Here is a 57283-nt window from a genome sequence, read left to right on the forward strand (position 1 = left end):
CATAACCTGCATAGAACTGATTTTTATGCTCGGGTGGACGAGATGAGCAAAAACTTTGCCTTACGCTCGGGCGCATATGCGATTGCAGGTCAGCCACTCATGGCGTTAGCCAATAACAGCGGTTGCTATATCGCTGGCTATTTCGAAGAAACCAGGCAGATTCATATCAAAAATGGCGATAAAGTGATTAATTATATTATGAGCAACAATCGTCCTCTTTCTGGACACTTCGACGGACTTTCTGCCGGTATTAATGACAGCGAACGAGCCACCGAGGCCGGTAATCTACCTGCCAACGTCAACCCGACGTGCAGCGTATTCCGGCACGAATAGCAATCGATAAGGTGTCGAGAGGTATAGAGCTAATTACCGGGGCACGGCAACGATAAGCCTTAGCAATAATAAATAAGATGAGATGCAAATACGATTTAAATAAAAGAATAATAGCCTGTTCACACTGACTGCTGGCGATATAAGAACGTAATGCGCTCATCGAATTAAAAAGTATCCTGGGACATAGGGCCCTGGAAAGATAATCCTGTCATGTTGCCACCTTTTGTTTGTAAAAACAAATTTATGATATATCAAGGTTATTTTGCAATCAGCATCAGGTTTTTTTAAAACAGCCGTAGGTGGCAGAAATACGAATTACCGTTATGAGGGGGAATAAACTAAGGGACAACCGTTTAACCAGGAAACCATTTTGTAAAACCCGGTTCTACTGCTTATGCTCTTCTCGCAATTTAGTAAGATGTGATGTCAGCAGTGCGCTTTCATCTGCTGACAGTCGACGCAATATGTCTGCGGCATGGGTGGCGACAATCTCATAAGCTTTGCTGTAGGCGTCTTCAACGGCATCCAGTCGCCGAACCATACAGGCACGCTTATCATTGGGGCCGGGAGTTTTTGTACCCATCCCTTATTCACAAGTTTCTCTACTGTCCTGCCAATGGTGTTTCATAGACAATTATCCAGATTAAATTTGCTTTATGATTGATTCAGGCTAATTAATATACGTACATCCGCTGAATATGAAGCTGCCTTCCTGGGCAGCTTATTCAATTAAGGTTCAAAAATCAAAACCCGTATTTTTTCCAGTTTCCCCAATTGAGGGTCAGATTTTTTTCTGCCACAGGGAGAACAATGCTGCAACGACTGCAATAATGGCAAGATATAAGAATCCATCCTGAATGCTCATCATCTTTGATTGACTAAGCACCATCTTCTGAATGAGCCCCAGAGATGCCTCTTTGAGCTCTTCATTCGAAAATAAAACCAGATGTTCCGAAAGTTTATTCATGGCTTCCTGAAAGGCAGGATTATCAGGTGTTATGTGGTCCGCCAGGCGACTGTAATGTAACGCTTCCCGATCCTGTTCAATCATAATGACTGAGGCGGTTGAAAAAGAGTAGGTAAGCTGCTTAACGATATTTTTGAATCTGTAACTATGATTATAATCTTCTTCGTTGAAAAGTTTGAATGCGCTCCCGCCTACGGGAAGAGCAATTGTCAGAAGTAATCCCCCTCGCAGAAATAGAGGTATAAGCAGCCACCCTTCACTGACATCCGGCGGCATTTTAATCATCCACAGGCAAATTACGGCAGCAGTGAGGCAGCCTGGAATTATCATGTATTTCTTATTCGTCACCCTTGCCGCAAAGCGAAAATAGACGAAAAGTAATGACAGCGCGAGTAAAGATGTTCCTCCAACCAATAAGCCAGCATTCTGTACAGGATAGTTCAGCCCACTTTCAAGCATTCTGGAAATGAGATATCCCATTGAGTTGTTGATGTAATAATAAAACATATACATCACCAGACCCGTTCGGAAGAGATCGGTGCTGAATGTATGCAGGTTAAGTAATGGCCGCGGATGCTGCCACTGATGAAAGGCGAACCAGCCAATCGCTACGATGCCAAGCCCGGTAAGCAGAGGGATAAGGGGTGTTGAGCTGAAGTGTTCAAACTGTACCTGTTGCATCGCTGTCTGTAGCGAGACTACCGCCCCTGTAAAGATAATATAGGGCCAGAAATGAGCTTCACCGTATTGTTCTGGTGGTACTTTTCCTCTTTGCGGAACAGAGTAAAATACCAGCAAAGCTATAAGCACGCCGGCTATAGACATAACGGTGAAAGGAGCCTTCCATCCCAACGCGCCAATAAGATAGCCACCTACGAGGGGTGCAGAAGCGCTGGAAAGTAAGATACAAAACAGAAACAGACGCAACGCCAGTCCTCTGGTTTTACCCTCCAGCGTCGTCTGTAGCATGATACGACAGATACTCAGCATAGGCCCCATGCAATAACCCTGAATAGCGCGCAATATCGCCAGTTCACTGGAAGACTCAGCAAAACAGATTGCAAGTGAGGCAACACTGAATCCCAGCAGGCACAGGATCAGGTATCCTTTGTAGCCAGTTCGCTGTACCAGCCATGATTGCTGGAGTATTCCTAATACCGACGTTACAGCATATAAACTCGTTGACCATACCAGTTCATCTGCAGACGCATTGACTCCCCCGGCGATGTAAGAGGCAAAAAACGAAAAGAACGCGCTATCAAAGAATTCCAGTCCTACACATAGAGCGATAGCTAACGAATAAAGTATCAGTTGGGATAGCGCAGGTTCGTTATGACAGGAAGTAGACACACCAGTTGTTATCATTTTAAAACTTTAGTTATTTTGTGCTTAAAACGAGCAGAGAGACGTTCTTTTGCAAGGGATTCGGAAGGTTCACCAGCGATGCGCCGGTTCAGATAATCAAGATCGCCAAGCAGCTCCTTTTTCACTTTTTCAGCCTCCCGAATTTCCCGACGCCCTGATTCAATACGTTCAGAGACAACAACCAGCTTCATTTCGATGGCTTTAGCTATCTGACATAACGTTTCCTGACTGTATCCGGGAGCTCCGGATTCATTCTGTTCAATGGGACGAGCGAGGATCTCCTGGATAGTGCCAAGAGAAAAACCCAATGAACGTAAACGGATAATACGCTGAAGTCGTTCAAGATCGCCTTCACTGTAAAGTCTGTACCGGCCTTTACTACGCTCCGGAATTACCATACCGAGCTCTTCGTAATACTTTAGTGTCCTGTGAGTGACACCAAGCCGTGTTGCAGCATCGTTGATGGTTATTGTTGAATTATCGTTAATGGTAAAGCCCTCCAAACATGTACGCATGGAATATATACGTACACGTACACCTCTGCAAGCGATAGTCCTTTGTCCGTATCCCGAAAAAGACACATTCACTGGAGCGATAGATGTAAAGCTTAATCCCCGGAATGGGAGCGCCCTGAAAACTCCCGCGCTTTAAAGATAGCGTTGCATTGACCCATTGAACTCACAGCGAGAAGCGAACATCGAGCCCAAAAATCGTCAGGTACAATTTTCTCATTACCCGAACACGCACAAAACTGACCGCTGAATTTGGATACTGCGGTCAGTTTTTATGTCTAACCGCTTCAATGATCACGTTAAAGGCAGCCGAAGACTTCAGCCGACTGGTGTAATACAGATAATATTCCGGGAAGGTGATAGTGAAGTCATCCAGCACGGTGAGCAGACGGCCGGAAGCGATATCATTCTGCACCAGTGCCTGCGGTAAATAAGCAAACCCATAGCCATCAAGACAGGCCTGGTGAACCTGATTAATACCGTTAACGATAATCTGCCCTTTTACCCGCAACTTTTGCTCCTGTCCGTCAATTAAAAACGTCCACGACAAATTCTGGCCATGTGTGGGTAACTGCAGATTGATACACGGCAGGGCAAGTAATTCTGTTGGGGTTTCAGGAAAATCCTGCGTGGGGAGATAACGAGGTGATACCACAACTACCATACGGTGTTCCGCGCTAATCGGAATGGCAACCATATCCTGCGCGATCAGTCCGCCTCGTCGCACGCCGGCATCAAAGCGCTCTCTGGCAATATCAACCAGGCCATAATCGGTGATGAGTTCAAGATGAATATCGGGAAAATTCCTCAGCACCGGCGCTAACTTCGGCCACAGAACCTGCTGAATGGCATATTCGTCGGCAGAAATACGAACCCTGCCCGCAGGTTTATCCCGCAGGTCAGACAGCTGCTCCAGACCATCCGAGATTTCTTCGAGTGCCGGGCCAATAAGCTGCGCCAGACGCTCCCCCGCTTCCGTTAGCGTCAGGCTTCGGGTGGTGCGATTCAGCAATTTTAGCTGCAGGCGTGCTTCGAGGTTACTGATGGTCTGGCTCACTGCAGACTGGGACGTTCCTGATTTTACGGCTGCCCGTGTAAAACTCCCTTCCTGAATCACCGTCAGGAATGTGCTGAGATCGTTGAGGTTCTCTTTCATTATATTAATAAGCTACGCTAATAACTGTCATCGGATTATCTATACTAACCAAAAGAGTTGTCCCCTCCTATCATGACTTCACCGAAACACTGGTCTCGATTCCGGGAGAAGAAAATGATGAAATCCATTCGCTTTACCAATGCAGAAATCGATATGGCGGGGAATCTGTTCCTCCCAGAGAATTTCAATGAAGCAGAACGCTACCCCGCCATTGTAGTCGTCCACCCAAGCGGCGGCGTTAAAGAACAAACTTCAGGCCTGTACGCTCAAAAACTGGCAGGTCATGGTTTTATTACCCTGGCCTATGATGCTTCGTATCAGGGGGAAAGCAGCGGTGCCCCCCGCCAGCTCGAAAACCCTTACAACCGGGTAGAGGACATCAGTGCGGCTATTGACTATCTGGTCGCACAGAACTGCATTGATGAGCAGCGAATTGGTGTTCTGGGCATCTGTGCGGGAGGCGGCTACGCCATTCACGCGACCATGATGGATCGCCGGATTAAAGCGCTCGGTACCGTAAGCGCCGTTAACTATGGTGATATGTATCGTCTTGGCTGGGAAGGCGAGCTGCAACCTTCATCGTCCCTTGAACCGCTTGAGATGGCTGCGGATCAACGCACTGCCGAGGCCAGAGGTGCTGCCACTGGCTATCTGCCAACGACACCAAACTCCCGGGAAGAGGCGCCAAACAGGGATTTTGCCGAGGCTTACGAGTATTACCGTACGCCCCGGGCGATCCACCGTAATGCCCCCAGTAAATTCACTACCCGCAGCCTGGCGCAGCTTATTACCTACGATGCATTCAGTCATGCTGACGTTTTTCTGACGCAGCCATTGCTGGTCATTGCGGGTAGCGAGGCGGGAACTCGCTGGATGACGGAAGCGATTTATCAGCGCGCCGCCAGTCAGAAAAAGACAATTCATATTGTTAATGGCGCCACCCATATCGCCATGTATGACAAGCCTGACTATGTGGCGGAAGCGACAGACAAGTTTGCTCCTTTCTTTTCTGAAAACCTGTAATTCCGTCCATTGCCTGCGGGGTTTCCCCTGTCCGGGCAGCAACTGACCAGAGAACAGCAGCATGAAATATACTCTTATCACCGGAGCCAGCTCAGGGATCGGTAAAGCTCTTAGCTATCAATTCGCATCCCGTGGCCGTAACCTCATTATCACCGCCCGCCGTCAGGACGAGTTGCACAGACTCAAAAAGGATATTGAAAGCAAATATGCGGTGCAGGTTATCGCAAAACCCTGCGATCTGGCGCAGGAAGGCCAGGCGGAAAACCTGTATCGCCAGCTTGATGATTTCGATCTCTCTGTCCTGATCAACAATGCCGGTTTTGGCGATTTCTCCATGCCCTGGGATATGGATTTAGCCAAAGCAACCCGGATGCTGGATTTGAATATTAAGGCCCTGACCACGCTCTCCCTGCTGTATTCCAAGGACTATGCCGATCGCGAGGCTACGCTAATTAACGTAGCTTCTGTCGGCGGTTATACGATGTTTGATATTGCCGTCACTTATTGCGCCACCAAGTTCTTTGTCGCTGCGTTTACTGAGGGGCTTGCACAGAATCTGCAGGATCAGGGCAAAAATATGCGGGCCAAAGTGATAGCTCCGGGACCTACGCAGAGTGAATTTGTCGTCCGCTCTTCCGACAACGGTGGGATCAATGGCGATGGTCTGTTCGCAGAGGATTCATTTATTACCGCGGAAACCCTGGCAGCTTACACATGGCAACTGTATGACAGCGACAGTACGGTGGGCATCGTCAATGCTGACCGCCGCTTAATGCTTAAGCCACCTGTCTATCCTTATATCAGAGTCCCGCACTGATGCGCAGGGCATCCCAATAAGCTTGAGGAGTCACACTATGTCTCATGAGCAATCCGTTACCTTCAGGAATAATACCTGGCAGATTGCAGCCACAATCCGCTTTCCTGACGGATTTGATGCAAACCAAAAATACCCGGCCATTGTCTGTGCTCATCCTATCAGCAGCTGTAAAGAACAGACATCAGGCGCAGTCTACGGTCAGAAACTGACCGAAGCAGGTTTCATTACACTGGCATTCGATGCCTCCACGCAAGGTGAAAGTGGCGGCGAGCCACGCTTTAGCGAAGATCCCTCAATCCGCGTGGAAGATTTCCGCTGCGCAATCGACTACCTTGTGACCTTATCCTATGTGGATGAAGATCGCATTGGGGTGTTAGGGGTCTGCGGCGGAGGCGGATATGCCGTCAGCGCCGCAACGACAGACCACCGCTTCAGGGCGGTTGCAACCGTGGTTGCTGCCAACTACGGGCGCGTCATGCGTGAGGGGGATTCGGGGCCTGATGCCGCACTCAGAACGATTGAAGCGCTTGGAAAACAGCGTACTGCTGAGGCCCGCGGAGCCGCTCCGCTCATAGTGGGCTACATCCCGGCCAACGCTGAGGAACTGGCCAAATCGGGCATCAAGGATATCGATATCATTGAGGCGGTAAATTATTACACCACTCCCCGAGGGCAACAGCCAGGTTCACCCAACAAGCTGCGCTTTACCAGCACCGCTCCCACATTAAACTGGGACGCTTTTGCCTTTACGGAGAAATTGCTGATACAACCGCTGCATATTGTTATCGGCGACGTTCCTGGTGGTTTTGGTTCATATCGCGACGGATATGAACTCTACCAGCGTGCCCGCTCCGCTGAGAAAACGCTTCAGGTAGTGAAAGGTGCTTCCCACTATGATCTATACGATCGTCCGGAAGCGACGTCTGAAGCACTGGAGCAGCTTATCCCCTTCTTTAATAAGTATTTAGGAACGTAGATGGTTTAACCGTTTTATATATCCTGCCTTCCTGCACGCCAGGTTATGTAACTCATGGCCTGGTTTTAAACTTTTGCATCCTCTTATATGCGTGCGGGATGAATTATATTATTTGTTGTCTTTGAGGAGAATTATCTAAGCTGTGGCTCATTGCTTCAGAAAATAATCAACGCTGTTTGTTTTTAACAAAATTCACTGATACCACATTAAATAGCATATTTACTGTTCTACCGATGCGCGTTTCTGGTACTAAGTCGACTAACCCAAGTGGCATGCCGTCTGCTTTGAGCGAGGAGCGGAATTTCGAAATTGTTCTCACCGCCAGTTATTCCTGACTATAACTGGATCATATTTGAGTCAGGATCATAAAAGGCTCACCAGCGGAAGCGGTGAGCCTGCATGCTTATTAGCGTATCACGCTAACATTTTGCAGTTTCACCGAAGTTTCAGGTTTATCAGCCACTTGCATAGCGACCGGGACAAAAACGTTGAATTCTTGCAACCAGGCGAGCTTGCTACTGCTTTCCCTCTGCCCTTCATTCGTTTCATGACACTCAACTAATAGATACTTCCCACTTAACTCAGGTGCAATGCTATTTGCGTTCCCTTCCTCCGTTACGCCGCAGCGTAAAGTTGCAGCAGTCACTTTCTTGTTGGCATCAATACTGTCCCATTGTGCCTGATATCGCTGACCTTTCGCTAACGGGAAATGCATATCTGTCTGTAGCTTGTTGAGCAGTGAAGCACCACTACTGATGGACATGGCAAACTTCAGCTGTAGCTGATTAGCTAGTGTTAAACGTTGCACGGTCCAGATACCATATTCTTCCAACTTGCGAATATAACCATCCGGTTGTACATCCAACTGTACTTTGACCTTCCCGAACGCGCTGGCTTCGGTATAACGAATTTGTTTAAAGCGCGGAAGTGCCCATGGTTTGATTAATGATTGTGCCTGCTGCTCAATTCCAGCGGAAAGGGAGTATTTATTCAGCCATTGCGGATTGTTGTTACTCAGATCGGGCATTGTGGGCCCCATCAGCATTGATGCTTTTTTGTTATCGGCAGGTACAAAGTGCCCTTCGGCAGTGAACATTTTGCCTGCTGGTAAGCGGCATAGCTGCGCGAAGCGTTGCGCCTTTTCAGAGCTAATATTGAAGCTACTCCTGCGGCGAGCAATATCAGCAGTAATAAGTGAGTCCGTAACACGCCCCTCGCTGTCGAAGTTCATTGCAGCGACAGCGTCGGCCTGATGGGTTTTACAGTTATATAAGTAGTGTTCGATTTTTAATACCAGCGGCGCGTCGTAAGGGGGTTCCCAGATGATATCTGCAAAGTCATATCCCATGCGTACCGATAAAATATCGCCATTACGCTGAATGCTATTAACATCGACAAGATCGGTAATGCCGGTTGTAGAGGTGGTTGATAATCTTTCCCATCGCGCCTCCTTTATCGGTAGCTGGCAAACCGTACGGATATCATCTGCCGACATATGCTTATCATCCTGTGCTGGCGCATAACGGAGGTAGCTATTGCCGTAAAAGCGGGCTTTGGTGAACCCCTCCTCGTTCAGTAAGTCCTTGTACAGAAGCTGTGCCTCGCCCTGCTTACAATCAACGGAACGCCATTGCTGAGCTGTTTTTCCGTTATTGACGTTTAACGACATCATGTAATTCACACGATCGTAGATTCTGGTTACAGACAAGGGGTTAGTGCCACCACCTATCACTGCAGCTTTATCTGCAGCCTGAACGAAAGAAAACGGCAAGAGAGATAGAAAGAAAAGTGGGCGGATTAAAGGGCGTACGCTGTACATATATGTTCCTTCATATATTGATTAAGAAATTAAGGTATCGGCATCAAGAGTAAATTTTTAGTCTGACATGAAATGCACTTTATAGATAAATATCGCGTGAGGTTAGTGATGGCCAATCCTGGCACACCGGAGACGTGCAGGTCCATCATTACTCCAACTTTGCTGGCGGAAGCAATTTTTTTGCTTCGAGAATGAGCCTTTCAATCTCTTCCAGAGGGATACTTCCTTCGTAGCATGAAAAAAATAACTCGTGCAAATACTGCATGTCGATTATACATCATGACCGCAGCCGCAGCAATTCTCACAACCGCAACCACAAATATAAATATTATCTCTGCACTCTCGTTTATCTTGGTTTGAATCAACTGATGTAATAAGCTGGTTATATTCGGTATCACCTTGACACTCAGCGATAGTATTTTCAGTTCGTGAGAAGTAATTATCTTTTAACCCTGCACTTTTTGTCAGCAAGGGGGCTTGGGGAGAAGGAAAAGCGAGGAGATATCTGTAGCCTCTCTGCTGATCCCTGTGAACTTCTTATATTGCGTTTGAATATTATTAGAGATATTTATGGTTTTTCTCTTTTTGGAAGCTTTGTTATAACTCATTTCTCCTCTCCATTAATAATTGTTAAGATTATATTTCATATTTGTTGAGTAAATATTTCTTACATGGATGCATTCCTTACGGATGTCAGATAAGGCTATGGATTATAGTCGATTACATATATAAAATTAACATTTTATTTTGTAGGCCTACTACGTGTAGGTTTGCAAGTAAAAGTAAATAACAATCATTCTCTTTTTGACAGGGAGGAAAGCGAGATGGAATTTGCTACCAAACTTTTATAGATGCTGACGAATATCTTTTTACAAGTAGAGATAACACACCGTTGGAGTTTACGAAAATAGATACATCTGATTCCGCAGTATCAACTACATATTGTCCAGAAATTATAAATCATGATAATAATATCTTAAGCAATGCACAAAGGATCTTTTTAAATAATGGTGAATTTTACTATTATGGCTACGTGCATGAAGAATTGCGACATAATGAAAAAAAATAACAATAAAAAAATTTTGAAATTGACATTAAAGTTTATCATGATGATTATTTGGATGAAGTTTTAAAAACAAAGGATAAAAGAAATATTAACAAAGAGCCTAATAATCTTAAGTGGCAATATTTTTATTATCGTGACGCTTTTTCTGAATTGGGACCGAAAAAAGTATTCGGAATGCATTCTAGTGCAGTTGGAATTCGCTCGGGCTCGATACCGAACGTTAAAAATATCAAAAACGACACATTCTTCTTTGCGATATTGGATTTACTCGCACAGTCTTTACTAATTATAATGGATAATCATCGTGATTTCAATTTGGTTATTTCCGTGACGAGGGGAATAACCCCATATAATAGCAATGCCATGTACTATAAATTAATCTATGATATCTTAAATCATAAGATTTTGGCTAAAAAACGTATTAGAGAGATACTCGAGCATAAGAAAGCTGAGCAACCACATTATAATGAAATGCTGCATTCTGAAGGTTTTCATATTGATGAAGATTTGTCTTTTTACTTATATGAAGTGGGCTTTATAAAGCAATCAGAAACATTGTTGCGTAGTGTTGAAAATAATGAATTTAGAACACAGATGACTTCATTTTATCTAAAAAACATCGAGTCAATGAATCATGGAGAAGGTAATGAGCGTTAAAAAATTATACTTTATATCCAGACCGTCCCCAACTCCAGGCCGGTCTCCGCTTCATGGGGTTGGAGGTGGTCTTTTCGGTCATTACAAGGTAGACGGTTATATTTCCGCCCTCAAAAAATATTTTGATTTAGCTGACCTTGATTGGGTCATCCTGGATGACGACACTGAAGCCGATATTGAAAAACTGATTTCACAGAATGCAACGTTACTTGTTTGTGCGCCAAGTCTGCGTTTTCAGTTTTTTAGCAATGGCTTCGATAAAAATAGAATAAACCATCTTAGTACAATGGATTACGCTTTAAATAACATTAATCCTGTAGTAAATAAAATAAAGGAAATATGCAATGAAAAATGAACACACGGCATTATTAAAAGAAATAACTGATGAGGCGGAATTAATAACAATTTCAGATGGTGCTGGTTCTGGGCAATGGGAAACCGGTGCTTCTGGTGTATGGGCTGGCATAATGGGAGGTGGGGAGGTATCAGGGAAACGTAGTGGGACAGAGTTCCTGGAAGAAAACGTATTTTAATTAGTCTTGGCACAGTCAAACCAATGGTAGATGGACTAGATCTGATATCATGGGTTATGAGTTCTGCTTATGAAGTGGATGCGGAATTTATTTTGCAACTGGCAAACAATGCGCGTACTGAATTGCGTGAACTGCCATCAAATGTACGCCTGGTAGACTGAATCCCTATGGGGATATTTCTCAATGGAGCCGATGGGTTTATTCATCATGGCGGAGCAGGTAATACCATGACAGCCCTTCATTGCGGGATGCCGCAAATTGTGTTTGGTGAAGATACTGGTATGTCATTGTTTTTTCAACGTTAGCGTTTTTATGAATGACTGCAATTATTGTCTGTATCGTTATGTAATCATTTCGTCTAAAAATCTCATTAGGATTATGCTTAAGTAAACTTCTTCCTCCCATAAAATATGCTGATTCTGTCATAGATTGACTTCAATGCTTGCGCTTAATTTTTACACCCTTTATTAAAAATGTCAGCTTCACACCCTGGCGGCCTCACTTTTTGGTGGAACACGAAGTAGATCACAACCTTCTATGCCTGTCTTTATTTATGGGGGACCGTCAGGCTCCCAAACCCTTTCTTGTTATTCAGATAAAAAAGTGCCGACCACAGCCAGCACCCTGGCCACTATCCCCGCTGCGCCGTCAGTTCAGCAATCCTTACAATCACCGCCACCGCTTTCTCCATGCCTTCCAGCGTCACAAATTCATGCTTGCCGTGATAGTTATAGCCGCCGGTGAACAGGTTCGGGCACGGTAAGCCTTTAAAAGACAGTTGCGCGCCGTCGGTGCCGCCGCGGATGGGTTTCATGATGGGCTCGATGTTGCAGTCCAGCATGGCCTGTCGCGCTACGTCAACAATATAAGGATGCTCCGCCACCTTCTCGCGCATGTTGTAGTAGCTGTCTTCAATAATAAGTTCGATATAACAATCCGGGTGCAGGCCTTTGCCCACCTTCTTCGCGATTTCCATCATTTTGCCTTTACGCGCTTCAAACTGCTCGCGGTCAAAATCACGAATGATGTAGTGCATTTCCGCTTTATCTACCGAGCCTTTAATGCCGTGCAGATGATAAAACCCTTCGTAACCCTCGGTGCTCTCCGGGCTTTCGTCCGTAGGGACTTCCGCATGAATGCGTGCTGCCAGCGACAGGGCGTTAACCATCACGCCTTTCGCCGTGCCCGGATGCACATTGTTGCCGACGATTTTGATGGTCACTGAGGCGGCATTGAAGTTTTCGCATTCCAGCTCGCCAACGCCGCCGCCATCAACGGTATAGGCCCAGCGGGCGTCAAAGGCTTCAACGTCAAAGAAATCCGCGCCCTTACCCACCTCTTCATCCGGCGTGAAGGCCACGCGTATATCGCCGTGGGGAATGTTTTTTTCCTTCAGCACCGCCAGCGCGGTCATAATTTCCGCAACGCCTGCTTTATCATCGGCGCCTAAGAGGGTTTTGCCGTCGGTGGTGATAAGCGTCTGTCCCAGCAGTTGATGCAGCACCGGGAACATCACCGGCGATAGCACTTCGTCGCCGACACCAAGCGCAATATCCCCGCCGCGATAATTTTCCACAATTTGCGGATTAACGTTTTTGCCGGTGAAATCCGGCGCGGTATCAACATGAGAGATAAAGCCAATGGCCGGTACGGTTCTATTAATAGTGGACGATAATGTCCCCATCAGCGTACCGTAATCGCTCAGGGTGATGTTCACCAGGCCCAGCTCTTCCATTTGCTCTTTGAGCAACTTTAAAAGTTTCCACTGCCCTTCGGTGCTCGGCACCTGTTTGACGCCGGGCTTAGACTGAGTATCCACGCAGACATACTGCAAAAAGCGCTCAAGTAATTTTTCCATCAGGCTACCCTCATTTTTTGTGACGCTATTATCAATAAGCCGCTGGCGGTAGATATTGTTTCAGGTCACTTTTAGTCCGCTGCTGCTGAAAATAGTCCTAATCTGATACCCTGGTGATAAACATAGTTGAAATACAGGCACATCGGTGCATCAACAATTGGCGATTTTCAGTCTTTGCCGTAGAATGCCAGCCCTTATTGAATGTGCCGAACCTCAAGGTGGTTACTCACAAACCCCGCATCGATGAGTCATTTGATGCGTTATTTATGGGACAGCGTAAAAAATTGAATACACAGCTTCGTTTGCTCTCACCGCTGGTGCGCCTTGCGGGGGTAGGTAAGAGCTTTGATGGTAAAAACGTTATTTCTGATTTCTCTCTCAGCATCAATAATGGTGAATTCCTGACGCTGCTCGGCCCTTCTGGCTGCGGCAAAACCACAGTTCTGCGCCTGATAGCCGGGCTGGAAAATGTCGATACCGGCATTATTTCGCTTGAAAACCAGGACATCACCCACGTCCCGGCGGAACATCGCCACGTCAATACCGTCTTCCAGAGCTATGCCCTGTTTCCCCATATGACCGTTTTTGAAAACGTCGCCTTTGGTCTGAGGATGCAGAAAACGCCTGTCGCGGAGATTACGCCGCGCGTGACGGAAGCGCTGAAAATGGTGCAGCTTGAAGCGTTTGCTCAACGCAAACCTCACCAGCTTTCCGGCGGCCAGCAGCAGCGCGTGGCGATTGCGCGCGCCGTGGTGAATAAACCGCGTCTTCTGTTGCTTGATGAATCTCTCTCCGCGCTGGATTACAAGCTGCGCAAGCAGATGCAGAATGAACTAAAAGCGTTGCAGCGCAAGCTCGGCATTACCTTTGTGTTTGTTACCCACGATCAGGAAGAAGCGCTGACGATGTCCGACAGGATTGTGGTGATGCGCGACGGCCGCATTGAACAAGACGGCACCCCGCGTGAAATCTACGAAGAGCCAAAGAATTTGTTCGTTGCCAGCTTCATTGGCGAGATCAATATCTTCGATGCCACCGTTATCGAACGTATTGACGCGCAGCGCGTGCGGGCAAGCGTAGAAGGCCGCGAGTGCCATATTTTTGCCGACCTGCCGGTGGTGGCCGGGCAAAAGCTTAACGTCCTGCTGCGCCCGGAAGATCTGCGCGTTGAAGAAATTAACGACACAAGCGACGTCGACGGCCTGATTGGCTACGTGCGCGAACGCAACTATAAAGGGATGACGCTGGAATCGAGCGTTGAACTGGAAAACGGCAAAATGGTGATGGTGAGCGAGTTCTTTAACGAGGACGATCCGGACTTCGATCACTCGCTCGATCAGAAAATGGCCGTCACCTGGGTTGAAAGCTGGGAGGTTGTACTGGCTGATGAAGAGCTCGCGTAAATTCCAGAATGTGGCGATCGCCACCGTTGTAGGCTGGCTGGTGCTGTTTGTATTCCTGCCGAACCTGATGATTATCGGCACCAGTTTCTTAACGCGTGACGATGCGAATTTTGTCAGCATGGTCTTCACGCTGGATAACTACACCCGCCTGGCCGATCCGCTCTACGCCCGGGTGCTGCTACATTCGCTGAATATGGCGCTGATAGCCACCCTCGCCTGCCTGATATTAGGTTATCCCTTTGCCTGGTTCCTTGCCCGCCTGCCGGAGCGCGTGCGTCCGCTGCTGCTGTTTCTGCTGATTGTGCCGTTCTGGACCAACTCGCTTATCCGTATCTACGGGTTGAAAATATTTCTCAGCACCAAAGGCTATCTCAATGCCTTTCTGCTGTGGCTGGGGGTTGTCGATACGCCCATCCGCATTATGTATAGCGAAAGCGCGGTCATTCTCGGGCTGGTCTATATCCTGCTGCCGTTTATGGTCATGCCGCTCTATTCCAGCATCGAGAAACTGGACAAGCCGCTGCTGGAGGCGGCGCGCGATCTTGGGGCCAGCAAGCTGCAAACCTTCGTGCGTATTATTATTCCGCTGACCATGCCGGGCATTATTGCCGGCTGTTTACTGGTGATGCTCCCGGCAATGGGCCTGTTTTACGTTTCCGATTTAATGGGCGGCGCGAAAAACCTGCTGATTGGTAACGTGATTAAGAGCCAGTTCCTGAACATTCGCGACTGGCCGTTTGGCGCAGCAACCAGCATCACCCTGACGCTGGTGATGGGCTTTATGCTGTTGATTTACTGGCGTGCCGCCAGGTTGCTGAACAATAAGGTGGAATTAGAATGACGGGTCGCCTGTTCCGTGGCGGCTTTATGACCGCCATCTATGCATATCTCTACATCCCGATAATCATTCTGATCGTTAACTCGTTTAACGCTTCGCGCTTCGGCATTAACTGGCAAGGCGTCACCACGAAGTGGTACAGCCTGCTGATGAATAACGACAGCCTGCTTCAGGCGGCCCAGCATTCTCTGACCATGGCCGTCTTTTCTGCAACGTTCGCCACGCTGATTGGCTCGCTGACTGCGGTGGCGCTGTATCGCTACCGCTTTCGCGGCAAGCCCTTCGTCAGCGGCATGCTGTTTGTGGTGATGATGTCGCCGGATATCGTGATGGCGATCTCTCTGCTGGTGCTGTTTATGCTGCTGGGCGTTTCGCTCGGCTTCTGGTCGCTGCTGTTCTCGCATATTACCTTCTGCCTGCCTTTCGTAGTGGTAACCGTCTACTCACGCCTGAAAGGTTTTGACGTGCGGATGCTGGAAGCGGCAAAAGATCTGGGCGCCGGTGAAATAACCATTCTGCGTAAAATTATTCTGCCGCTGGCGATGCCTGCCGTCGCGGCAGGCTGGCTGCTGAGCTTTACCCTGTCGATGGACGACGTGGTTGTTTCATCGTTTGTGACCGGGCCAGGCTACGAAATTTTGCCGTTGAAGATTTATTCGATGGTGAAAGTCGGCGTGTCGCCCGAGGTGAACGCGCTGGCAACTATTCTGTTAATTCTGTCGCTGGGCCTGGTTCTGGCCTCCCAGCTCATCCTTCGTGATAAAACTAAAACTCAGGGGACGTTTAAATGAAACCATGGTCACGCCACCTGCTTGCTGCGGGTGCACTGGCGCTGGGCGTTAGTAGCGCGCATGCCGACGACAGCAAGACGCTCTACTTCTATAACTGGACCGAGTACGTGCCGCCGGGCCTGCTGGAACAATTCACCAAAGAGACGGGCATCAAAGTTATCTATTCGACCTACGAGTCGAATGAAACCATGTATGCCAAGCTCAAAACTTACAAAGACGGCGCCTACGATCTGGTCGTGCCGTCGACCTACTTTGTGGCGAAAATGCGCAAGGAAGGCATGATCCAGAAGATCGACAAGAGCACGCTGACCAATTTCAAAAATCTCGATCCCGAGATGCTGAACAAGCCGTTTGATCCAAATAACGACTACTCCATTCCGTATATCTGGGGCGCAACCGCCATTGGCGTGAACAGCGAGGCAATCGATCCGAAGACGGTGACAAGCTGGGCGGATCTGTGGAAGCCAGAATACAAGCAAAGCCTGCTGCTGACCGACGACGCGCGTGAAGTGTTCCAGGTAGCGCTGCGCAAGCTGGGTTATTCCGGTAACACCACCGATCCAAAAGAGATCGAGGCGGCTTACCACGAGCTGCAAAAATTGATGCCAAACGTTGCGGCGTTTAACTCCGATAACCCGGCCAACCCGTATATGGAAGGTGAAGTGAATCTGGGAATGGTGTGGAACGGTTCCGCGTACGTTGCGCGCCAGGCCGGCACACCGCTGGACATCGTCTGGCCGAAAGAAGGCGGCATTTTCTGGATGGATAACCTGTCCATCCCGGCGAATGCGAAAAACGTTGACGGCGCGTTGAAGCTGATTAACTTCCTGCTGCGCCCGGACGTGGCAAAACAGGTTGCTGAAACTATCGGCTATCCAACGCCAAATCTTGCAGCCCGCAAATTGCTGCCGAAAGCAGTGGCGGATGATAAAACGCTGTATCCCGATGATGCCGTTCTGAAAAACGGGGAATGGCAGAACGACGTGGGCGACGCCAGCGCGATTTATGAGTCGTACTATCAGAAGCTGAAGGCGGGACGTTAACGCTGATGAGCGGTGGATGGCGCTGCGTTTATCCGCCCTCAGTCTTTCTGTAGGGAAGTTAAATCTGCGCCATCCGTCCTACTTGCAAAGCCCTTTCAATAACCTTTCCACGTACTCTGGCACCACTTCGCTTGCCAGTCCGTAATGCTTCTCTTCGAACTCGCTGCCAACCTGGCTGGGTTCAAGGTTCAGCTCAACGGTATGCGCTCCCTGTAAGCGGGCCTCGTGCACAAATCCTGCTGCCGGGTAAACGTGGCCTGAGGTGCCGATGGCGATGAAGTAATCTGCCGTCGCCAGCGCCTGGTAGATATCGTCTAAGCCCTGCGGCATTTCACCGAACCAGACAACGTGCGGACGCAGCGGTGCGGAAAGCTGGCAGCAGTGGCAGCGATCTTCTCGCGTTACGTCGCCCGTCCATTCCAGTATCTGACCGCTTTGCGCACAGCGCACCTTCAGCAGCTCACCGTGCATATGGATGATATTTTTATTGCCCGCGCGCTCGTGCAGATTATCGATATTTTGCGTTACCAGCAGAAAATGATCGCCCAGCTCTTCTTCAAGCTTCGCTAATGCCAGGTGCGCGGCGTTCGGCTGGATTTCAGCCTGCTGAAGCTGCTGGCGGCGGGCGTTATAAAACGCCTGCACCAGGTCGGGATCGCGGGCAAATCCTTCCGGCGTGGCAACATCCTCCACGCGGTGTTCTTCCCACAGGCCATCCGTTGCACGGAAGGTACGGATCCCCGACTCAGCGGAGATCCCGGCGCCTGTCAGTACCACTACTCTTGGTTTTTCCATCGCTTCGGGTCCGGGTATATCTCTGAAAAAAACACGCTGGCGCAAACGCTGGCGCAGCAGACGTTTAGTTTTGCGAAACCGGCTTAGCCGGTGTTGACGACGCGATAGCATATTTTACTCCGTGAGATGGAGGAACGCAGCACCGCGCATGCCTCCGGCATCGCCATGACGCGCAGGTTCAATACGCGGCACGTTGGCAACCGGCAATAAATATTTTGGCAAACGTGCCGGCAACTGCTGATAAATCTCAGAAAAATTCGACAGCCCTCCGCCAATGACCACCAGATGCGCGTCCACCGCGGTAAGCAGGTTGCCAAGACAGACGGCCAGCAGTTCGAGGAAGCGATCGACGTGTGCGACCGCCTTATCATCTCCTGCGTAATAGCGGGTGACGATCTCTTTTGATTCGAGTGATTCAGAGTAGAAGTGTTGGTACAACCATGCAAATCCGCGCCCGGAAAGATAGTTTTCGATACAGCCGTTCTGGCCGCAGCCGCAGCGCGTCAGAGGTATATCGCGCCCCAGCACGTTAAGCGCGTCCACCGGCAGGCGGGTATGACCGAATTCACCGGTGATATAGTTGCGCCCCGTGATGGATTTGCCGTTCACAATAATTCCGCCGCCCACGCCGGTGCCAAGGATTAATCCCATCACCACCGGATAGCTGCGGAATTCATCGTCCCAGGCTTCGGAGAGCGCAAAACAGTTGGCATCGTTATCAAGGCGTACTTCACGCTCCAGCAGCGCGGTGAGATCGGCCTTTAACGGCTTGCCGTTCGCTGCGGGGACGTTCGCGGCGTACAGCGTGCCGTTATCGGTTACCGGCATGCCGGGGATACCGATGCCCACGCAGCCTTTGATACCAAAACGGCTATCGGTCTCCTTCACCAGAGAGCCGATAGCCGCTAAAAAGTTTTCGTAGCTGTCGTGCGGGGTGGGAACGCGCGTTTCCCATTGCAGCCGACGTTCCCTGTCATAGACGCCAAGCGCCATTTTCGTGCCGCCAATGTCAAATCCGTAATACATAGCTGCTCCCCTTTATCCCGTCATGCTTCGAGTTGCAGAGACGCTGGCGGCAGGAGCTTACCCAACTTCAGTAAGCGCCTGGGGACTCGTTCCCTTGCCGCCTGGCTACAACTCGAATTATTTAGGGTAATAATTATTAATTAAAATTTTATCGAATTATTGCCCGCTCAGTACACGCGCCGGATCGATATTACTGGCGCGTCTTGCCGGATACCAGCTGGCGAGCAGGCTCAGCAGCAGCGCGGTGACCAGCACGTAGAAAACATCCAGCCAGTGCAGTTCCGACGGCAGAAAATCGATAAAGTAGATGTCGCCTGACAAGAAGCGATGCCCAATCAGCTTTTGAATAGCGTTGATGATGTTGGTCAACTGCCAGGAGGCCAGCACGCCGACAATTACCCCACTCACGCTGCCAAACAGGCCCGCCAGCAGCCCGTACCAGACGAAAATGGCGCGAATCAGGCCGTCTTTTGCCCCCAGCGTGCGCAGCACGGCGATATCGCTACTTTTATCTTTTACGGCCATGACAAGCGTAGAGACGATATTGAAACAGGCCACGCCGATGACCAGCACCATCGCCAGGTACATAATGGCGCGAATCATCTGAATGTCACGATACATGTAGCCGTAAGTACCAATCCAGCTCTTGATGTAAACATAGGCGTTAGTGACTTCGCCCGCGTCGCGCACCAGCTTATTGGCGTTGAATACGTCATTCACTTTAATGGCGATACCCGTGACACTGTCACCCATATCCAGATAGCCCTGCGCGTCGCTCATCGGCACCATCGCGAAGCTGTGATCGAGCTGGCCGCTAAGCGCCAGAATACCGGCAACGTGCAGGCGAACACGCTTCGGTTGCAGGAGCTTCGTGCCGCCGTCGTTGTTCGGGATCATGATAGAGATCCAGTCGCCCTGTCTGACCTTCAGCGCGTCCGCAACGCCTTTACCGATGATGATTTGCTGCTGTCCGGCTTTGAAATCCTGCCAGGCGTTGTTCTGCACATATTGCGGCAGCGCGCTCAGGCGCGTTTCCTGAGCCGGATCGACCCCTTTGACCTGGATGGCGCGAAGATTGGCTCCGCTTTCCACCAGGCCGGTGAAGTTAATATACGGTGCGGCAGCGGCAATCCCTTTCACTTTCTCAACGCGTTGCAGTACGCCGTTCCAGTCATGGAAAGGCTGATTAACCGGTTCGATTTCCCCGTGCGGCACAACCGCCAGAATACGGTTATTCAACTCGCGCTCGAAGCCGTTCATCGCGCTCAGGCCGACGATTAACACCGCCACGCCTAAAGCGATACCGATTGTCGAGATAACGGAAATCAGCGAAACCATGCCGCTGCGGCGGCGTCCGCGGCTAAAACGCAGGCCGATTAAGAGTGAAAGCGGCGAGGCCATCAATCTGCCCCCATCAGGGTTAATTCGTGCGTCAGACGTCCGTCACGCATTTCAAGCTGACGCGACATGCGCCTGGCCAGATGCAGGTCGTGCGTCACCACCAGGAACGCGGTGCCCTGGCGGACGTTCAGCTCGCCGAGCAGCTCGAAAATGCTGTCCGCATTGCGGGCGTCCAGGTTGCCGGTTGGCTCATCCGCCAGCACCAGACGCGGATTGTTGACCAGCGCACGGGCAATCGCCACGCGCTGACGCTCACCGCCGGAAAGCTCGGAAGGACGGTGATTGCTGCGGTGATCCAGCCCCACGGCTTTAAGCATATCCAGCGCGCGCTGTTTTGTTTCATCGGTATTCTTTTTGCCGATCAGCAACGGCATGGCGACATTTTCCATCGCCGTGAAATCCGGCAGCAGATGGTGGAACTGGTATATAAAGCCCAGCTCGCGGTTGCGCAGCTCCGCCTTAGCCGACGAAGAGAGCGAGCTCATCGGCTGGCCGTTGAAAATCACATCGCCGGACGTTGGGCTATCCAGCCCGCCAAGCAGGTGCAGCAGGGTACTTTTGCCGGAGCCGGAGCTGCCGACAATCGCCATTAACTCGCCCGCGTTAATGCTGAAGCTGACATCGTGCAGCACATCCGTTTGTACCTTGCCTTCCTGATAGCGTTTGCACAGTTTGTCACACTGCAACAGGACAGAATTACTCATAACGTAAAGCCTCAGCGGGAAGAGTCGCGGCAGCGCGCCACGAAGGATAAAGCGTGGATAACAGGGCAACCGCCATTGCAACAATCGCAATCACAACGACTTGTACAGGTTCGATGGCGATGGGCAGCGTGGCGCCATCCAGCAGCGCGCCGATAATCGGCATCAGATTATTAAGCTGGCTGGCGAGTAGCGCACCAAGCAGCGCGCCAAGCAAGGCGCCAATCACGCCGGCGCTGGCCCCCTGCACCATAAATACCGCCATTATCTGGCGGCGCGTCAGGCCCTGGGTTTGCAGAATGGCGACTTCGCCCTGCTTCTCCATCACCAGCAGGCCCAGCGAGGTAATAATGTTAAACGCGGCGACCGCGACAATCAGGCTTAATAGCAGGCCCATCATGTTTTTTTCCATGCGCACGGCCTGGAACAGCTCGCCTTTGCGCTCGCGCCAGTCTTTCCATTCGGTGCCCTGCGGCAGCGTTTGGCTACTTAGCACGTCCACTTTGAGCGGTTCGGCAAGCCACAGACGCCAGCCGGTAATATTGCCCAGCGGATAGCGCATCAGACGTGAAGCATCCTGCTGGTTAACCAGCATCTGATAGCCGTCCACTTCGCTGTTAGCCGCAAAGGTCCCGATAACGTTAAACAGGCGCTGGCTGGGTACGCGCCCCATCGGCGTAAACTGGCTGGCGGACGGCACCATAATGCGGATGCTGTCGCCACGCTTGATGCCAAGCTGTCCGGCGAGCTGCTCGCCAAGAATAACGTTGTATTTACCCGCTTGCAGATCGGTCTGTTTCACATTCACCAGATAAGGCGACAGCGGATCTTTTTCTTCTGGCTGAATGCCGAGCATCACGCCCACGGCCACGCTGCGGGCGCTTTGCAGCACCACATCGCCGGTCGTGACTGGCGCAATACGCGTAACCCCTTGTAGCTTAAGGCTGGACGCGGGAAGTTTTGCAGGATTGATTGAGCCGCTGGTCGAGGTAACCATCGCCTGGGGCATCAGGCCAAGAATATTGTTGGTGAGCTCGCGCTCGAAACCGTTCATCACGGAAAGCACCGTCACCAGCGCCATTACGCCAAGCGTAATGCCAATGGTGGACAGCCAGGAGACAAAGCGGCCGAAGCGGTCCGATGCTCGCCCACGCATGTAGCGCAGGCCTATAAATAACGCGACAGGTTGATACATGAAGTCCGTCTTGTTGCAGTTGGCTTAAGCGAAGTTGGCGAGAAGTATAAACGAAGCGTGTCGGACGGGCATAACTAATTATAAGGTTACGATATATCTGAAAAAATTACTCATAGCTTCAGAAGCAGATTAATCGAGTTAAAAAGCCCTCGCCCATCCCCCACCCTTGCAGGCCATGATTTATTGATAAGGGACATTACCCCTGGCATGAAAAACAAACAACTCTGGATCAACCATATTAAAGGGCTGTGCATCTGCCTTGTCGTCATTTACCACTCGGTGATTACTTTTTACCCGCACTTAACGGCGTTGCCGCCGGGCCTGACGGAATATATTGCTAAGTGCTGGATATATATGAATTTATATCTCGCCCCTTTCCGTATGCCGGTGTTCTTTTTTATCTCCGGCTATCTGATTCACCGTTATATTGAACAGGTGAAATGGCAGGCGTGTATTGATAAGCGCATCTGGAATATTTTTTACGTGCTGGCGCTGTGGGGAATTTTGCAGTGGCTGGGGATTACGCTTATCAATCAATGGCTCGCACCTGACTTAGCGCGTAATCCGACATCCAACGCGGCGTACTCAGCAACCCTGATGCAGTTTGTTATCAGCATGGCGAAAGCCAGTACCAGCCTGTGGTATCTGTACGCGCTGGTGGTCTATTTCATAGCGTTCAAACTGCTCCGCGCCTACAAAGTGCCGGTGCTGATTGCCCTGTCTGGCATCTACGTGGTGATTAGCTTTATGCCGCTGCCATGGTGGGGAATGAACAGCGTGGTGCGCAATATGCTCTATTACGGATTGGGCGCCTGGTTTGGCCCGCAGCTGCTGGCCTGGATGAAAGGTTTTAGCTTCCGCCAGCATCCAATGATTTGTGGCCTGGTGGGTATCGGCTCGCTTGCGCTGTATCTGGTTAACGTGCCGCTGGTTATCTCCGTTGTTTCAATCTTCGTCATCATGAAGATTTTTTATACGCTGGATAGCCGGCGCGAAAGCCGCCCGGAGGCGTTTCTTAATATAGTCGGCTCGAATACCATCGCTATTTATACCACGCACCGCATTGTCATTGAGGCGCTGAGCCTGTTTACGCTAGCGCAAATTAACCAGGGCCAACTGTCCGGCCAGGTCATGCTGGCGATTTTGCTGTTTTATCCGTTCGCCAGCCTCGCTATCTGTATCCTGACAGGACTGGGATTCAGGAAGCTGTCGGCTAAGATGTTTGGCGATATGTTCTTCTCGCCGCCGGCGAAACTGGGGCCTGCCGCCTCGGCCAGCTAGCGCATTACGAATGACGCTTCGCTTAGCCGCCCGACGAGCGCCGGGCGGCTAAGCGAGGCAATTTAGTGATTGGGTTGCTTATGTAAAGCGATCGCGGATAATAATAACTATCTGAAGTTCATGGACCGATGCACAAGGTGCAACCTGAGAGATCCCGATTCCGCTATGCCTGAACATTATCGCTATTCCTTACCTGTTAAAGCCGACGATCAACGCCACCTCGGTGAGCTCACCGGCTCTGCCTGCGCAACAGAGGTGGCCGAAATTGTTGAACGTCACGGCGGCCCGGTGGTGTTAATTGCGCCCGATATGCAAAATGCCCTGCGTCTGCACGATGAGATAAGCCAGTTCACCGAAAGCCTGGTGATGAATCTCGCCGACTGGGAAACGCTGCCGTACGACAGTTTCTCGCCGCATCAGGAAATTATCTCATCGCGCCTCTCCACGCTTTATCAACTGCCGACCATGAAACGCGGCGTGCTGATTATGCCGGTCAATACGCTGATGCAGCGCGTGTGCCCGCACAGCTACCTGCACGGCCACGCGCTGGTGATGAAAAAGGGCCAGCAGCTTTCACGCGATAATTTACGTAGCCAGCTTGAACAGGCCGGTTATCGCAGCGTGGATCAGGTCATGGAGCACGGTGAATTCGCTACGCGTGGCGCGCTGCTCGATCTGTATCCAATGGGCAGCAATCAACCGTACCGCATTGACTTTTTTGACGACGAAATCGACAGCCTGCGCATATTTGACGTGGATACCCAGCGCACGCTCGAAGAAGTGGAAGCCATCAACCTGCTGCCCGCGCATGAATTCCCGACGGATAAAGCGGCCATTGAGCTATTCCGCAGCCAGTGGCGCGACAGGTTCGATGTGAAGCGCGAAGCAGAGCATATCTATCAGCAGGTGAGTAAAGGCACCCTGCCCGCCGGGATCGAATACTGGCAGCCGCTGTTCTTTAGCGAGCCGCTGCCGCCGCTGTTTAGCTACTTCCCGAAAAATACGCTGGTGGTGAATACCGGCGATCTGGAAACCAGCGCAGAGCGTTTCTGGCAGGATGCTACCGCGCGTTTTGAGAACCGTGGCGTGGACCCGATGCGCCCGCTTCTGCCGCCAGAAAGCCTGTGGCTGCGCGTGGATGAGCTGTTCAGCGAGCTGAAAACCTGGCCGCGCATCCAGCTTAAGACCGACAAACTTGCCGATAAAGCCGCAAATACCAATCTGGGCTATCACGCGTTGCCCGATCTGGCGGTACAGGCGCAAAATAAAGCCCCGCTCGATAACCTGCGTAAATTCCTCGAATCTTTCGCAGGTCCGGTCGTTTTCTCGGTCGAAAGCGAAGGCCGTCGCGAGGCGCTGGGTGAACTACTCTCGCGTATTAAAGTTGCGCCGAAGCGTATTTATCGTCTGGATGAAGCAGAGGATCGTGGACGCTATCTGATGCTTGGCTCCAGCGAACATGGCTTTATCGATACCTTGCGTCAGCGCGCGCTGATTTGCGAAAGCGATCTGCTGGGGGAACGCGTCAGCCGCCGCCGTCAGGACAAGCGTCGCGCCATCAACCCGGATACGCTGATTCGTAACCTGGCGGAGCTGCATACCGGGCAGCCGGTTGTGCACCTGGAACATGGCGTCGGGCGTTACGCAGGCTTAACCACTCTGGAAGCGGGCGGCATCACCGCTGAATACCTGATGCTGACCTACGCGGGTGATGCGAAGCTGTATGTGCCCGTTTCGTCACTGCATTTGATCAGCCGTTACGCGGGCGGCGCGGAAGAAAGCGCGCCGTTGCATAAACTCGGCAGCGACGCCTGGTCCCGCGCACGGCAAAAAGCCGCTGAAAAAGTGCGCGATGTCGCAGCGGAACTGCTGGATATCTATGCCCAACGAGCCGCGAAAGAAGGCTTCGCCTTTAAACACAATAAGGAACAGTACCAGCTCTTCTGCGACAGCTTCCCGTTCGAAACCACGCCGGATCAGGCTCAGGCTATTAACGCCGTATTGAGCGATATGTGCCAGCCGCTGGCGATGGACAGGCTGGTGTGTGGCGATGTCGGCTTCGGTAAGACCGAAGTGGCGATGCGTGCCGCATTCCTGGCCGTCGAAAATAACAAGCAGGTTGCGGTGCTTGTCCCGACCACGCTGCTGGCCCAGCAGCACCTTGATAACTTCCAGGACCGTTTTGCTAACTGGCCGGTGCGCGTGGAGATGCTATCGCGTTTCCGTAGCGCTAAAGAGCAAACGCAAATTCTCGAAGAAGCAAGGGAAGGCAAAGTTGATATTCTCATCGGCACGCACAAGCTGCTGCAAAACGATGTGAAGATGAAAGATCTCGGCCTGCTGATCGTTGATGAAGAGCACCGCTTTGGGGTGCGTCATAAAGAACGTATTAAGGCGATGCGTGCGGATGTCGATATTCTGACGCTTACCGCAACGCCTATCCCACGCACGCTGAACATGGCGATGAGCGGCATGCGCGATCTGTCGATTATCGCCACGCCACCGGCTCGCCGTCTGGCGGTAAAAACGTTTGTGCGCCAGTACGATGAGCTGGTGGTTCGCGAAGCTATTCTGCGTGAAGTGCTGCGCGGCGGGCAGGTTTATTACCTTTACAACGACGTGGAAAATATCCAGAAAGCGGCGGAACGTCTGGCAAATTTGGTGCCCGAAGCGCGCGTTGCTATCGGCCACGGCCAGATGCGCGAGCGGGAGCTGGAACGGGTCATGAACGATTTCCACCACCAGCGTTTTAACGTGCTGGTCTGTACCACCATTATTGAAACCGGCATCGATATCCCAACGGCGAACACCATTATTATCGAACGTGCGGACCACTTTGGGCTTGCCCAGCTTCACCAGCTACGTGGCCGCGTCGGGCGCTCGCACCACCAGGCCTACGCCTGGCTGCTGACGCCGCATCCGAAAGCGATGACTACCGATGCGCAAAAACGCCTTGAGGCCATCGCTTCGCTGGAAGATTTGGGGGCTGGTTTTGCTCTGGCAACGCACGATCTGGAAATCCGCGGCGCGGGCGAGTTGCTGGGTGAAGGCCAGAGCGGCTCGATGGAAACTATCGGCTTCTCGCTGTATATGGAGATGCTGGAAAACGCCGTTGACGCGCTCAAAGAGGGCCGCGAGCCGTCGCTGGAAGATTTAACCAGCAGCCAGACGGAAGTGGAACTGCGCATGCCTGCCCTGCTGCCAGAGGATTTTATTCCGGACGTGAACACGCGCCTGTCGTTCTATAAACGCATCGCCAGCGCCAAATCCGGACACGAGCTGGACGAGCTGAAAGTCGAACTGATCGACCGCTTCGGCCTGTTGCCGGACGCCGCCCGCAATCTGCTGGATATCGCAGCGCTGCGCCAGCAGGCCCAGAAGCTTGGCGTGCGTAAGATAGAAGGCAATGAAAAAGGCGGCGTGATTGAGTTTGCCGAGAAAAATCATGTCGATCCGGTGTGGCTGATAGGGCTGTTGCAGAAGCAGCCGCAGCACTATCGCCTTGACGGCCCGACGAGGCTAAAATTTATGCAGGATCTTGCCGACCGTAAAACGCGGATGGACTGGGTGCGCAACTTTATGGGTCAGCTCGCGGAGAATACTGCGGCCTAGTTTTCCAGGCGGCGGGGAGCGCAATGCTTACCCGCCCGGCCAGAGTCTTCAGCCTCTGCCCTTTTTGTAACATTTACACATTCTTTGCAATCAGCCAGGGTTTCCCGACGCTGGCTCCCCGCATAATCCCTGATTAACTTTTTAATAACATTAGACTTAATAAAAATGGGGTTTGCATCATGCGCTTTTCGCGACGTTTCTCAACGCCCGCACGCTGGCTGGCATCGATAATTCTCCTGCTGGTAACTCTGGCCTCGCTTCCGGCAGGTGCCAATTGCTGGCCGTTACCGGCCACAGGCAGCCGTCTTATCGGCCAGAACGTCTTTCACGTTGTGCAGGATGACGGCGGCTCGCTGGAATCTATCGCCAAAAAGTACAACGTAGGTTTCCTTGCGCTGTTGCAGGCTAATCCCGGCGTTGACCCTTACGTTCCACGCGCCGGCAGCGTATTAACGATACCGCTGCAGATGCTGCTGCCTGATGCGCCGCGTAAAGGCCTGGTTATCAACCTCGCCGAACTGCGCGTCTACTATTACCCGGCGGGTAAAAATAGCGTAACGGTTTATCCTATCGGCATTGGCCAGTTGGGTGGGGATACGATGACGCCTACGATGCAAACGACCGTCTCCGATAAGCGAGCAAACCCTACCTGGACACCTACCGCAAACATTCGCGCACGCTACCTGGCAAACGGCATTAAATTGCCCGCCGTCGTCCCGGCAGGCCCGGATAACCCGATGGGCCACCACGCTATCCGACTCGCGGCCTACGGTGGGGTTTACCTGCTGCATGGAACCAACGCTGATTTTGGCATCGGCATGCGCGTGAGCTCCGGCTGTATCCGTCTGCGCGATGACGACATCAAAGCGCTCTATAAAGAAATGCCTGTTGGCACGCCGGTACGCATTATCAACACGCCGATTAAAGCGTCCGTTGAGCCGGATGGCCGACGCCTGGTTGAGGTGCATCAGCCGCTGTCGAAGTCGATTAATGACGATCCGAAAGTGCTACCGATCCTGCTTAACGCCCGGATGAAGCAGTTCCAGGCCGCGCCGGAAACGGACGCGCAGATTATGGCGCGGGCAATGCAGCATCGCTCCGGTATGCCTGTTGAGATAAACGCTCACGCGGCGAACGCAATTTGAGCGAATGCCCGCGGGTAAAAAGCACCGTTCAAACGCTTCTTCGGTGCTTTTTTAGCATCCTTCTTCGCCGTTTACCGCTAACATTTTTTGGCGACAAACGCTAAGCACGAGTTTTCGCAGCCAGCGAACCTTTTGATTTTGCGGGCGCTATCTTATCGGCCGTTATGCTGGGAGGACTGATTCTTGCCGCAAACGCTTTTACGCAATCGGGCGACAGAGAAACAACCTCTTCGACGCTGATAATAGCCCTTGCTTACGTCTTTACCGCGCTTATCGCAGGTGGACTGTTTATCTGGCGTCAGCGTCGTGCCACAAAACCTCTTATGCCGCTGGAAATATTCCGCTCGGCTCGGTTTTCTCTTGCGGCGTTAACCTCCCTGGCCTCCTTTGTCAGTCAGGGAATGACCTTCGTAGCGCTGCCCTTCCTGTTCCAGAGCGTTTATGGGCATAGCGCGTTTGCCTCCGCGCTGCTGTTTCTGCCGTGGCCGGCGGGGATCGTGCTGATCGCGCCGCACGCGGGCCGGCTGGCCGATCGCTATCCGCCTGCCATCATCTCAACCGTTGGGCTGTGTATATTTGCCTGTGGGCTGGTTTTGCTGGCGCAGCTTCCTGAACGCGCGCAGGAGTGGGATATTGCCGTGCGGAGTTTGCTGTGCGGTGTCGGGTTTGGCTGTTTTCAAAGCCCGAACAATCGTGAACTGCTGTCAAACGTTGCCCGTGAAAACAGCGGATATGCTTCAGGCGTGCTGGCGATAATGCGAACGTTTGGGCAATGCCTGGGCACGGCTTTCGTGGGCGTAATTTTATCGGCGATGGCTCAGCCCGCGCTGAAAAATGTAATTCAGGAGGATATGGCGGTTCGATTCAGTCTTTGGGTGGCAACGGCCGCCACTGTGGTAGCCCTGGCCTTTAGCGTGAGCCGTTTGCGGAATATGCGCAAACAACGCAAGCTTGCCTGATGAAGGCCCCATAAAAAGCAAAAGCCTTGTCTTTCGACAAGGCCTTTTTTGTGGCATGGCATAAAGGGTTAAGCGCGTTGAGGGTTACGCTTATTTATAGATTACAGCCGTACCGTGCAGCGTGTTCGGACCGGATACTGAAGTGATGCGGAACGATTTAGCGCCCATTGCATCAGCTTTAGCCGCCAGCTGGTCTTCCAGTGAACCCAGGTTAGTCCCGGCGTTTGCGCTGATGGTGCCGACTTTCTGTTGGTCAGCCGGGGTAGCCTGAACTTCTACAGCCGCGAGGCTTGCGAATGACACAGAACTAAGGAGAGCAGCAGCGATAAGAGTTTTTACGTTTTTCATGGTAGATGCCTTCAGCAGATGAACAGATGCCGTTAACTTAATTAGTTAACGATCGATACATAAATGATAAGCGTGATCCGTATCATAGGTCAACACCATTTTATAATGACCGTTAATTAATTTGTAAAAACATTATTTTTCAAAGACATAGGAAAATTTTATTTTTTGGCAGATGCCGCTGGCTACGCGGGACGATAATTTTTATAATGATCGCTCACTAAACAGACAGAGGTTAAACGGCAAATATGTCTACTGACGCAAGCTGCATTAAAAAAAGCCGTGGCCGGCCGAAAGTGTTCGACAGGGAAGCTGCACTCGATAAGGCCATGACGCTGTTCTGGCAACACGGCTATGAGGCAACCTCGATGGCGCATCTGGTAGAAGCGACGGGGGCAAAAGCGCCGACGCTCTATGCAGAATTCACCAATAAAGAGGGATTATTCCGGGCCGTGCTCGATCATTACATCGCCCGCTTTGCGGAAAAACATGAGGCATGTTTGTTCTGCGAAGAGCGTACGCTTGAACAGGCGCTTGAGGATTATCTTTTTACCGTGGCGAAGCGCTTTACCGATAAAGATACCCCGTCGGGCTGCTTTATCATCTGTACCTCATCGGTGCTGGCGGCCTCTTCTGAAGATATCGCAGCCACCATCAAAGCGCGCCATGCCATGCAGGAAGAGACGCTGGTGCGTTTCCTGACGCAAAGACAGCAGAAAGGTGAAATCCCTCCCGGCAGCGACGCCCGGACGCTCGCCAGATATCTGTGCTGCATTATTCAGGGCATGTCGGTCAGCTCCCGTGAAAACGCCAGCTATGAAGATTTACTGAGTATCGTGAAAACCACGCTCCGCCTGTGGCCTGAGCTGAAAAAAGGGTAATTTACCTCCCTCTCCGTCGGGAGAGGGAATAACCCGGCTTTCCCCGCTTGCTTTTGGCGCCCTTGCTCCAGCAGGCCATAAAATTGACGGCATTATGGCTTGCCCCGCGTTCCCCGAGCAAAATGGCGGCGCAGCATTTTCACCCCTGAAGATTCTGCCGCTATCCAGCCGCAGAACTCACGGTCACCGGCCGTGGCTTTATCCCAGAGCAGTTCGCCTTGCGCCTCTTCCTGAACATCTTCATGGCTGATTTTTGTCTACGGGATGCGCGCCTGCTGCTTAACCGCAGGGATCAGTCATTCACCGTGCGTTGCGTTGAGCGGCTGGTTTGACGACAAAGGGCATCAACGTTGAAGACGATAAACGTCGTATTTACGGGGCGGAAGGCGCGGCGGATGACGTTATTCCGGGCTCCGTCTGGCTTACCGACATAAGCTTTAACGTGCTGAAACCGGAAACCAAAGTCGATAGCGAGCGGCAGAAGTGGAACGTGATTTACGCCAGCCCGTGGCTGTATGTGTATAAAGGGCGCGGTCGGACATATGGCGTGAATTATTCATTGCTGTTCTGATTTGCGCGCGAACCAGCGTCGAATGCTGGCCCGCATATTTACCGCTGCATACATTTTCATTCTCGACCCGTCTCCAGTACTGCTTTAAAAGATAGGGCTACTCTATTTGTATTATTTATCTGTCGCAGGATATTCATATGTTGGTTGGATTAATTGGCACTGGCGCCGTGGTGGAGACAGCCTATCTTCCGGCGATTTCCCGTCTTCCTCTTGCTGAAATTCAGTGTTACGGCTTCGATCCCGATCCGGCTCGTCAGCCGTCGGGAATTACGCGCTGCGAGTCACTCACCGACTTGCTGGCGCTATCGTTAGATATTGTCTTTATCACCACCCCGTCACTTCTTCATCTGCCCGTGCTTGAAGCGGTTCTGAAAAGCAAGGTCGCGCAAATCGTGGTGGAAAAACCCGTTGCCGCCACGCTTGAACAGCTCGCTGTTTTAGAAAAATGGCTGGAAGAGCCAGCTATTGCGTCGCGTATTCTGGCGCTCGATCACTGGATGGTTCGTACGGATGCCATGCAATTTATAAAAAGCATTGCTGAAATCGAACGCATTGCAGGTTTTTTACTGGAGCCAAGCGGTTTTAACGATGCGGGTGAGCCTGTGGCGCTGAATTTTGCGACGGGTAAAGCCGATACCCGGCAGCTTCGCCATCCCGATGGGGTGATTGTCGATATCGGTACGCACGTACTGGCGATGATGCGCGAAACCGTTTACAGGCTGGGCGGTAGCGAAGCATTAACCGTAGAACTGCTTCACGCACGCGATCGCCTGGGCAACGGCATCCAGCCGGGTGATTTGACGACCGCAGAAGGTGACGCAATGCTACGTGGAACAATAAGCGGCATTCCTTTCACCCTCGCTCTTAATAAATATGCTGGCCCTGCGGGCGGACAAAAAGGCATGAAAATCTATCTGCACGATGGCCGGATCGTGAACGTTGACCGCCGCGGCGCTGATGAAGTGGTGGAAGTGCTCAACGCCAACAGCAGTCGTCAGCTTAAGATTTCCGGTCCGCTTTACGACAGGTGTTTAGAGGAAGTGGTTTTAGGCGCTCAGCGAATGTTTGTGAGCAAACCGGAGGAAATTCCGGCCCTGACTCGCCGTCGAATAACAGAGGTTAAGGCTTTACTGGCAATACAGCAGACGTTACGTGGAAAGCATTAATATTGCAGGCGGGTCGATGGCCCGCCGCACGTCAGATAATTAGATTTTATTCAGCACCAGCTGGCCTTTGCCATCCAGAGGGATCTGCGTTCCGGGATCTTTATCCATACGTATCTTTCCCTGCTGATCGCCAATGCGGTAGGTCACATCGTAACCCAGCATTTTTTCTGATTTATCGTACACCGTTTTACAGCGCTGCTGTGTCGTGGTGTAGGTATCGCGATCCTGCATGGCGCCCTGTACCTGGTTACCGGCGTAACCTCCACCCAGCGCGCCAACTACAGTGGCAACGTCTTTACCGCGCCCGCCGCCAAACTGATGGCCGATGACGCCGCCCGCAACCGCACCCAGAGCAGAACCCACGATGCGGTTTTCATCCTGTACCGGAGCGCGATGCGTTACGGCCACGTTGCGGCACTCTTTACGCGGCGTTTTTACTGTCTCCTTGATTGGCGTCGCAGACACCACCTGTGCGTACTGAGGGCCGCGATCAAATACGTTCATACCTGCGACCGCGGCAACTCCAAGTGCTGCGGCCACGCCAATTCCTATACCCGCTAACATTGATTTATTCACAGGACATCCTCCCGGCTGTGTAATTGCTGGCAATTTTGCAACCAATTAAGTCCAGTGACAAATCAGATAAAGGATGAAAAGTGCTATTTTACTCTTTAAATCAACAGGTTTCAGAGAACTCCTAAGCATCAAACCTCGGCTCCATTTTCTTCTGCATTGCAGGCGTAAAAATCCGGCTCGCGCCCTGAGGGATTCCCAGAAAAAGAGACAGGCATAGCGTGATGCGATCTGCTGAATTACGTCCCTAACTTAGTGAGTACACCGCTATGCCGACACGCAGAAGATGTCAGACTTTTTTCCGCGATGCTTTAGCTCCGGTCCATAAGTATCGCCAGCGCCCCTGCCCGACGCGACTGCTGCCCTGCTAAAGGGAGCATCCCGGACTTTAACCAGTACCGGTCGACACTTCCGGGAATTGCCCAGGTTAAAAGCAAAATAAAATATGTTGACCGTTTACCGGAAACACGTATCCTCACCGCGATATGCCGCTGATTGTTAATAATTTCACCTCCCTGCTCACCCGCCAGCTTTCCCTGTGTGTCGTTGCCGTCGACTGGAGCGGATAGCCAATATCCACATTCATAAAGTTGCCGGAAGTAGCAGTCTGCGTTAGCAGCGGAACAGAAGCGGCATCTGCCACGTGCGGCGTAAGCGGATTCATCCGCGCGACTTTGGTTTCAGTCCACCGATCCACCGTTGCGGGATGTCTTGCCGCCAGCGGGATAAGCATACTGGTAATGGCTTTTGTATTAGCCGAATGAGTAATTGAGTAATTGAGTAATTGAGTAATTGAGTAATTGAGTAATTGATAAGAATATTTATTGTGAATGCACTCACCACAATTAATACGGTGGCAACTAAAATTCTGGTGCGGAGGGCGCTAAACACAGGGCAGAACTTTAGATTAACGAATGATTACAATGCTTAGCGGTTGGCCTAAAAGTAACTTAATTTTTTTACACAAATAAAACAAGGGGATAAATATAAATTCTTTCCAAATAGTTAAGTATAACAAGCGCGCAGGGAGTTAGCCGTAATAATAATCCCGCCTTTCTTTACAGCCTCCAGCTTTTAATACAATCACCCTGCAACCGAAGCTATTTCTGATATTACTCCGCAATGAAAATAATCTGGCTTTTGATATGCGACAAACAATACTTTGCGAAATAGTTAACAATCAGCGATCGGTTTATTAACGGCATCGAAATCGGCGCGTTAACGCGTCTAAATTTTCCCTGACACATTATTGCGGGCGGCCTTTCGCGGTTAACATGTTAACGTATTGTTATTAACTTGCTGTTTTCATTGAAATTTAATAAATCAGATCTGTGTCCCAAAGCTAAACCTTACAATCTGCAATGCTTTGGTCAGGAGAAAATTTAAGGGATTATTATGGTAGCTGTTGAATTCGTCATCATTATTTTATGTCTGCTTATTGGTACACGCTTTGCCGGGATGGGTCTGGGATTAATTAGCGGCATCGGACTGTTTATTCTGACCTTTATTTTTGGGCTGGCGCCGGGTAAACCACCGGTTGACGTCATGCTCACTATTCTTGCCGTTATTGGCTGCGCCGCCACGCTCCAGACCGCGGGTGGTCTGAATGTGATGATGCAGTTTGCCGAGCGTCTGCTGCGTAAACATCCTCAGCACATTACGCTGCTGGCACCGCTCACCACCTGGACGCTGACGTTTCTGTGCGGCACCGGGCACGTCGTATACACCATGTTTCCGATTATTGGCGATATCGCGCTGAAAAAAGGCATCCGCCCTGAACGTCCGATGGCCGTGGCTTCTGTTGCCTCACAGATGGCGATCACCGCCTCGCCTGTCTCCGTTGCCGTTGTGTCACTGGTTTCCATTCTGGCTGCGGGCCAGGGTATAGGGCGCGCGTGGGGCATTCTGGAAATTCTTTCAGTCTCCGTGCCGGCCTCGCTATTTGGTGTGCTGATCGCCGCGCTCTGGAGCCTGAAACGCGGTAAAAATCTGGCGGACGACGCAGAGTTTCAGGCAAAAATTGCCGACCCGAAACAGCGCGACTATATCTACGGCGGCAGTGAAACGCTGATGAACCAGACGTTTCCAAAGCAGGCATACTGGTCAACGTGGATTTTTTTTACCGGGATTCTGGTGGTAGTGGCGCTCGGTGCGCTCCCGCAGTTACGACCAGCCTTTGATGTGAAAGGCGTAATGAAGCCGTTGTCCATGAATCTGGTGATTCAGATGATGATGCTGATTGCCGGTGCGGTGATGCTTATCCTGTGCAAAGTAAATGCCACAGCCATTGCAAATGGCGCGGTGTTTAAAGCCGGGATGGTGGCGATTTTCTCGGTATTTGGCGTAGCATGGATGAGCGATACGTTTTTCCAGGCGCATCTCGAAGCGCTGAAAATGGCGCTGGAAGGCGTGGTGAAAAGCCACCCGTGGACCTACGCGATAGTGCTGTTCCTGGTTTCTAAACTGGTGAACAGCCAGGCCGCAGCCCTGACGGCGGTAGCCCCGATGGGACTGATGCTGGGCGTAGAACCCAAAATGCTGATTGCCTTCTTCCCCGCATCCTACGGTTATTTTGTGCTGCCGACCTACCCAAGCGATCTGGCCTGTATCGGCTTTGACCGCTCCGGTACCACACGCATTGGCAAATTTATCATCAACCACAGCTTTATTCTGCCGGGGTTGATCGGCGTGAGCTGCGCCTGTGTGGCGAGTTATTTACTGGTGATGACGCTCTTTTAGGGTGGCGTTAACGACGCGTTTATCCGCCCCATAAATAAAGGCGGATAAGCGTTAGCGTTTTCGCCCTAAGACTGCGGATTAATTTGCGTCTTTCTGCGGAGTGAATTTCAGCTCGATAAGCGCAATGGCCTTTTGAATCGCACGGCGAGTTACCGGATCCGCCGCCGCAGGATGGGTTGCGAAATCGATAGTCTTAAGCTGGCCTGCCATCTTGTCGCGCACTTCAACCGGGGCAATGACGTCAATCACGTCCAGAATTTGTTTAATCACCAGCTGGCAGGCGATCACGTCGGAAACCAGCTCCTGGTCGGCGGATAATTGTTCAGACATCTTTTTCTCCTGTTTCATATTGCGCGTCATAGTACATGCGCCATCAAGCACGAGGCAACAATACATTCTGAAGGCATACCGGTAGGTACGATCTGCTCTGCGGCGAGGAAGTGAGGCTCAACGTCTACCCTGATATTCACTTCACCTCGCAGAATCTTATGCCTGAAAGTGCGCAAGGCCATTCATTTAAGTACAGGACCAATAAAGTGGAATCGCGTCTCATTAAAGAGCTTCTTTTACGCCAGGTTACAAATGCGGTGACCGACATCAAGCTTATCCTTCTGCATACCCATCCGCAGAAGATGGCGCAGAAAGCGAAAGGCAGAAGATATCAAAACAGAGGAGCGGAGAGTAATTGAAGCTCCGATCGGTCACCGTTACGAAGAGCGCTGGGGCAATAACAAACTGTTCAAAACTTTTTCCACGAAGTCGCGGTACGTGAGGCTGTTTCACATCCATAAGCCTGAATTGCGGACACAAAAAAACCTGCCTCGGCAGGTTTTTTTAGCATCACGCTTTCTCAGAACATCGCGCCCGGCGGTACGTCTTTGAAGGTTTTGCAGTAGTTTTCAAACATGCTTTTCAGGATTTTGCGCAGTTTCATTATGTACTCCGGTTTTTATTTATACAGGCGTTGCTCGTTATGCGGCCTATAATATGACTTCCATCACATAAATCAATCATTTTGTGATGCCAATCACAAAAAATATCTGTAGCTTTTACAGGCTGTACCTGTCAAACCGCTTGCAAATCCGGTACTTACCTGATTATCTGTTTCGGTAAAATTTTAAAACATCATTTTAATTTCGAGCGGCAACCATGTCTGATAACCTTCCTTCCGCGCAAAAACGCGGCATATCCTTAACCGCGCTGCTGGTCGCTGGCGCATTTTTTATGGAGTTCCTCGACGGGACGGTGATAGCCACCGCTCTACCGGAGATGGCGCGAACCTTCGGCGTGGATGCCGTGGACCTGAATACAGGCATGAGCGCCTATCTGCTCACCCTTGCGGTACTTATTCCCGCCAGCGGCTGGATTGCCGACCGCTTTGGCGCGCGTAAAGTTTTTACCCTGGCGCTGGGTATTTTCACCGTCGCCTCCGTGCTGTGCGGCCTCGCCAACAGCCTTGAGCAGTTTGTCGCCATGCGCGTTTTACAGGGCACTGGCGGTGCGTTAATGGTGCCGGTAGGCCGTCTTGCAGTATTAAGAACGACGCCGAAAAACCAGCTAATCGCCGCCATAGCGACCTTAACCTGGCCTGCGCTGGTCGCCCCTATTATCGGACCGCCGCTGGGCGGGTTTATCACCAGCTATGCGTCATGGCGCTGGATTTTTTATATCAACCTTCCTCTCGGGCTTGCTGCCATGGCGCTGGCCTGGCGGCTGATACCGGACGTGCACGATGACGAGCGCCGCCCGTTTGATGGCATAGGTTTTGTCAGTACCGCGATCGCTATGATCTGTCTGGTATACGGGCTGGAAATGCTGGGCGAAGCCAGTATCAACGTTGTCGCTACGCTAGCTTTACTGACGGCGGGAGCGGCAGCGCTGTGGTTTTCACTCCGCCATTTTAAACACGCGGCGCATCCCATGATTCGGCTGGATGCGCTTAAAGTGCAGACTTTCGGCGTCACGATGTACGGCGGCTCGCTGTTTCGCACCTCGATCAGCGCCGTGCCGTTTTTACTGCCGCTGCTGTTTCAGGTTGGATTTGGCATGGATGCGTTTCATTCTGGCCTGCTGGTGCTGGCGGTATTCGCGGGCAACCTGACGATGAAACCCGGCACCACGCCGCTTATCCGTGCGCTTGGGTTTAAAAAGCTGCTCATCATTAACGGCTTGCTGAACGTGGCCGCGCTGCTTGCCTGCGCTTTCCTCACGCCACACACCGCAACGTGGATGACCATCATCATCCTGTTCCTTGGCGGACTGTTTCGTTCGATGCAGTTCACCGGCATCAGTACGCTGGCTTTTGCGGATATTCCCGCCCGGCAGATGAGCTACGCCAATACGCTATTCAGCACGGCGACCCAGCTTTCCGTAGGGCTCGGCATCACGCTTGGCGCCATCGGGATCAGGCTGGGGGAGAAAATCAGCGGGTGGCTGGGACTGAGCGCCCTGCCCGGTATCAGCATCAAAATCTCGTTTATATTGATTACGCTTATCTGCCTGATCGGACTTTTTGATTTACTGCGTCTGCCGCGCACGGCGGGCAGTTCAGTTTCAAATAAGAAGTAATGCGAGGAAGGTGCCGGCGCTAAAAAACGGCTAGCGTTTGCCAGCCGTTTTTCCCTTGATTACGCAAGGATTCCGCGAACGAACGCGGCAATCTCTTCATTCTGGCAATTTTCGAAGAAGCACTTCTGGAAGCGCTCGCCGGAAACGGCCGTTTTGACCAGCTCAGGGTCGATAGCACGCAGCGTGTCGAGATAATTCTCTTTTACCACGGCCGCTTTAACCTGGCTGAGAATACCGGCGTTACGCACCTGCGGCTCTTTACGCTCAACCGGATAACCTTCGCCTTTACGGCCGGTAAAAGCTTTTTCGAAGATGTAACGTACGTTCAGCTCGGCACCCCAGCCGAAGCCTTTAGCGAACGGCAACGCCAGCGCGTTGCCGTTGTTAATCTGCGAGAACAGGAAGGCATCCGCAGGGTCAATGCAGTAGCCGCACATCACGCCCGGATGAATATTCAGCGACATCAGCGCGCCCTGACCCGTACCGCAACCTGTAACCACAAAATCAACCGCTTTGGCGTTGAGCAAAATGCTTGCCATGATGCCCAGGTGGATGTAGGTCAGGTGATGATCCTGCTCATCGTTCATGCCGACGTTATAAACCGGATACTCTTTCTCAGCCGCAACCGCCTGCAACTCTTTAAGGATGATGGCGTTTTTGCCAGCCTGACTGTTTTCCATCATCAATGCAATTTTCATTCTTTCGTCTCCTGATTGGATCACCGGCATTCCTGAGCGAAAAGCCGTGATGAATAGTCATGGTGAAGTGCATATATGAACTAACCATACTATCTGGCAAACATACTTTCAAATTTAATGAAAAATTGTTTTAAAAAATTAAGATACGCTCACATTTCTGCTAACCGCCGGCTCCGATCGCTGCTGGCGTTGCGCAGGCCCGCTGGTTTTCCCTCTGAAAGAAACGAAAAACCTCCTGCTTGTTTAAGAAAAAATTTGCCTTAAAGATGCATTTTAGCCTGATTTTAAATAAAATTTTCTCACTTTATACCGCCGATGATCGCCGGGATTTCAGACGTGCTACCCTGTAAAAAAGTGCCAGCCGAGGCTTCATATTATGCATCGTTCTTCTTTATGTATTGCCATCCTTTTACTGGGTGGCTGCACCTTCAATAAAACGCCGGAACCGGTTAAAAGCAGCGAAGTGGCGGGCGTGGTGCGCCTTGGATTCGATCTCGCTCCGCTGCAAAAAGGAAAAGTTGATACCTTTATCGCGCAGTCTACCGCCAGCCACCAGTGTCAGCAGTGGGGATATATCGCCGCCTTCCCCTATGGTGAGCCGATAAAAACCTGTAGCCTGAGCAGCGGTGCTTTATGTCTGAATCAGAAAGTAACCCTTGAGTACCAGTGCCGCGGGGTCGGCATGGAAAAATATCTCCGGGATGAGCTGATAGTGCAATAATCGTCTCCATAGCGATATTAAGTAAAATCTGCGACGCTGCGGGAATTTATAAATCGTGCGGCGTCAGCCCTGTCTGCCAACTATATTTTTAAACAATAATAATTATTACCGCCGTTTAATTTTAAAATTAAAAAAGAATAATATTAGCAACCATTCTCATTACGGCAATTTAATAACAATTTATTTGCATTATTAACTTTAAAAAAATAGAGTAGCGCCACTGTCGGATCGCAATTAAATGGAGCTCGCTATGCTGAAAACAGATATGGTCGAAAAACTTAACCAACAAATGAATCTTGAACTGTATTCCTCTTTGCTATACCAGCAGATGAGCGCATGGTGCAGCTACCACAGCTTTGAAGGTGCCGCGGCGTTCCTGCGTCGCCATGCGACGGAAGAGATGGAACATATGCAGCGCCTGTTTGCCTATTTGACCGATACCGGAAATATGCCGCGCATTAATGCAGTGCCCACGCCCTTTAGCGAATACGAATCTCTGGACGCTTTATTTAAAGCGACCTATGAACACGAGCAGCTAATTACCAGCAAGATTAATGAACTGGCTCACGCGGCGATGACTTCTCAGGATTACCCGACCTTTAATTTCCTGCAGTGGTACGTTGCCGAGCAGCATGAAGAAGAGAAGCTGTTTAAGTCGGTGCTGGATAAACTTAGCCTGGTCGGTAAAAGTGGTGAAGGACTTTATTTTGTGGATAAAGAACTTGCCACCCTTGATACCCAGGCCTGATGTGAAGCAATAAGCGTTACCCGGGCCGAAGCGCTTGTACACTCTGGCCCGTTTTAGTTTTAATGCAGGCTGGAGTGCTGCTTGTTCTGCCAGTAGGCAAATACGCTCAGTGCGGCAGGTTTGATCTCCTCAATGCTGTCGATAAACACTTCATGCGACAGGCTATCAAGCTCATCAAACTTCTCTTCCAGCCCGTGCAGGGCAATCGGCTTGAGCATAGCGAGCAGCTCTTCAGGCATTGGCTCAACCTCCCACAGCATAACGCCGCGCATATAGCCAAAGCACCATTCTTCCACGATGGTGAACTCCTGCCCTTCAACGATGCTGGTGCCGAACAGCGGCTCGTATTGTTCCGGATAACCGCTCAGGCGTTCCGCAATATCGTTTACATGCTTGAAGGTCAGTTCAACGAACTTTTTCAACTCGTCCTCTGACTCCCAGAGCGGCTGGTCCCCTTCACCACCCCAGAATGCGGCAAACGTCGCTTCCGGCCCCACCTCTTTTGGCCCAGAAAGAATAGCGGTCAGCATGCCGTCCATTTCAGCTACATCCATAATGGAACGCTCGGTGGCGTGCCTGAGCAGCACCTCATCAAGCCATTCAATCTCTTCTTCTGTTAATGGTCCCTGGTTCATCATCCGGGCTCCTGTAGTGGCTGGGTTTTTCACACGCGCTTGTCGGTGAGCATAAGGAAATATCAGGCAAGATAGCTGGAAAGGGTTGTTACAGGCAATAAAAAAACCACCCGAAGGTGGTTTACACGACACTGCTTATCATTGATTTTATTCTTGTGTTCCCATGGTGCCCGGGGCGGGACTTGAACCCGCACAGCCATACAGCCGAGGGATTTTAAATCCCTTGTGTCTACCGATTTCACCACCCGGGCTCGGGAAGAAAGTGGAGGCGCGTTCCGGAGTCGAACCGGACTAGACGGATTTGCAATCCGCTACATAACCGCTTTGCTAACGCGCCAAAACTTTTTGCCTTTGCAGGCCATAACAGAACTTTTCTGCTACATAAATCTGGAGCGGGAAACGAGACTCGAACTCGCGACCCCGACCTTGGCAAGGTCGTGCTCTACCAACTGAGCTATTCCCGCAAATCTTTACCAGTGAATCTGCTTGCTAATCACTTGATTTTATTATCTTCCGACAGGCCATGCTGCCGTTCGATGCGTTGCATTCTACTTAGATGGCGCAATGAGTCAATGAAATTTTCCTGCACCGCGTTTCGTTTGCTGAATTTTACGCCGCTTAGATCACGGTTCGAGCAAATCACCGCGTGCGGCGGCCAGATACTGGAACATCGACCAGAAGGTTAATACCGCGGCGATAAAGAAAAGACCGATGCCGGCGTACTCAATCCACATGTTCGGACGCCACAGCATGCCAATCAGGGCCAGCATCTGCGCCATGGTTTTGGTTTTACCAATCCATGACACCGCAACGCTGCTGCGCTTACCGATTTCCGCCATCCATTCGCGCAGCGCAGAGATAATAATTTCGCGGGCGATCATGGTCGCTGCCGGCAGCGTAACCCACCAGGCGTGGTAATGTTCGACCACCAGCACAAGGGCCACGACGACCATCACCTTATCCGCTACGGGATCTAGGAATGCCCCAAAGCGGGTGCTTTGGTTCCAGCGGCGCGCGAGAAATCCGTCAAACCAGTCTGTAATGGCCGCCAGCCAGAAGATAAAAGCGCAAAGAAAAGGCGCCCAGGTGAACGGCAGATAAAAAGCCAGCACAAAGAACGGGATGAGAAAGACACGAAACAGAGTAAGCAACGTTGGGATATTAAATTGCATAGTGCCGGATAACTGTCTGTCGTAAGTGGGAATTGTCCCTATGTTGCTACAGCGGCCTCAATGTTTCAACGAGTAGTAGATCTTTTCTGCCAGCTGCTGCGAGATACCTGGCACTTTTGCGATTTCTTCAACGGATGCGTTCATTAACGGTTGCAATCCGCCCATATACTTCAACAACATCTGGCGGCGTTTTGGCCCGACGCCTTCAATGGTTTCCAGCGAGCTGGTATTTTTCACTTTGGCGCGTTTTTTCCGGTGCCCGCTAATCGCGTGATTATGCGAATCATCGCGGATATGCTGAATAACGTGCAGCGCTGGCGAATCCGGTGGTAAAGAAAAACCTTCCCCTTCCGGCTCAAAGAAAAGCGTCTCAAGGCCCGCCTTGCGGTCCGTACCTTTGGCCACGCCCAGCAACAGCGGGTGATGCTTATCCCAGGGCACGTCGAGCCCGGCAAACACCGTTTTAGCCTGGCTCAGCTGCCCTTTTCCGCCGTCTATCAAAATGACGTCCGGGATTTTGCTTTCTTCAATGGCCTTGCCATAGCGACGGCGCAGCACCTGGTTCATGGCCGCATAATCATCGCCCGGCGTGATGCCAGAAATATTGTAGCGACGGTATTCCGCACGTAGCGGACCGTTGGCATCAAACACAACGCAGGAAGCCACCGTTTGCTCGCCCATCGTGTGGCTGATATCGAAACACTCCATGCGCTTAATTTCCGGCAGCTCCAGCACCTGCGCCAACGCCTGGAGACGTTGATGGATGGTGGATTGCTGAGAAAGACGCGTGACCAGCGCCGTGGCGGCATTGGTGCGCGCCAGCTTCAGGTAGCGAGCGCGATCGCCGCGTGGTTTGGTCTGCACGTTAATGCGCCGCCCGGCCATCTCCGAAAGCGAATCAGCCAGCAGCGTTTTGTCCGGCAGCGTGAAATCGAGCAAAATTTCTCCCGGCAGGGTTCGCATCTGGCTGCCCTGCAGATAGAACTGGCCGACAAAAGTCTCGACCACTTCCGCAAGCTCGGTGCCGCCCGGCACTTTCGGGAAATAGCTGCGGCTGCCAAGAACTTTACCCTGGCGGATAAACAATACGTGTACGCAGGCCATACCGCTGTCAAACGCCACGCCGATAACGTCCAGGTCGTCGCCCATATTGGACACGAACTGCTTCTCTGTAATACGTCGCACCGCCTGGATCTGATCCCGGATACGCGCCGCGGCTTCGAATTCGAGGTTTTTACTCGCCTGCTCCATACGCTCGATAAGCTGCGTCAACACCTGATCGTCCTTGCCGGAGAGGAAAAGACGAACGTACTCCACTTGTTGGGCGTAGTCGTCTTCGCTCACTAACCCCGCCACGCAGGGGCCGAGGCAGCGCCCAATCTGGTATTGCAGGCATGGACGGGAGCGGTTGCGATAAACATTGTTCTCGCACTGGCGGATGGGGAAAACTTTTTGCAGCAGCGCAAGCGTTTCTCTTACGGCATAACCGTTAGGAAACGGGCCGAAGTATTCGCCTTTGGCATGCTTAGCGCCGCGATGCAGGGCAAGACGCGGATGCGTATCACCGCTGAGAAAGATAAACGGGTAGGATTTATCGTCACGCAGCAGCACGTTATAGCGCGGCTGATACAGCTTGATGTAGTTGTGTTCAAGCAGCAGCGCTTCCGTTTCGGTATGGGTGACGGTGACATCAATATGCTGAATAAGCGCCACCAGCGCCTCGGTTTTTCGGCTCGACAGATTGCTTCTGAAGTAGCTCGCCAGACGCTTTTTTAAATCTTTGGCTTTACCGACATAAATAACCGTACTGCTGGCGTCGTACATACGATAGACGCCGGGTTTGCTGGTGACGGTCTTAAGGAAGGCTTGTGAATCGAATGTCTCACTCACTACTGATTAACGTCTCCGCGCTGAATAAACCGTGACGAATGGCCAGATGCGTCAGCTCAACGTCGCCACTGATATTTAGTTTACTAAACATGCGGTAACGGTAACTGTTGACCGTTTTCGGGCTCAGATTAAGCTGCTCAGAGATCTCATTGACCTTCTGACCTTTGGTAATCATCAGCATAATCTGTAATTCGCGCTCAGACAAACTGGCAAACGGGGTTTCCGTTTTTTCCGGTTCTATCTGGCTTAGCGCCATCTGCTGGGCAATATCTGAAGCGATATAGCGCTGGCCGGCATGCACTAATCGAATAGCGTTGACCACGTCTCCGGGAGCCGCGCCTTTACTCAGATAGCCGGCGGCGCCCGCCTGCATCACTTTCGCCGGCAGCGGATTTTCCGTATGAATGGTCAGCATAATAACTTTGATATCTGAAGAGTAACGTACGATTTTGCGCGTGGCCTCAAGGCCGCCGATGCCGGGCATATTCATGTCCATTAACACCACATCGACCGGATGGGCGCGACACCATTTCACGGCATCCTCACCGCAATTTGTTTCACCCGATATCTTAATCCCTTTGATATCTTCAAGAATGCGTCGTATCCCTGCGCGCACCAGCTCGTGATCATCAACAAGAAGAACGTTGATCAAAGGATAACTCTCCAGAAAAGGGATAACGCTGCTAAAAGCTTAGATACTCATATTAACGGGTTTTCCGGGAAGTTTAAAATGCAAAGAATGAGAAAGCGGGATTACTCGCGTTTCGGAAATTTAGTTTTACAGCGTTCAGCAAAAAGAACGCCTGATGGAAAAGCGGTTTACCCAAAGAAGCAAAAATGCGCAATCGATTAAAAACCATAATAAATCAAGAAGATAAAAAGGTAGCCATTACCTTCAAACATACTATTTGTTAACGTTTAATAAACGAATCATAAACATTTTTACGGTAGTTCGTAGGATTCGGTTTATTATTGCTTTACAACCGGGCGGTAAAAAGAAAGACAAGCGCGCGTAAAATCTCAGCGCTATCGTAACCACTAATAAAACGATCGGCCAGTGTGTTATACTCCGCCGCCTTACAAAACCGTTGCGCCGAATGACGGTGTACTAACCAAGACTTGAGGAAAATAAATGAGCACTCCTGATTTTTCCACCGCTGACAGCAATAGCGAACTGGCTATTGAAGTCACCTGCCTGAAAGCCATGTTAACCCAGATGCTCAAAGCGATGGGCCAGGCTGACGCCGGTAAGGTTATCATTAAAATGGAAAAGCAAATCGCTCAGATGGATGACACGGCGCACGCTGAAGTGTTTGGTAATACCGTTAAGCAAATTAAACAAGCTTATCGCCAGTAGCCGGTGGGTGACGGCGGAATGCATTCTCTGTTATCCGCCGTTTTGTCGTCTGGCACGCAGAACGGGAAGTCGCTCAGATGATCCCAATCGCCGCCGCATAACAGGCGATTTGCGTTTTATTAGGCGCGTTAAACTTTTTCTGCATATTCTTCTGGTGAAAATTAACGGTATTTTCGGATATCGATAAAATCATGGCGACCTCCGCCGACGTTTTACCCTCTCCCGTCCACTGTAAAATTTCCAGCTCGCGTTTACTCAGTTTCATCGTCAGCCCGTCAACGCTGGGATCGGCCAGACGTGTAAGCGTCATCAAACTGAGTTCGGCAACATATTGCAAACGAGCGTTCAGTTCATCATCAGGCAATAATTTGCCTTTCAGCGATGAACGTGACACCGAAAGCAGCCCCGCCGCTCTGGAAGGCGACATGACGCATTGCGTAATTCCCTGCCGCAAGCCATGGTCCCGTGCGGCATCCCAAAGCGCTGGCGTATCGACAAACAGGTGGTCATTCCACGGCAGAAAGCCGCGCATGAAATTCACCGGCTTTAGCACCGGATCGATCGCAAAATAATTCTCAGCCTGATAATGCTCAAGCCAGGCCTGTGGGTAGGATGAAAACACCGACATTTTTGGGCGGGTAAAAGGTACGGGGTGGCGAACGCAGAACGCAAAATAATCAAATTCTAACGACTGAGTGTATCGATGAACCGTGGTAGTTACTTCGCAGGCTTCGGTAATAGACTGGAAAGCATCAAGCGTTTCCCGTCGCCAGCTAAAAAAATCGCAATCCGGCATTATATCTGGTATTCCTCCTGAAACCATGAGCGCTTATGGCATAAACATGTAACGCTGAGGCGTTTAATAAACACATTTATATGAGTTATCGACCAACCGGTCGGTTTCTTTAAAAATAAGGCCGCTGATTCAGATTAATATTATTTTCCCCTCCCTCACAGAGAGAGGGTTTTCGTTACTGCGTAAGAAATTTCTCCAGAAACTGCTTAGTACGCGGCTGCTGAGGATGAGCAAACAGCTCACGTGCCGGGCCTTGTTCCACAATGCGTCCCTGATCCATAAAGATTGCTCTGTCCGCAACGTCGCGCGCAAAGCTCATTTCATGGGTCACGATAACCATGGTGCGCTTTTCCTGGGCCAGTTGACGAATGGTGCTCAGCACTTCGCCTACCAGCTCCGGGTCCAGCGCCGAGGTGGGTTCATCAAATAAGATGACTTCCGGGCGCATCGCCAGCGCGCGGGCAATGGCCACACGCTGCTGTTGCCCGCCGGAGAGCCGTCGCGGATAGCTGGTTTCTTTGCCGGTCAGCCCGACTTTCGCCAGCAGCTCACGCGCACGCTCCGTCGCCTCTTCCTTTGGCTCACCTTTTACGATGACCGGCCCTTCAATAATATTTTCCAGCACCGTGCGGTGCGGGAACAGATTAAAGCTCTGGAAAACAAAGCCCACATGCTGGCGCAGTTCACGCACCCGGTTTTTCTGTTTGCTCATGGAAACCGCGGCGTCAATGGTGATATTCCCAACCTGAATCGTGCCGGATTCAGGCTGCTCCAGCAGATTGATGCAGCGCAGCAGCGTGGTTTTACCGGAGCCGCTTGGCCCGATGATCGCCACTACTTCGCCGGGCTTCACCTCCAGATCGATACCGTGCAGCACCGCCTGGCCGTGGAATTTTTTCACCAGTTGTTTTACGTCGATAGCGCTCATTTTGGCTCCCTGTCCTGGCGGTTTAACTGGTTTTCGAAGTAGTTTTGCAGGGCGGAAAGCGCCGTTGCCATTACCCAGTAAATCAGCGAAGCCGCAAGATACATGGTGAATACTTCAAGCGTACGCGAGGTGATCAGCTGCGCCTGACGGAACAGTTCCGGCACCTGAATAGTCGCCGCAAGCGAAGTGTCTTTTACCAGGCTGATGAAACTGTTGCTAAGCGGCGGTAACGCCACGCGCGCGGCCTGGGGCAGAATGGCGCGCCGCAACGTTTGCCACGGCGTCATACCAATACTTGCTGCCGCTTCCCACTGACCTTTCTCGATGGAAGAGATGGCCGCACGCAGCGTTTCAGACGCGTAGGCCGCAGTGTTGAGCGACAGCCCGATCATCGCCGCCGGAATAGGGTCCAGTTCGATACCAAACTGCGGCAGGCCGTAATAGATCATAAAGAGCTGGGCGATAAGCGGCGTGCCACGAAAAATCGACACGTAAAAACGTGACAGCAGCGAAAACGGTAGAAACGGCGACAGGCGCATCAGCGCCAGTAAAAATCCGAGGAGTAAACCGAAGAACATGCCGCCAATACTAAGCTGCAGCGTGAACACGGCGCCCCTGAGCAGATACGGTGCCGAATCCAGCACCAGTTGTAGGCTTTCTTGCATACTTAACTCACACCCTGTCTATTTATTATTATGAACTACACATGCGGATGGTAAGCGAACAGCGCAGGCGCCCCACCGGTATGCACAAAAATTATCGGTCCTTCATCTTTAAAGCGTTTTTGCGCCACGCCGTCAATTAATCCCGCCATCGCTTTGCCGGTATAAACCGGGTCGAGCAAAATACCTTCCAGCCGCGCCAGCAGTTTGATGGCCTCAAGGCCTTCTTCGTTAGGCGTGCCGTAGCCTGGCGCAAAATAGTCATCCCATAACCTGATGGGCGCGGAAGCGGTTAATTCTAAAGAATGCGCTACAGCGCGTTGCAACGCTTCCACCTTTGGCTGCTGCTGGGCGATAGTGCGGGAAACCGTTACGCCGATAAGACTGACGTCCGGCATCACCTGCTCCAGCCCAACGGCCAGCCCCGCGTGCGTGCCTGCGCTGCCGGAAGCCACAACAACGGATGAAACGCTCACCGCCCCTTCGCACTGCTGGGCAATTTCCAGCGCGCTTTCCACATAACCAAGCGCGCCAAGCGCGTTAGACCCGCCAACCGGGATCACATAAGGACGGAACCCCTGCGCTTCGAGACGCGTGGCAATTTCCTCAAGCTGCTGGTCGGGCGCGTGCAGCGCATCGCACATTTCGATTTCAGCATCAAAAAGATCGAGCAGCAGACGGTTGCCGTTGCTGAGGTAATTATCAGCATGGGTGGCAATAGGGTTTTCAAGCAGGGCGACGCATTTAAGACCAAGCTTTGCCGCAACGGCCGCCGTCTGCCGGACATGGTTCGACTGGATAGCGCCGGCGGTGACCAGCGTATCGGCACCTTCGCGCAGCGCGTCGGCGGCCAGAAACTCCAGCTTGCGCAGCTTGTTGCCGCCCATCGCTATGGGCGTGACGTCGTCACGTTTGATATAAATCTCGCGACCGAGGTAATCAGAAAAACGCGGCAGGTACTCAAGCGGCGTAGGACCGCCGATAAACTCCAGCCGCGGGAAACGTGTCAGGTTATGCAGTGACATAGGCTACTCCATTAAGGCGGAACGAAAATCCCCCATCCCTTCATTATGTACCAGCGTGGATAATTCCCGGCAAATACAAATAAAAAAAGGTGCTGTTATCAGCACCTTTCAGGCATCTGGCGGAATTATTTGGTCACGTCAGCGCCAAACCATTTTTCGGACAGTTTTGCCAGCGAGCCATCTTTTTGCATCTCAGCAATGGCTTTGTTCACCGCATCAAGCAGATCTTCGTTGCCTTTACGAATCGCCACGCCCGCTTCCTGGCGAGAGAAGGCTTCGCCCGCTACGGCCAGGGTATCTTTTGTTTTCTTCACCAGATCGAGCGCGGCGAGACGGTCAACCAGAATGGCATCGATACGGCCAACGCGCAGATCCTGATATTTCGTCGGGTCATCATCATAAGTACGGATGTCTACGCCCTGCACGTTTTCACGCAGCCACTGTTCGTAGTTGGTGCCCAGACCCACGCCAACCTTTTTACCCTTCAGGTCGGCCGCCGTTTTAATGCTGTCTTCGTTGCCTTTTTTCACCAGCGCCTGAATACCAGAAACGGTATATGGCGTGGAGAAGTCATATTTTTTCTTACGTTCGTCGGAGATGGTGACCTGGTTAATCACCACGTCAATACGTTTGGAGTCCAGCGAAGCCAGCATGCCGTCCCATTTGGTTGGTTTCAGCGCCGCTTTCACGCCAAGATGCTGGGCGAGCTGCTCGGCAAACTCCACTTCAAAACCGGTTAGCTTACCGTCGTCGCCCTGGAAGCTGAACGGAGGATAAGTTCCTTCCAGGCCCACCAGCAGCGTACCGCGATCTTTGACTTTATTGAGTAAATTTTCTGCCGCAAACGCCTGCACGCTGCTACCCGCAACCAGCGCCACCGCCAGTACGCCCATCAGCGCCCGACGTCCCACCATTGCTAATTTCATCGTTACCCCAGCTATCAATAATGTTGTTGTAGTGTAGCGAGCTGGCTTTTACCGTCAAAACCAGTCCGCTACAACTTATTCCATATTAATATATATCGGAAGTTATATGATTTTCCTGGCGGTAGGCGCAGGCCGTATCTGTGAGCTGTACCTGAAACTGCCAGTATTTGCGCAGCGCAATACGGTAGTTATTGGTGCTGGTTTGCGGAAGCCAGGCGTCCAGCGTGTCGTCATGAAGGCTCTGCAATAAAGAATGCATAGAAATGGCCTGCTCTGCAAGGTGATTACCCAGGCGGCGCAGGCGCACAACATACTCACGGACGGTGCCGTGGCTCATCTCGGTTTGTTCGAACAGATACTGCTTAAACCCGATGATATCGAAGTAGTTGCCCTGCTCTTTGCAATGCAGGTCGCCGCAAAAACGGCACAGCGCCGTCCACGCCTGTTTTTCCACCTGCCAGTCGGCGTCATCAATGAGCGTATCAAGCTGCGCAATGGTCGTTTTATTGACGATTTCGCCACGGCAGGTAAGCGTGATGCGATCCAGGAGCTTGCCGCAATGCGCGCAGTGGGTCTGTGTGTGCTTAAAATCTTTAAGGTAGCGGCTTAGAGGCCGTCTTTTTGGTTGCTGCACCGTCATGATAATTTCCAGTGGTGAGATAATCGTGCGGCACTCCTTACAACTTACCTAATTTGGTGCGTAAGCGTTTAATGGCCTGGCTGTGCAACTGACTCACGCGAGATTCCCCCACTTCCAGAACGGCGCCAATCTCCTTGAGATTCAGCTCCTCCTGATAGTAAAGCGTCAACACCAGCTGTTCGCGTTCCGGCAACGCTTCAATCGCGTCCATCACACGGCTGCGTAAATTACTCTCCAGCAAATGCTGCAGAGGATTCGCCTGCTGATGCTCCTCGGTGACCAGTTCGATACTGTCGCCATGCTCTTCACGCCACTCGTCATAAGAGAAGAGCTGGCTGTTGTTTGTATCGAGCAACATCTGGCGATAGTCCTCGAGTGGGATATTAAGCTTCGCGGCCACCTCGGTTTCAGTGGCGTTGCGTCCCAGCTCTTGCTCCAGTTGACCAATCGCTTGCGCGACCCCGCGTGCGTTACGCCTGACGCTGCGCGGCACCCAGTCACGGCTGCGCAACTCATCAAGCATCGACCCGCGAATGCGCTGCACCGCGTAGGTAGTAAATGCCGTTCCTTGCAGGGCATCGTAACGTTCCACTGCATTTAACAAACCGATGCCACCCGCCTGTAGCAGATCGTCAAGTTCCACACTCGCCGGCAATCGCACCTGCAGGCGCAATGCTTCGTGGCGCACCAGCGGGACATAACGCTGCCACAGCGAGTGTTTATCCATCACACCATCAGCGGTATACAGTGATTCCACGATAAACAGCCCTGCGTTAGTTGAGTTATCGGCATGATTATCCGTTTCTGGAGGGCTTTTAATCGCAAGAATAGTGGGTGAAAGGGGGGGTTATTTAGTGCGTAAGAGCAATTACAACGAAAAAACCCCGCCGGAGCGGGGTTTATCAGGTAAAAGATGATTAGCCCTGCAGCAGAGACAGAATCTGCTGTGGAACCTGGTTCGCTTTTGCCAGTACGGAGTTACCGGCCTGCTGGATAATCTGCGCTTTAGACATATTGGACACTTCGGTCGCATAGTCGGCGTCCTGAATACGGGACTGCGCTTCAGACAGGTTAGTAGTGGTGTTGTTCAGGTTGGTTACCGCAGAATCCAGACGGTTCTGCACCGCACCCAGAGAAGAACGGAATTTATCGATCTGGCTGATCGCGTCGTCCAGTGCTTTCAGTGGGTCAGCAGTGGATTCAGAAGCAGTGGTCGCTTCAGTGGTCAACTTGCCATCAGCAGTTTCGTAGATGGTGCCGCCAGTATCGTTGGTGATAGCACCATTGCTTTGCGCATAAAGGGTTTTAGTAGACGTACCGGTAAATGCACCGTTATCGCCTACATAGAGAATTGTATCATCCACTCCGTTTATTTCCCCTGTCACTTTGCCACCAGCACCAGCAGCTACCTCATAAGCCGTAGTTATTGGGTTATTATCAGTATCTCTAACTGGATTACCGTCAGCATCTACAGAAGCGATAGTTGCAGTAAAGCCTTTACCATCTGTAATAGCCGCCATGCTGTCAGCGCTGATATGCGCATCTTTAATCTCAACGAGCGTTTTTTCGGCTGTATAATCTGCGCCATTACCAGCGTTATCATAGATTTTACCTGCATCTGTACCGGTAGTAACGGTGAGCTTGGAGCCTTGAGAATTAGCAGCTAACGTTCCTAATGTTGCGGCGTCGTAATCAGTACCGGAACCGTCATTAGCATCAGTAGTAAGGGTGCCATCAGCTTTGAAATACATGGCAGTGCCGGTTGTATCTGTAATTTTACCGCTGTCATCAACCTTAATATCTTGAGCTGCACCGCTACCGATTTTAACCGACGCATTGAAACCATCCGCCGTCTTAATATCAGAGGTACTTACTGGTACTGATGCATAATTGCCAGCATATTCAACCTTCATGCCAGATGCCGCACCGGAGGTGACTTCGATTTTTGTATCGACCGCAGCGCCGGTATCTTGATTGGTGTTGGAAACCAGGCCATCCCATTTTGCTTCAGTGACACCGCCTGCGTTGGTTTTAGTCAGGTTGCCCTGCTTATCTAAATACAACTTGGCATTATCATCCGCGGCGGTAATTGTACCGTCCTGGGCGATATTAACATCTTGCTTTTCAGTACCAATGGTCACCGTTGCCTTAGAAACATCACCCGCGCCTGGATTGATAACGCTCAGCGCTTTCGCTGTATCTACGCCTGAAGCGTCAAAGCTGTATGATTTGGTTGCGGAATCGTACTTATATTTAGTTGTTGCAGCAACATCTAAGCCGTTTGCAGTGCCTGTAAAGTCGATGGTAGAACCATTTGTAATTTGTGCCAGTACATCCGATGCTTTTGCAGCAGCGTTCCCTTTCTCATTAGTATAAGCGGTAACGCCGCTACTATCGGTAGTACCAGCTTTATAACCAGCCAGTTTCAAATCGTCGGTAGTTGCTGCGGTATTTGCCACTTCACCTTTACCGTTAACGTTGAAGCTGTTCAGACCCAGAGTAGAAGAGTCGATTTTTTTCAGATCGATAGTGATAGTTTCACCATCATTGGCGCCAACCTGAATTTTCATGGAACCATCTTTTGCCAGCACGTTCACGCCGTTAAACGTTGTCTGGCCGGATACGCGATCAATTTCATCCAGACGGGATTTGATTTCGTCCTGGATGGAGTCCAGATCGGACTCGGAGTTAGTCCCGGTAGTCGCCTGCACGGTCAGCTCACGCACACGCTGTAAGTTGTTGTTAATTTCAGACAGTGCGCCTTCGGTGGTCTGCGCAGCAGAAATGCCGTCGTTGGCGTTACGTGCAGCCTGAGTCAGACCTTTGATGTTAGAAGTGAAACGGTTAGCAATCGCCTGGCCCGCGGCGTCATCTTTGGCGCTGTTGATACGCAGACCGGAAGACAGACGCTCAATGGCAGTAGACATTGCCGACTGGTTTTTGTTGATGTTGTTCTGAGTGATCAGCGAGAGGCTGTTGGTATTAATGACTTGTGCCATGATTTAGTTTCCTGTGTTCAAATCTACGGTTTAGATTGGGTTTCCACCCCTCGGCTTCGTCGCCGTTAAACCTGTTATCGTCTGGTCCCCAACAACCTTTAGAATTTTTTTCGCCGCCCCGAATAATTTTTAGCGCCGGAAATACTCTTTCTCCTTACCGCTATTCCCGCCATTAAAAAAAAGAAATTAACCGTAAACTTTGCCTTATTCAGGCCGATAATCCCGGTATTCATTTTATGCGTCGATACAATAAGGAATTTACATGGCAAGTATTTCAACGCTGGGAGTCGGGTCGGGCCTGGATCTAAGCAGCATACTGGACAGCCTGGAAGCGGCGGAAAAATCCACGCTAACCCCCATTTCGACTCAGCAGACCTCCTATACCGCCAAACTGAGCGCCTACGGCACGTTGAAAAGCGCGCTGGAAACCTTCCAGACCGCCAACACTGCCCTGAACAAAGCCGATTTATTTACCGCCACGACAACCGCCAGCAGCAGCACGGCTTTCAGCGCCACCACTACCGGCAGTGCGATTGCCGGGAAATATACGATTAGCGTCTCTCAGCTGGCGCAGGCGCAGACGCTGACGACTAAAAACACTCAAACCGACAGCAAAGCGGCCATCGCCACCGGCGACAGCGTGCTGACTATCCAGCAGGGCGGCGGCAAAGACCCGGTCACCATTGATATCAGCGCGGCCAACTCTTCGCTGAACGGCATTCGCGACGCCATCAATAATGCCAAAGCCGGCGTCAGCGCCAGTATTATCAACGTCGGAAACGGTGAATACCGCCTGTCTGTTACCTCTGACGATACCGGCAGCGACAACGCTATGTCCCTGAGTTTCAGCAGCAACAGCGACAGCGCCCTGAAGGACTTTATGGGCTACAACGGCACCAGCACCGACGCCGATAACGGCATGGAAGAGAGCGTTACCGCACAAAATGCCGAGCTTACTGTTAACAACGTCCCAATCGTAAACAGCAGCAACACCATCAGCGATGCGCTGGAAGACATCACTCTTAATCTGAACGATGTCACTACTGGCAACCAGACGCTGACCATTACCAACGATACATCGAAAGCTGAAAGCGCTATCAAATCCTGGGTCGACGCCTATAACTCATTGCAGGATACCTTCAGCAGCTTAACCAAATATACCGCCGTAGATGCCGGGACAGACAGCCAGGACTCCAGCAACGGCGCGCTGCTTGGCGACACTACCCTGCGCACTATCCAGACGCAGTTAAAAGGCCTGCTCAGCAATACGTCGGGTAGCGCGACATTCAAGACGCTGGCACAGATTGGTATCTCTTCGGATGCGAGTACCGGGCAGCTGGAAGTGGATGACGACAAGCTGGAAGCGGCGCTGAAAAAAGATGCTTCCGGGGTTAAAGATATGATCGTCGGCGACGGTAAAGCTACCGGTATCACTACCGTCATCGGCAGCAACCTGACCAGCTGGCTCTCCACCACCGGGATTATCCAGGCGGCAAAAGACGGCGTGAGCAAGACGCTGAATAACCTGACCAAACAATACAATGATGCCAGCGACCGCATCGACACCTTAGTCGCGCGTTATAAAGCGCAATTTACCCAACTGGACGTGCTGATGAACTCGCTGAACTCCACCAGCAGCTACCTGACTCAACAGTTCGAGTCCACCAGCAGCTCCAGCAGTAGCAGCTAATTAATTCAGGAGAAGACATGTACGGCGCAAAAGGCACTCAGGCCTACGCAAAAATCGGGGTTGAAAGCGCAGTCATGAGCGCCAGCCAACAGCAACTGGTCACCATGTTGTTTGATGGCGCGCTCAGCTCGTTAGTACGCGCTCGTCTTTTTTTGCAGGACGGCAATCTGGAAGGGAAAGGGCTTTCACTCTCTAAAGCCATCAACATCATTGAGAACGGGCTTAAAAACGGGATCGACGAAGAGAGCGGCGATGAGCTGACTCAGAATCTGGTCGCGCTTTATGCTTATATGGTGCGACGTCTCCTCCAGGCCAATTTACGTAATGATGTCAGCGCGATCGAAGAGGTCGAGAATCTGCTGAGAAACATTGCGGACGCCTGGAAAGAGGTTGCTCAGGCGCCTAACCACACTCGGGAAGCAGTCTAATGAGCCATGCACCGCAACTGTATACCCTTTATCAGCAGTTACTGGAAAAAAGTAAGAAGATGCTGCACCTCGCCCGCGAAGGATTATGGGAAGAATTAATCGCCAGTGAAATGGATTACGTTAATGCGGTGCATAAACTGACTCAATTCATGCAGGATATTCAGCCTTCAGCGCAAACGCAGGAGCAGCTTCGCCCCGTGCTCCGCGCTATTCTGAACAATGAAAGCGAAGTTAAGCGTCTGCTGCAGGCGCGTATGGCCGAGCTTGCCAAACTGGTGGGGCAATCTTCCATACAAAAATCGGTATTAACCGCCTACGGTAAACAGGGTGGACACATTCTGGCGCCGCAGGACAAACTGGATACCCTCCCCTGACGCCCTAAGGTGCGGCAAAGAAGGAGCTTTTTCGCACCAGGCATTTTCAGGTATATCATCCATAATTGAGATCCCTGTCTCATGGAACCTGACTATGCGTAACCCAACGTTGTTGCAATGCTTTCACTGGTATTCTCCTGGTGGCGGTGAGTTGTGGCCTGAAGTTGCAGCGCTGGCCCCTAATCTTAATGAAATCGGCATCAATATGGTCTGGTTGCCTCCTGCTTACAAAGGCAGCTCGGGCGGGCACTCCGTAGGCTATGACGTTTACGATCTATTCGATCTTGGGGAGTTCGATCAAAAAGGCAGCGTCGCCACTAAATACGGCGATAAGGCGCAGCTTCTGGCCGCCGTCAAGGCGCTTAAAGATAACAATATTGCGGTGTTGCTGGACGTGGTGGTGAACCACAAAATGGGTGCGGATGAGAAAGAGCACATTCGCGTTAACCGCGTCAACGCAGATAACCGTAATGAAATCGACGACGAGATCGTTGAGTGTGAGGCCTGGACGCGCTACACCTTCCCCGCCCGCGAAGGCAAATATTCCCGCTTCATCTGGGACTACAAATGCTTTAGCGGCGTAGACCATATCGAAAATCCCGACGAAGAAGGCATCTTTAAAATCATCAACGATTACACCGGCGAGGGCTGGAACGAGCAGGTGGATGACGAGCTGGGAAACTTCGATTATCTGATGGGGAATAATATCGACTTCCGTAACCACGCGGTGACGGAAGAAATCAAATACTGGGCGCGCTGGGTGATGCAGGAAACCGGCTGCGACGGTTTTCGCCTTGATGCCGTCAAACATATTCCCGCCTGGTTCTATAAAGAATGGATAGAGCACGTCCAGGACGTAACGGAAACGCCCCTGTTTATCGTGGCGGAATACTGGTCACATGACGTTGATAAGCTTCAGGAGTATATCGCTCAGGTGGAAGGCAAAACGATGCTGTTTGACGCCCCGCTACAGATGAACTTTCACCAGGCTTCGCAGCAGGGCCACGACTACGATATGAGTCAAATCTTCACCGGCACGCTGGTGGAGGCCGATCCGTTCCACGCCGTGACGCTGGTAGCCAATCACGATACCCAGCCGCTACAGTCGCTTGAAGCGCCCGTTGAGGCCTGGTTTAAACCCCTCGCCTACGCCTTAATTTTACTGCGTGAGAACGGCGTTCCTTCCGTGTTTTATCCCGACCTTTTCGGCGCAAGCTATGACGATGAGGGCGGCGACGGCGAAACCTATCACATTGACATGCCGATAGTGGAACATCTCGACGATCTGATTCACGCCCGCGAACGCTTCGCCCACGGCGTGCAAACGCTTTATTTCGATCATCCAAACTGTATCGCGTTTAGCCGCAGCGGCACGGATGACTATCCAGGCTGCGTGGTCGTGCTCTCTAACGGCGATGAAGGTGAAAAAACCATTGAGCTTGGCGAAAACTACGGCAGCAAAAACTGGCGGGACTATCT

The 57283-nt window shown here is 51.4% G+C and carries 54 protein-coding genes, 3 tRNA genes and 3 pseudogenes (1 of these 60 running past the window's edge); 29 read left to right on the plus strand and 31 right to left on the minus strand.

Annotation, left to right across the window (positions count from 1 at the left end; translation table 11 throughout):
• Window positions 1-42: 42 nt before the first annotated feature.
• Window positions 43-333 (plus strand): HlyD family secretion protein, encoded by a 291-nt coding sequence (locus E2L00_RS17340; protein ID WP_167613866.1) that lies wholly within the window; start codon window positions 43-45, stop codon window positions 331-333.
• 781 nt (window positions 334-1114) lie between these two features.
• Here E2L00_RS17340 and E2L00_RS17345 read toward each other — a convergent pair.
• From E2L00_RS17345 to E2L00_RS17355, 3 genes are all read right to left on the minus strand, one after another.
• Complete coding sequence (locus E2L00_RS17345) at window positions 1115-2650, minus strand: MFS transporter (protein ID WP_201279475.1); 1536 nt, start codon at window positions 2648-2650, stop codon at window positions 1115-1117.
• A gap of 11 nt (window positions 2651-2661) precedes the next feature.
• Window positions 2662-3168 carry a MerR family transcriptional regulator gene (locus tag E2L00_RS17350; protein WP_201279476.1) on the minus strand — a complete coding sequence of 169 codons (507 nt, stop codon included), beginning with the start codon at window positions 3166-3168 and terminating at the stop codon, window positions 2662-2664.
• Window positions 3169-3442: 274 nt separating this feature from the next.
• A complete protein-coding gene (locus E2L00_RS17355) occupies window positions 3443-4333 on the minus strand; it encodes a LysR family transcriptional regulator (RefSeq protein ID WP_167613872.1) in 891 nt (296 codons plus the stop codon).
• A gap of 114 nt (window positions 4334-4447) precedes the next feature.
• Here E2L00_RS17355 and E2L00_RS17360 point away from each other — a divergent pair, with 114 nt between their 5' ends.
• The 3 genes from E2L00_RS17360 (at window position 4448) to E2L00_RS17370 (ending at window position 7149) form a co-directional block, all read left to right on the plus strand.
• On the plus strand, window positions 4448-5356 hold the full coding sequence (locus E2L00_RS17360) for an alpha/beta hydrolase (protein ID WP_201279477.1): 909 nt from the start codon (window positions 4448-4450) through the stop codon (window positions 5354-5356).
• Between the two features lie 61 nt (window positions 5357-5417).
• Window positions 5418-6173, plus strand: coding sequence for an SDR family NAD(P)-dependent oxidoreductase (locus tag E2L00_RS17365; protein ID WP_167613874.1), 756 nt, complete (start codon window positions 5418-5420; stop codon window positions 6171-6173).
• Window positions 6174-6210: 37 nt separating this feature from the next.
• Window positions 6211-7149: an alpha/beta hydrolase gene (locus E2L00_RS17370; protein ID WP_167613876.1), complete on the plus strand. Its 939-nt coding sequence runs from the start codon at window positions 6211-6213 to the stop codon at window positions 7147-7149.
• 406 nt (window positions 7150-7555) lie between these two features.
• On the opposite strand, the gene E2L00_RS17375 is transcribed toward E2L00_RS17370, so the two are convergent.
• Entirely contained in the window at window positions 7556-8968 is a 1413-nt protein-coding gene (locus tag E2L00_RS17375; protein WP_167613878.1) for a hypothetical protein, read from the minus strand.
• A gap of 1117 nt (window positions 8969-10085) precedes the next feature.
• On the opposite strand from E2L00_RS17375, the gene E2L00_RS17380 reads away from it, so the two are divergent.
• The 4 genes and pseudogenes from E2L00_RS17380 to E2L00_RS17395 form a co-directional block, all read left to right on the plus strand.
• Window positions 10086-10691 (plus strand): hypothetical protein, encoded by a 606-nt coding sequence (locus E2L00_RS17380; protein WP_167613880.1) that lies wholly within the window; start codon window positions 10086-10088, stop codon window positions 10689-10691.
• Complete coding sequence (locus E2L00_RS17385) at window positions 10681-11046, plus strand: nitrogen fixation protein NifS (protein ID WP_167613882.1); 366 nt, start codon at window positions 10681-10683, stop codon at window positions 11044-11046. Before E2L00_RS17380 ends, E2L00_RS17385 begins: the two co-directional genes overlap by 11 nt.
• Window positions 11036-11224 carry a hypothetical protein gene (locus tag E2L00_RS17390; RefSeq protein ID WP_167613658.1) on the plus strand — a complete coding sequence of 63 codons (189 nt, stop codon included), beginning with the start codon at window positions 11036-11038 and terminating at the stop codon, window positions 11222-11224. The genes E2L00_RS17385 and E2L00_RS17390 overlap by 11 nt, the downstream gene beginning before the upstream one ends.
• A pseudogene (locus E2L00_RS17395) lies at window positions 11191-11496 on the plus strand (glycosyltransferase); the annotation flags it as partial. The gene E2L00_RS17390 and the pseudogene E2L00_RS17395, both read left to right, overlap by 34 nt.
• A gap of 359 nt (window positions 11497-11855) precedes the next feature.
• On the opposite strand, the gene pepT reads toward E2L00_RS17395, so the two are convergent.
• Complete coding sequence (pepT, locus tag E2L00_RS17400) at window positions 11856-13082, minus strand: peptidase T (RefSeq protein ID WP_167613884.1); 1227 nt, start codon at window positions 13080-13082, stop codon at window positions 11856-11858.
• A gap of 266 nt (window positions 13083-13348) precedes the next feature.
• Between pepT and potA the strand changes: the two genes are divergently transcribed.
• From potA to potD, 4 genes are read left to right on the plus strand one after another with little or no spacing between them, the layout of a single operon-like run.
• Complete coding sequence (potA, locus tag E2L00_RS17405) at window positions 13349-14485, plus strand: spermidine/putrescine ABC transporter ATP-binding protein PotA (RefSeq protein ID WP_167613886.1); 1137 nt, start codon at window positions 13349-13351, stop codon at window positions 14483-14485.
• Window positions 14469-15326, plus strand: a complete 858-nt coding sequence (potB, locus tag E2L00_RS17410; RefSeq protein WP_167613888.1) for a spermidine/putrescine ABC transporter permease PotB — start codon at window positions 14469-14471, stop codon at window positions 15324-15326. Before potA ends, potB begins: the two co-directional genes overlap by 17 nt.
• Window positions 15323-16114: a spermidine/putrescine ABC transporter permease PotC gene (potC, locus tag E2L00_RS17415; protein ID WP_167613890.1), complete on the plus strand. Its 792-nt coding sequence runs from the start codon at window positions 15323-15325 to the stop codon at window positions 16112-16114. The genes potB and potC overlap by 4 nt, the downstream gene beginning before the upstream one ends.
• Window positions 16111-17157 carry a spermidine/putrescine ABC transporter substrate-binding protein PotD gene (potD, locus tag E2L00_RS17420; protein WP_167613892.1) on the plus strand — a complete coding sequence of 349 codons (1047 nt, stop codon included), beginning with the start codon at window positions 16111-16113 and terminating at the stop codon, window positions 17155-17157. The genes potC and potD overlap by 4 nt, the downstream gene beginning before the upstream one ends.
• Before the next feature lie 78 nt (window positions 17158-17235).
• Here the strand turns inward: potD and cobB are convergent, their stop codons facing one another.
• The 5 genes from cobB to lolC all read right to left on the minus strand — a co-directional run bounded on the left by cobB (window position 17236) and on the right by lolC (window position 22275).
• Entirely contained in the window at window positions 17236-18063 is an 828-nt protein-coding gene (gene cobB, locus E2L00_RS17425) for a Sir2 family NAD+-dependent deacetylase (protein ID WP_167613894.1), read from the minus strand.
• 3 nt (window positions 18064-18066) lie between these two features.
• Window positions 18067-18978 carry an N-acetylglucosamine kinase gene (nagK, locus tag E2L00_RS17430; RefSeq protein WP_167613896.1) on the minus strand — a complete coding sequence of 304 codons (912 nt, stop codon included), beginning with the start codon at window positions 18976-18978 and terminating at the stop codon, window positions 18067-18069.
• Window positions 18979-19134: 156 nt separating this feature from the next.
• Entirely contained in the window at window positions 19135-20379 is a 1245-nt protein-coding gene (lolE, locus tag E2L00_RS17435; RefSeq protein WP_167613898.1) for a lipoprotein-releasing ABC transporter permease subunit LolE, read from the minus strand.
• Entirely contained in the window at window positions 20379-21083 is a 705-nt protein-coding gene (gene lolD / locus E2L00_RS17440) for a lipoprotein-releasing ABC transporter ATP-binding protein LolD (protein ID WP_167613900.1), read from the minus strand. Before lolD ends, lolE begins: the two co-directional genes overlap by 1 nt.
• Entirely contained in the window at window positions 21076-22275 is a 1200-nt protein-coding gene (gene lolC / locus E2L00_RS17445; protein WP_167613902.1) for a lipoprotein-releasing ABC transporter permease subunit LolC, read from the minus strand. The genes lolD and lolC overlap by 8 nt, the downstream gene beginning before the upstream one ends.
• Before the next feature lie 207 nt (window positions 22276-22482).
• On the opposite strand from lolC, the gene E2L00_RS17450 reads away from it, so the two are divergent.
• The 4 genes and pseudogenes from E2L00_RS17450 to E2L00_RS17465 form a co-directional block, all read left to right on the plus strand.
• Window positions 22483-23556, plus strand: coding sequence for an acyltransferase family protein (locus E2L00_RS17450; RefSeq protein WP_167613904.1), 1074 nt, complete (start codon window positions 22483-22485; stop codon window positions 23554-23556).
• 165 nt (window positions 23557-23721) lie between these two features.
• Window positions 23722-27168: a transcription-repair coupling factor gene (gene mfd, locus E2L00_RS17455; protein WP_167613906.1), complete on the plus strand. Its 3447-nt coding sequence runs from the start codon at window positions 23722-23724 to the stop codon at window positions 27166-27168.
• Window positions 27169-27347: 179 nt separating this feature from the next.
• A complete protein-coding gene (ldtC, locus tag E2L00_RS17460; RefSeq protein WP_167613908.1) occupies window positions 27348-28313 on the plus strand; it encodes a L,D-transpeptidase LdtC in 966 nt (321 codons plus the stop codon).
• Window positions 28314-28438: 125 nt separating this feature from the next.
• Window positions 28439-29272 (plus strand): annotated as a pseudogene (locus tag E2L00_RS17465) (MFS transporter); the annotation flags it as partial.
• A 90-nt stretch (window positions 29273-29362) separates the two neighbouring features.
• On the opposite strand, the gene bhsA reads toward E2L00_RS17465, so the two are convergent.
• Window positions 29363-29620, minus strand: a complete 258-nt coding sequence (gene bhsA, locus E2L00_RS17470) for a multiple stress resistance protein BhsA (RefSeq protein ID WP_167613912.1) — start codon at window positions 29618-29620, stop codon at window positions 29363-29365.
• Window positions 29621-29865: 245 nt separating this feature from the next.
• Here bhsA and E2L00_RS17475 point away from each other — a divergent pair, with 245 nt between their 5' ends.
• From E2L00_RS17475 to E2L00_RS17485, 3 genes are all read left to right on the plus strand, one after another.
• Window positions 29866-30498, plus strand: coding sequence for a TetR/AcrR family transcriptional regulator (locus E2L00_RS17475; protein ID WP_167613914.1), 633 nt, complete (start codon window positions 29866-29868; stop codon window positions 30496-30498).
• A 328-nt stretch (window positions 30499-30826) separates the two neighbouring features.
• Window positions 30827-31069, plus strand: coding sequence for a hypothetical protein (locus E2L00_RS17480; RefSeq protein ID WP_201279478.1), 243 nt, complete (start codon window positions 30827-30829; stop codon window positions 31067-31069).
• Window positions 31070-31206: 137 nt separating this feature from the next.
• Window positions 31207-32235, plus strand: a complete 1029-nt coding sequence (locus E2L00_RS17485; RefSeq protein ID WP_167613916.1) for a Gfo/Idh/MocA family oxidoreductase — start codon at window positions 31207-31209, stop codon at window positions 32233-32235.
• A gap of 39 nt (window positions 32236-32274) precedes the next feature.
• Here the strand turns inward: E2L00_RS17485 and E2L00_RS17490 are convergent, their stop codons facing one another.
• Window positions 32275-32811, minus strand: coding sequence for a glycine zipper 2TM domain-containing protein (locus tag E2L00_RS17490; RefSeq protein WP_167613918.1), 537 nt, complete (start codon window positions 32809-32811; stop codon window positions 32275-32277).
• Between the two features lie 266 nt (window positions 32812-33077).
• Between E2L00_RS17490 and E2L00_RS21740 the strand changes: the two are divergent.
• Window positions 33078-33374 (plus strand): annotated as a pseudogene (locus tag E2L00_RS21740) (IS4 family transposase); the annotation flags it as partial.
• Here the strand turns inward: E2L00_RS21740 and E2L00_RS17495 are convergent.
• Complete coding sequence (locus tag E2L00_RS17495) at window positions 33284-33541, minus strand: hypothetical protein (RefSeq protein WP_167613920.1); 258 nt, start codon at window positions 33539-33541, stop codon at window positions 33284-33286. The pseudogene E2L00_RS21740 and the gene E2L00_RS17495 sit on opposite strands and share 91 nt — an antisense overlap.
• Before the next feature lie 662 nt (window positions 33542-34203).
• On the opposite strand from E2L00_RS17495, the gene E2L00_RS17500 reads away from it, so the two are divergent.
• Window positions 34204-35547 (plus strand): anaerobic C4-dicarboxylate transporter, encoded by a 1344-nt coding sequence (locus tag E2L00_RS17500; RefSeq protein WP_167613922.1) that lies wholly within the window; start codon window positions 34204-34206, stop codon window positions 35545-35547.
• 78 nt (window positions 35548-35625) lie between these two features.
• Here the strand turns inward: E2L00_RS17500 and E2L00_RS17505 are convergent, their stop codons facing one another.
• Both E2L00_RS17505 and azuC read right to left on the minus strand, forming a co-directional pair.
• A complete protein-coding gene (locus E2L00_RS17505) occupies window positions 35626-35877 on the minus strand; it encodes a DUF2766 family protein (RefSeq protein ID WP_167613924.1) in 252 nt (83 codons plus the stop codon).
• 520 nt (window positions 35878-36397) lie between these two features.
• Window positions 36398-36481 carry a stress response protein AzuC gene (azuC, locus tag E2L00_RS17510; RefSeq protein WP_014229869.1) on the minus strand — a complete coding sequence of 28 codons (84 nt, stop codon included), beginning with the start codon at window positions 36479-36481 and terminating at the stop codon, window positions 36398-36400.
• A gap of 215 nt (window positions 36482-36696) precedes the next feature.
• On the opposite strand from azuC, the gene E2L00_RS17515 reads away from it, so the two are divergent.
• A complete protein-coding gene (locus E2L00_RS17515) occupies window positions 36697-38115 on the plus strand; it encodes an MFS transporter (protein WP_167613926.1) in 1419 nt (472 codons plus the stop codon).
• A gap of 59 nt (window positions 38116-38174) precedes the next feature.
• Here the strand turns inward: E2L00_RS17515 and E2L00_RS17520 are convergent, their stop codons facing one another.
• Window positions 38175-38813 carry an RpiB/LacA/LacB family sugar-phosphate isomerase gene (locus tag E2L00_RS17520; protein WP_167613928.1) on the minus strand — a complete coding sequence of 213 codons (639 nt, stop codon included), beginning with the start codon at window positions 38811-38813 and terminating at the stop codon, window positions 38175-38177.
• Between the two features lie 376 nt (window positions 38814-39189).
• On the opposite strand from E2L00_RS17520, the gene yecR reads away from it, so the two are divergent.
• The gene (yecR, locus tag E2L00_RS17525) at window positions 39190-39534 is read left to right on the plus strand and encodes a YecR family lipoprotein (protein ID WP_167613930.1); all 345 of its coding nucleotides are present in this window, start codon (window positions 39190-39192) and stop codon (window positions 39532-39534) included.
• Between the two features lie 250 nt (window positions 39535-39784).
• Window positions 39785-40282, plus strand: coding sequence for a non-heme ferritin (gene ftnA / locus E2L00_RS17530; RefSeq protein WP_167613933.1), 498 nt, complete (start codon window positions 39785-39787; stop codon window positions 40280-40282).
• A 59-nt stretch (window positions 40283-40341) separates the two neighbouring features.
• Here the strand turns inward: ftnA and E2L00_RS17535 are convergent, their stop codons facing one another.
• The 7 genes from E2L00_RS17535 to uvrY form a co-directional block, all read right to left on the minus strand.
• Window positions 40342-40920, minus strand: coding sequence for a UPF0149 family protein (locus tag E2L00_RS17535; protein ID WP_236127773.1), 579 nt, complete (start codon window positions 40918-40920; stop codon window positions 40342-40344).
• Between the two features lie 161 nt (window positions 40921-41081).
• A tRNA-Leu gene (locus tag E2L00_RS17540) sits at window positions 41082-41168 on the minus strand.
• Window positions 41169-41180: 12 nt separating this feature from the next.
• Window positions 41181-41254, minus strand: a tRNA-Cys gene (locus E2L00_RS17545).
• A gap of 51 nt (window positions 41255-41305) precedes the next feature.
• Window positions 41306-41381, minus strand: a tRNA-Gly gene (locus E2L00_RS17550).
• 159 nt (window positions 41382-41540) lie between these two features.
• Window positions 41541-42089: a CDP-diacylglycerol--glycerol-3-phosphate 3-phosphatidyltransferase gene (pgsA, locus tag E2L00_RS17555; RefSeq protein ID WP_167613936.1), complete on the minus strand. Its 549-nt coding sequence runs from the start codon at window positions 42087-42089 to the stop codon at window positions 41541-41543.
• A gap of 57 nt (window positions 42090-42146) precedes the next feature.
• A complete protein-coding gene (gene uvrC, locus E2L00_RS17560) occupies window positions 42147-43979 on the minus strand; it encodes an excinuclease ABC subunit UvrC (protein WP_167613939.1) in 1833 nt (610 codons plus the stop codon).
• Window positions 43972-44631: a UvrY/SirA/GacA family response regulator transcription factor gene (gene uvrY, locus E2L00_RS17565; RefSeq protein ID WP_167613942.1), complete on the minus strand. Its 660-nt coding sequence runs from the start codon at window positions 44629-44631 to the stop codon at window positions 43972-43974. Before uvrY ends, uvrC begins: the two co-directional genes overlap by 8 nt.
• Window positions 44632-45111: 480 nt before the next feature.
• On the opposite strand from uvrY, the gene E2L00_RS17570 reads away from it, so the two are divergent.
• Complete coding sequence (locus E2L00_RS17570; protein ID WP_167613945.1) at window positions 45112-45336, plus strand: DUF2594 family protein; 225 nt, start codon at window positions 45112-45114, stop codon at window positions 45334-45336.
• 73 nt (window positions 45337-45409) lie between these two features.
• Here the strand turns inward: E2L00_RS17570 and sdiA are convergent, their stop codons facing one another.
• The 8 genes from sdiA to E2L00_RS17610 form a co-directional block, all read right to left on the minus strand.
• Entirely contained in the window at window positions 45410-46132 is a 723-nt protein-coding gene (gene sdiA / locus E2L00_RS17575) for a quorum-sensing transcriptional regulator SdiA (protein WP_167613948.1), read from the minus strand.
• 175 nt (window positions 46133-46307) lie between these two features.
• Window positions 46308-47060, minus strand: coding sequence for an L-cystine ABC transporter ATP-binding protein TcyN (gene tcyN, locus E2L00_RS17580; protein WP_167613951.1), 753 nt, complete (start codon window positions 47058-47060; stop codon window positions 46308-46310).
• On the minus strand, window positions 47057-47725 hold the full coding sequence (tcyL, locus tag E2L00_RS17585; protein ID WP_167613953.1) for a cystine ABC transporter permease: 669 nt from the start codon (window positions 47723-47725) through the stop codon (window positions 47057-47059). Before tcyL ends, tcyN begins: the two co-directional genes overlap by 4 nt.
• Before the next feature lie 35 nt (window positions 47726-47760).
• A complete protein-coding gene (gene dcyD / locus E2L00_RS17590; protein ID WP_167613955.1) occupies window positions 47761-48747 on the minus strand; it encodes a D-cysteine desulfhydrase in 987 nt (328 codons plus the stop codon).
• Between the two features lie 125 nt (window positions 48748-48872).
• Window positions 48873-49673, minus strand: coding sequence for a cystine ABC transporter substrate-binding protein (gene tcyJ / locus E2L00_RS17595; RefSeq protein WP_167613958.1), 801 nt, complete (start codon window positions 49671-49673; stop codon window positions 48873-48875).
• A gap of 85 nt (window positions 49674-49758) precedes the next feature.
• Window positions 49759-50313: a flagella biosynthesis regulatory protein FliZ gene (fliZ, locus tag E2L00_RS17600; RefSeq protein ID WP_167613962.1), complete on the minus strand. Its 555-nt coding sequence runs from the start codon at window positions 50311-50313 to the stop codon at window positions 49759-49761.
• A gap of 37 nt (window positions 50314-50350) precedes the next feature.
• A complete protein-coding gene (locus E2L00_RS17605; RefSeq protein ID WP_167613965.1) occupies window positions 50351-51070 on the minus strand; it encodes an RNA polymerase sigma factor FliA in 720 nt (239 codons plus the stop codon).
• A 160-nt stretch (window positions 51071-51230) separates the two neighbouring features.
• Window positions 51231-53312 carry a flagellin N-terminal helical domain-containing protein gene (locus E2L00_RS17610; RefSeq protein ID WP_167613969.1) on the minus strand — a complete coding sequence of 694 codons (2082 nt, stop codon included), beginning with the start codon at window positions 53310-53312 and terminating at the stop codon, window positions 51231-51233.
• Window positions 53313-53574: 262 nt separating this feature from the next.
• On the opposite strand from E2L00_RS17610, the gene fliD reads away from it, so the two are divergent.
• The 4 genes from fliD to amyA form a co-directional block, all read left to right on the plus strand.
• Window positions 53575-55002: a flagellar filament capping protein FliD gene (gene fliD, locus E2L00_RS17615; RefSeq protein ID WP_167613972.1), complete on the plus strand. Its 1428-nt coding sequence runs from the start codon at window positions 53575-53577 to the stop codon at window positions 55000-55002.
• A gap of 17 nt (window positions 55003-55019) precedes the next feature.
• Complete coding sequence (fliS, locus tag E2L00_RS17620) at window positions 55020-55430, plus strand: flagellar export chaperone FliS (RefSeq protein ID WP_167613975.1); 411 nt, start codon at window positions 55020-55022, stop codon at window positions 55428-55430.
• The gene (fliT, locus tag E2L00_RS17625) at window positions 55430-55804 is read left to right on the plus strand and encodes a flagella biosynthesis regulatory protein FliT (protein ID WP_167613980.1); all 375 of its coding nucleotides are present in this window, start codon (window positions 55430-55432) and stop codon (window positions 55802-55804) included. Before fliS ends, fliT begins: the two co-directional genes overlap by 1 nt.
• 94 nt (window positions 55805-55898) lie before the next feature.
• Window positions 55899-57283, plus strand: the 5' portion of a protein-coding gene (amyA, locus tag E2L00_RS17630; RefSeq protein WP_167613983.1) for an alpha-amylase. 103 nt of this gene lie beyond the right edge of the window; 1385 of the gene's 1488 nt are visible here — the first part of the coding sequence; the start codon lies at window positions 55899-55901; its stop codon lies beyond the right edge, outside the window.

The organism is Cedecea colo (genome assembly GCF_011808225.1).
Taxonomy (GTDB): domain Bacteria; phylum Pseudomonadota; class Gammaproteobacteria; order Enterobacterales; family Enterobacteriaceae; genus Dryocola; species Dryocola colo.

Coding starts and splice junctions, on each gene's coding strand:
- E2L00_RS17340 (WP_167613866.1), top strand. CDS start 43: ATGAGCAAAAACTTTGCCTTACGCTCGGGCGCATATGCGATTGCAGGT.
- E2L00_RS17355 (WP_167613872.1), bottom strand. CDS start 4,333: ATGAAAGAGAACCTCAACGATCTCAGCACATTCCTGACGGTGATTCAG.
- E2L00_RS17360 (WP_201279477.1), top strand. CDS start 4,448: ATGATGAAATCCATTCGCTTTACCAATGCAGAAATCGATATGGCGGGG.
- E2L00_RS17365 (WP_167613874.1), top strand. CDS start 5,418: ATGAAATATACTCTTATCACCGGAGCCAGCTCAGGGATCGGTAAAGCT.
- E2L00_RS17370 (WP_167613876.1), top strand. CDS start 6,211: ATGTCTCATGAGCAATCCGTTACCTTCAGGAATAATACCTGGCAGATT.
- E2L00_RS17375 (WP_167613878.1), bottom strand. CDS start 8,968: ATGTACAGCGTACGCCCTTTAATCCGCCCACTTTTCTTTCTATCTCTC.
- E2L00_RS17385 (WP_167613882.1), top strand. CDS start 10,681: ATGAGCGTTAAAAAATTATACTTTATATCCAGACCGTCCCCAACTCCA.
- E2L00_RS17390 (WP_167613658.1), top strand. CDS start 11,036: ATGAAAAATGAACACACGGCATTATTAAAAGAAATAACTGATGAGGCG.
- pepT (WP_167613884.1), bottom strand. CDS start 13,082: ATGGAAAAATTACTTGAGCGCTTTTTGCAGTATGTCTGCGTGGATACT.
- potA (WP_167613886.1), top strand. CDS start 13,349: ATGGGACAGCGTAAAAAATTGAATACACAGCTTCGTTTGCTCTCACCG.
- potB (WP_167613888.1), top strand. CDS start 14,469: ATGAAGAGCTCGCGTAAATTCCAGAATGTGGCGATCGCCACCGTTGTA.
- potC (WP_167613890.1), top strand. CDS start 15,323: ATGACGGGTCGCCTGTTCCGTGGCGGCTTTATGACCGCCATCTATGCA.
- potD (WP_167613892.1), top strand. CDS start 16,111: ATGAAACCATGGTCACGCCACCTGCTTGCTGCGGGTGCACTGGCGCTG.
- cobB (WP_167613894.1), bottom strand. CDS start 18,063: ATGCTATCGCGTCGTCAACACCGGCTAAGCCGGTTTCGCAAAACTAAA.
- nagK (WP_167613896.1), bottom strand. CDS start 18,978: ATGTATTACGGATTTGACATTGGCGGCACGAAAATGGCGCTTGGCGTC.
- lolE (WP_167613898.1), bottom strand. CDS start 20,379: ATGGCCTCGCCGCTTTCACTCTTAATCGGCCTGCGTTTTAGCCGCGGA.
- lolD (WP_167613900.1), bottom strand. CDS start 21,083: ATGAGTAATTCTGTCCTGTTGCAGTGTGACAAACTGTGCAAACGCTAT.
- lolC (WP_167613902.1), bottom strand. CDS start 22,275: ATGTATCAACCTGTCGCGTTATTTATAGGCCTGCGCTACATGCGTGGG.
- E2L00_RS17450 (WP_167613904.1), top strand. CDS start 22,483: ATGAAAAACAAACAACTCTGGATCAACCATATTAAAGGGCTGTGCATC.
- mfd (WP_167613906.1), top strand. CDS start 23,722: ATGCCTGAACATTATCGCTATTCCTTACCTGTTAAAGCCGACGATCAA.
- ldtC (WP_167613908.1), top strand. CDS start 27,348: ATGCGCTTTTCGCGACGTTTCTCAACGCCCGCACGCTGGCTGGCATCG.
- bhsA (WP_167613912.1), bottom strand. CDS start 29,620: ATGAAAAACGTAAAAACTCTTATCGCTGCTGCTCTCCTTAGTTCTGTG.
- E2L00_RS17475 (WP_167613914.1), top strand. CDS start 29,866: ATGTCTACTGACGCAAGCTGCATTAAAAAAAGCCGTGGCCGGCCGAAA.
- E2L00_RS17485 (WP_167613916.1), top strand. CDS start 31,207: ATGTTGGTTGGATTAATTGGCACTGGCGCCGTGGTGGAGACAGCCTAT.
- E2L00_RS17495 (WP_167613920.1), bottom strand. CDS start 33,541: ATGCTTATCCCGCTGGCGGCAAGACATCCCGCAACGGTGGATCGGTGG.
- E2L00_RS17500 (WP_167613922.1), top strand. CDS start 34,204: ATGGTAGCTGTTGAATTCGTCATCATTATTTTATGTCTGCTTATTGGT.
- E2L00_RS17505 (WP_167613924.1), bottom strand. CDS start 35,877: ATGTCTGAACAATTATCCGCCGACCAGGAGCTGGTTTCCGACGTGATC.
- azuC (WP_014229869.1), bottom strand. CDS start 36,481: ATGAAACTGCGCAAAATCCTGAAAAGCATGTTTGAAAACTACTGCAAA.
- E2L00_RS17515 (WP_167613926.1), top strand. CDS start 36,697: ATGTCTGATAACCTTCCTTCCGCGCAAAAACGCGGCATATCCTTAACC.
- E2L00_RS17520 (WP_167613928.1), bottom strand. CDS start 38,813: ATGAAAATTGCATTGATGATGGAAAACAGTCAGGCTGGCAAAAACGCC.
- yecR (WP_167613930.1), top strand. CDS start 39,190: ATGCATCGTTCTTCTTTATGTATTGCCATCCTTTTACTGGGTGGCTGC.
- ftnA (WP_167613933.1), top strand. CDS start 39,785: ATGCTGAAAACAGATATGGTCGAAAAACTTAACCAACAAATGAATCTT.
- E2L00_RS17535 (WP_236127773.1), bottom strand. CDS start 40,920: ATGATGAACCAGGGACCATTAACAGAAGAAGAGATTGAATGGCTTGAT.
- pgsA (WP_167613936.1), bottom strand. CDS start 42,089: ATGCAATTTAATATCCCAACGTTGCTTACTCTGTTTCGTGTCTTTCTC.
- E2L00_RS17570 (WP_167613945.1), top strand. CDS start 45,112: ATGAGCACTCCTGATTTTTCCACCGCTGACAGCAATAGCGAACTGGCT.
- sdiA (WP_167613948.1), bottom strand. CDS start 46,132: ATGCCGGATTGCGATTTTTTTAGCTGGCGACGGGAAACGCTTGATGCT.
- tcyN (WP_167613951.1), bottom strand. CDS start 47,060: ATGAGCGCTATCGACGTAAAACAACTGGTGAAAAAATTCCACGGCCAG.
- tcyL (WP_167613953.1), bottom strand. CDS start 47,725: ATGCAAGAAAGCCTACAACTGGTGCTGGATTCGGCACCGTATCTGCTC.
- dcyD (WP_167613955.1), bottom strand. CDS start 48,747: ATGTCACTGCATAACCTGACACGTTTCCCGCGGCTGGAGTTTATCGGC.
- tcyJ (WP_167613958.1), bottom strand. CDS start 49,673: ATGAAATTAGCAATGGTGGGACGTCGGGCGCTGATGGGCGTACTGGCG.
- fliZ (WP_167613962.1), bottom strand. CDS start 50,313: ATGACGGTGCAGCAACCAAAAAGACGGCCTCTAAGCCGCTACCTTAAA.
- E2L00_RS17610 (WP_167613969.1), bottom strand. CDS start 53,312: ATGGCACAAGTCATTAATACCAACAGCCTCTCGCTGATCACTCAGAAC.
- fliD (WP_167613972.1), top strand. CDS start 53,575: ATGGCAAGTATTTCAACGCTGGGAGTCGGGTCGGGCCTGGATCTAAGC.
- fliS (WP_167613975.1), top strand. CDS start 55,020: ATGTACGGCGCAAAAGGCACTCAGGCCTACGCAAAAATCGGGGTTGAA.
- fliT (WP_167613980.1), top strand. CDS start 55,430: ATGAGCCATGCACCGCAACTGTATACCCTTTATCAGCAGTTACTGGAA.